Below are 56,943 nucleotides of genomic sequence, written 5' to 3'. Positions count from 1 at the left end.
GGCTTCGACGGTCCCGTCGGCCGCTGTTGCGGTGACGCGGAGTCCGGCGGCAACCTGGTCGAGAGCCTGATGGTGATAACAGGGGGCTGTGGCCCGCGGTCCCAACAGGGCTGCGCTGATACTTTCGGGCGTCGTCGTGAACTCGACACGTCCGAAGACGCCGGGCGCGGGTTGGTATCGGGAGTCGGGCAACACGTCCGGGACATGCTGAATGAGCGATCCACCGAGGGCGACGTTGAGAATCTGGGCACCACGGCAGATGGCGAACAACGGCAGTTCCACCGCCATTGCCGCGCGCGTTAGGGCGAGGTCATGGCTGTCCCGGGAGGGTTGCGCGAGGGTCAGTGCATGCGGCTCGGCGCTATAGTGTTCCGGGCCGACATCGGTCCCGCCAGCGATGATCAATCCGTCCAGCAGATCGACGATAGAAGGGTCGGAGCCGACGGGTGGGAGTAGCACAGGGGTTCCCCCCGCAGCGACGACTGCCTCCACATAGGTGCCTGGAAGGAGGGCGGCGTCAGCAGTCCACACTCCCCACGCGGCCTCCTGATAGTAGGTGGTCAGCCCGATCCGGGGGCGGTAGGGTTCAGAGGCGTTCAAAGACACGCCTCCGCTCCCAATCCGTGACGGCACTGTCGTAGGCTTTCAGTTCGACCCCGGCGGCGTGCACATAGTGGTCAACGACCTCGTCGCCAAAGGATTTCCGGGCAATCTCGCTGGCCGCCAGCAGCTCACGGGATTCGCGCATAGTTGTGGGGATCCGGTCTGCCATGGACTGGTAGGCGCTGCCCTGGGTGACGGCTTCAAGCGGGAGCTCGTTTTCGATGCCATGGATGGCCGCGGCGATGAGTGCAGCGGCAGCGAGGTAGGGGTTGACATCGCCGCCGCCCACGCGGTTTTCCACCCGGAGGCCGGCACCGTGTCCGACCACCCGCAGCGCACAACTGCGGTTGTCCAGGCCCCACGCTATCGCGGTGGGCGCGAAGCTGCCTTCAACGAACCGTTTGTAGGAGTTGATATTGGGGGCCAGGAAGTAGGCCATTTCCTTCAGGGAGGCCAACTGGCCTGCGATGAAGTGTTCCATGATGGGGCTGAAGCCGTGCTCGCCGTCGCCAGCGAGCACGGGCTTCCCGTCGAGGTCGGTAAGGCTGAAGTGGATGTGGCAGGAATTGCCTTCACGTTCGTTGTACTTGGCCATGAAGGTGATGCTCTTGCCCTGCTGGGCGGCGATCTCTTTGGCCCCGTTCTTATAGAACGCGTGGTTGTCGCAGGCGGTTAGGGCCTCCGCATAGCGGAAGGTGATTTCCTGTTGGCCGTAGTTGCATTCACCCTTGGAGGATTCGACGATAAGACCGGCCTTTTCCATACCGGTCCGGATACTTCGGATGACCGGTTCCAGCTTTGCCGTGGCGAGGAGGGAATAGTCGATGTTGTATCGGGTGGAGGGGGTCAGACCTTCGTAGTTCGTCTTCCAGGCTTCCTCGTACGTGTCATCGAACATAATGAACTCAAGCTCGGTGCCGATATGGGCGCGGTAGCCCATCGCCTCGAGCCGTTCGATCTGTGCCCGGAGGATCTGCCGGGGTGACTGGCTCACCGGACGGCCGTCCGGCCAGAGGATGTCGCATTGGATCATGGCCGTGCCCGGCAGCCAGGGGACCAGCCGGAGCGTAGAGACATCGGGTCGCATGGCCATGTCCCCGTAGCCGTTCTCCCAGGAGGACATCGCGTAACCGTCGACGGTGTTCATTTCCACGTCAACAGAGAGCAGGTAATTGCAGCCCTCCGCCCCGTGACCCAGGACATCCTCCAGGAAGGAACGGGCGCCGCAGCGTTTGCCCTGAAGGCGCCCCAGCGAGTCGGTGATGGCAACCACCACGGTGTCAATCTCGCCTTCGGCCACCAGCTTCCGCAACTCATCAATGCCCAGTGGTGCCTGCGTCGTGCGTGTCTGATCTGTCATCTGATATCCGTTTCTTCGACCTGGGTTTTGGGTGGGAGGGTACCGCGGGACAGTGCGGTCTTCACTTCTTCAGTTCAGCCTCGGCAGCGGCCAGCTGTGCAAATTCCTCTTCGGGGGCGCCTGCGACGATGCGGTGGCGGCTGTACAGCCCGTAGTAGAGAAGTGCCGCACCAAAGATTCCGGCGGTGATCGACGCTGCGAGCACATCGACGACGAAGGTAGCGACGACGGCAACGGAGGCAAGGATCAACGCGATGGAGGTGGTTACAACTCCGCCGGGGGTCCGATAGCCCCGAGGAAGGTCGGGTTCCTTCCTGCGCAGCACAATGTGGGAGAGGTTGAGCAGGACGTAGGAAACGGTGGCGCCGAAGACGGCGATGTTGATCAGGAGCCCGCCGTTGCCGGTGGTCGCAGCAAGGATGAATCCGATAGTGCCCGGGATGATCAGCGCCCAGTACGGCGTGTGCCGCTTCCCGGTCAGCGACAGCCATCGGGGAAGATACCCAGCGCGGGAGAGGGCGAACAACTGGCGGGAGTATGCGTAAATGATCGAGAAGAAGCTGGCCACGAGACCTGCGAGCCCGGCGTAGTTCACGAATTCCGCGAGGATCGAGTTTTCCCCATACACCAGGCGAAGAGCCTCCGGGAGCGGGTTGTCTGAGGTGCTCATAGCCTCAGATCCGCCCGCACCCGGCACCAGAATGAGCATCAGGGCGCCGAAGACCACCAGGATCAGCATGGCGGCGATGATACCCCGGGGCATGTCCTTTTTGGGGTCTGCTGTCTCCTCAGCGGCCAACGGAACACCTTCGATCGCCAGGAAGAACCAGATCCCGTAGACGATGGCGCCGATGACGCCGCTGATGCCCATGGGAAGGAACGCACTGGATGCGGAAGAACCGTCCGGGACGATGTCGAAGAGGTTTGCTGCGCTGACGTGTGGGAGCAGGCCAATCACTGCGGCTACCAACGCGATGACGGCGATTGCCGTGATAGCGAAAATCAGCCGGAGGGCCTCGCCTACACCGCGGAGATGGATGCCCACAAAGATGGCGTAGGTCACCAGATAGACGGGCCAGGAGTTGGTCAGGCCGAAGAGCCCCAGGGCCTCGACATAGCCACCAATGAAGATCGCAATCGCGGCGGGGGCTACCGCATACTCGATCAGCACAGCCATCCCGGTGGCGAATCCTCCGAGCGGGCCCAGCGCGCGGCGGGCGAACCCGTAGCCCGCACCGGCGGCAGGAAGTGTGGAGGACAATTCGGCCAAGCCGAAGACCATGCAGGTGTACATGATGCCCATCAAGACAAACGCGATGAGGAGCCCACCCCAGCCACCCTCCGCGAGGCCCAGATTCCACCCCGCGAAGTCTCCCGAGATGACGTACGCCACCCCAAGACCGGCCAGCAGCACCCACCCGGCCGCCCCGCGTTTGAGTTGGCGATGCTGGAGGTACGTTTCGTCGGAGCCCGGATGTTTCGATGGCATGTCGTTCCCTCTCCCAAGACGCTAATGGTCTTTTATTAGTCCATGAAGCTCGTCTCAGTGTGAGCCACATCACGAGCCACGTCAATGCTCGGCCGGGTATTCATTGGCTCATTTTTAGACCGGAATAGGATGGAGGCATGGAAGCCGAATCATTTGAGGGTGCCGCCCGGTTCCTCCGGCCGGTCAGGCAGGGAAACGCCTTTGAGGAGACGATCGAACGGCTCCTGCAGAACATCAAGCTCGGGATACTGGGGGCAGGGGACAAGCTTCCAGCCGAGCGCGAGCTGGCCGATCTGCTGGGGGTATCACGGGCAACCCTTCGAGAAGCCCTCGCCGAACTGCTCAAGGCCGGGTATGTCGAAGTCAAACGCGGACGCTACGGCGGCACCTATATCGCCCGGAACCGTGATTCGGGCCCGGAAGCGCGGCCCGACATCAGCGCCGAAGAAGTGGAGGATGTCCTGATCCTGCGTGGCGTCCTGGAGCCAGCCGCGGCGTCCCTGGCGGCCAAGGCGAAGTTGTCAGCTCCCCAACGCCGGCACTTACTCGACACCCTGGCGGAGGTGGCGGGGGCATCCGCTGCCGACTACCGGCCCAAGGATGCAAGGTTCCACGTGGCCATCGCCGAGGTCGGCGGCTCACCGAGCCTGGCCGCCGCGGTGGCTGACGCCCGCGCCAGGGTGAGCGACCTTTTGGACTGTATTCCCCTCTTGCAGCCTAACCTTGAGCATTCCAATCAGCAGCACCAGAAGATCGTCGACGCCATCCTGCGCGGTAACCATAAGGAAGCGTACGAGGCCACCGAGGATCACCTGCAGGGAACGGCCTCGTTGCTCCACGGTTTCCTGGGCGCCTCCCAAAGCTCCACCACTGTGTCTCCAAGGCGATCCGGACCTATCCATGGTGAGTGATGCGGTAAGCAACCGTGCTCAGGCTGAGCTGGGGTAGCCACGGGTAGTGCCCGATAGATACCGCACACCTGCCGGGCCTGCTCAATCCCGGTAGGCTTAACCTCATGCTGAATACCCCCTGGGACACCGGATCCGACCTGTATCGACGGCTGGTCATCACCGCACTCGTCCTGACGGGCGCCGGAATCCTGATCGCCGTGCTGGGGGCCATCACCGGAAGCAATGCGACAGTCTTCACAGGAATCCCGGTGCTCGTCGCAGGGCTGGTGACCCATCTGGCAGGCATGGTGGTGCGTGCGCGGGATGCCAGACGCAGGCACCAGGCGCGTACCCAGAAGAAGTAGCCCACTGCACTAGGCTGGAAACGAACCTTCACCGCATCCGTCAGGAGCCCCATGACCATCAACCCAGAGCTGCAGGGCCGCAGCTATCCTGCCGGCCCCGCCTACCTTGTGGGCCGCGAAAAAATCCGCGAATTTGCCCGCGCCGTGAAGGCCACCCACCCGTCGCATTACGAGGTGGAAGCCGCCCAGAACCTCGGTCACCGGGACCTGGTGGCCCCACCCACCTTCGCGATCATCATTGCGCAACTCGCTGACGCGCAGCTTATCAATGATCCCGACGCCGGCATCGACTTCAGCCGGGTGGTGCACGCCGACCAGCGCTTCATTCACCACCGGGCCATTGTGGCCGGTGATGAGTTGGTGGCGGAGCTCCACGTGGACACCGTCCGCGCGATGGGCGGCGGGGCCATGATCACCACCCGTGCCGAAATCTCGACCACCGACGGCGAAAAGACAGCCACCACCACGTCATCGCTGCTGGTGCGCGGAGAGGAACAGTAATGGGCATCGCTATCGCGGACCTCACCGTCGGCCAGGAAATCGGTTCCGCGACGATCGAGGCGACGCGCCAGGATCTGGTCAAGTACGCAGGGGCCTCTGGTGATTTCAACCCGATTCACTGGAACCAGGACTTTGCGCAGGGAGTGGGCCTGCCGGGCGTCATCGCCCATGGCATGTTCACCATGGGTGCAGCCGTCCAGCTGGTCACTGACTGGATCGGCGATCCCGCCGCCGTCGTCGACTACCAGACGCGGTTCACCAGGCCCGTCATCGTTGAGGACACGACGGCGCTCGGTACCCCCGGCGCCGTGATTGAGGTGGCCGGCGCAATTGGTGCAGTGGATCTGGACAATTCGACGGTCCGGGTGGACCTGACCGTGACGTCCTCAGGGCAGAAGGTGCTGGTCAAGGCCCAGGCAGTGGTGCACATCTGGTGACCCAGCTTGCACAGCTCACCACGGCCGGCGTCGGTGGCCCCGCCCGTACGTACATCGAGGCGCGGACCGAGGCGGAGATTATCGACGCCGTCCGGTCGGCCGATGCTTCCGGTGACCCGCTGCTGATCATCGCCGGCGGGTCCAACCTCGTCATTGCCGACGACGGCTTCGCCGGCACAGTGATACGGCTGGCCACGACCGGATTTGTGGTGAACGACGACGACGCCACGTGCGGTGGGGTGATGGTCAAGGCGGAGGCGGGCCAGCCGTGGGACGCCCTCGTTGAGTACACGGTGCTGCATGCCTTTTCCGGGCTGGAGGCCTTGTCCGGCATTCCTGGTTCCACCGGCGCCACACCGGTGCAAAACGTTGGCGCCTACGGTGCCGATGTCTCGCAGACCCTCGCCACGGTGCGCACCTGGGATCGCGAGACCAATACTGTTAAGTCCTTTACGAATTTCGAGTTGAAGTTCGGATACCGGGACTCGCTGCTGAAGCGGACCACCACCAACGGGTCGCCGAGGTTCGTGGTGCTGACCGTCGAGTTCCAGCTGGCGCTGGGACGGATGAGCGCCCCCGTGCGGTACGCGGAGCTGGCCCGGGAGGTGGGCGTTGCCATCGGGGAACGGGCCTACGCGAATGACGTCCGGCGTGCCGTCCTGAAGCTGCGCGGTGCCAAGGGGATGGTGCTCGACCCCCAGGACCGCGACACGTTCAGCACCGGCTCCTTCTTCACCAACCCCATCGTCGACGTCGAGACCGCCGCGACGCTGCCCGACAACGCTCCGCGGTATCCCACCGCCGTCGATGGAGAGGTCAAACTCTCGGCAGCCTGGCTGATCGACCAGGCGGGATTCGGGAAGGGTTTTGGGCTGGCGGAGGATGCCGGTTTTGCTGCGGCGGGCGGCCGTGCCTCCCTGTCAACCAAGCACACTCTCGCCGTCACCAACCGGGGAAGTGCCTCAGCCGCCGACCTTCTGGCCATCGCCGCCCTGGTTGCCGACGGCGTCGAGGACCGGTTCGGGATCCGCCTCCACCCCGAGCCCCTCCTGATCGCCTGCGCCCTCTAAGAGTCTTCAACGTCAAAAGACGTCAGCCGCTCAATGGGTAGAGCCTAGAGGTTACCGGTGGCGATCAGGAGCATCCGGCGCAGCGGCTCGGCCGCGCCCCACAGCAGCTGATCTCCCACGGTGAAGGCGCTGAGGTATTCCGGGCCCATCTCCAGTTTCCGGAGCCGCCCCACGGGGATGGCCAGCGAGCCGGTCGCAGCAACCGGGGTCAGCCCGGCCATCGTGGCTTCCTTGGTGTTGGGAATGACTGTGGCCCACTCGTTGTCGGCGTCGATGAGCCGCTCGATCTCGGCCAACGGTACATCTTCGGTAAGTTTCAGGGTCAGCGCCTGCGAATGGGACCGCATGGCCCCGATCCTCACGCACAGCCCGTCGAACGGGATCCGCGCGCCACCGACGCCATCGGTGCCCAGGATTTTGTTGGTTTCGGCGCCAGCCTTCCACTCTTCCTTGGACATTCCGTTGCCCAGATCGGCGTCGATCCAGGGAATGGCTGAGCCCGCCAACGGCACGCCAAACTGAGAGGCGTCCAGGCCCGGGTTGCGTTGCTGGGCCAGGACAGCCTGATCGATGGCCAGGATGGCCGACGCCGGATCCTCAAGGTTGGATGCCACGGCACCGTGGATCGAGCCAAACTGGTTCAACAGTTCACGCATATGACGGGCGCCGCCGCCGGAAGCCGCCTGATAGGTCATCGAGGTGCCCCACTCGACGAGGCCGTTGCTGAACAGGCCGCCCAGCCCCATCAGCATGCAGGACACCGTGCAGTTACCGCCGATGAAGTCGCGCACCCCCCGTGACAGGCCGGCGTCGATGACATCCCGGTTCACCGGGTCGAGCACGATGATGGAGCTGGACTCCATCCGCAGCGTTGACGCCGCGTCAATCCACAGTCCGTCCCAGCCGTTGTCGCGCAGCTTCGGGTAAACCTCTGCGGTGTAGTCCCCGCCCTGGGCGGTGACGATGATGGAGAGCTTGGCCAGCGCGTCGACGTCGTACGCGTCCTGCAGTGCGGGGGCGCCCTCGGCGAACCTCGGAGCCGAGCCGCCGGCGTTCGAGGTGGAGAAGAAGACGGGGTTAATCAGACGGAAGTCGCCCTCATCCTGCATGCGCTGCATCAGGACCGAGCCGACCATGCCCCGCCAGCCGATGAAGCCGACGCTGGGCGCAATTGAGGAACCGTTCACTGCAGAAGTCATGCTGCCAGTCTAGGTCAGCACGTCCGGGAGCCCTGATTGGTTACGAAGAGCTTCCCGGCCGTCGCCAGCTAGTCCCGGCCGCGTGTCCACAGGCTGATCCGGTACCGGGTGCCATTGGCGCCAGTGAGCCAGCCCTCATGGGGGGTTACGCCGTCGAGCTGCCAGTCCGGTCCCAGCGTTGGCGCGAACGTATCCCCTTTGGTGGTGGACTCGATCACCGTGACCACCGCGGCCTGGGCCACCGGCAGGGCGGCCTCGTAGATCTGCCCGCCGCCGATGATCCAGATCTGTTCGGCTCCGGGACTGCGCCGGGCCTCGGCGAGTGCGTCCTCGAGGGAGCCGACGACGACGGCGCCCGCCAGGTCACCGGCCTCGAGCGCGTGACGGCTCACCACTATGTTGGTCCGGTCCGGGAGGGGGCGGTATTTGGCGGGAAACGACTGCCAGGTGTGCCGCCCCATGATGACCGGGTGGCCGGAGGTGGTCCGCTTGAAATGCTCCATGTCCTCGGGGAGGCGCCACGGCATGCCGCCGTCCTTCCCGATGACCCCGTTCTCCGTCTGGGCCCAGATCATGCCGATGAACGGTTCCCGTCCAATGGCGTCGATGATGCCCCGATTGGCTGAACTCATACGGCGATCGGTGCCTTGATGGTGGGATGGTGTTGGTAATTCACCACGTCAAAGTCCTCCAGCGTGTAGTCGAAGATGCTCTCTGGTTTTCGGTTGATCAGCAGCTGCGGGTTGGGGTAGGGCTGCCGGGCCAGTTGTTCTTTCACCTGCTCGACATGATTGTCGTAGATGTGGACGTCTCCGCCGGTCCAGATCAGTTCGCCGGGAGCCAGCCCCACCTGTTGGGCGACCATCAGGGTCAGCAGCGCGTAGGAGGCAATGTTGAACGGTACGCCGAGGAAGGTGTCGGCTGAGCGCTGGTAAAGCTGGCACGAGAGCTTGCCGTCGGCGACGTAGAACTGGAAAAACGCGTGGCATGGGGGGAGTGCCATGTTGTGCAGCTCCGACACGTTCCAGGCCGAGACCAGGTGGCGGCGGGAGTCGGGATTGACCTTCAGCGCCTCGACTACCTGGGCGATCTGGTCGATGTGACCGCCGTCGGGGGTCGGCCAGGAGCGCCACTGGACGCCGTAGACGGGGCCGAGTTCGCCGTCGTCGCCGGCCCATTCGTTCCAGATTTTGACGCCGCGTTCCTGCAGCCAGGAGACGTTGGAATCGCCGCGGAGGAACCAGAGCAGTTCCAGTGCTACCGATTTGAAGTGCACGCGTTTGGTGGTGACCAGCGGGAAGGAGTCGGCGAGGTCGAAGCGCAACTGCCTCCCGAAGACACTGCGGGTGCCGGTGCCGGTGCGGTCGGATTTGACCGCTCCGTTGGCCATCACGTCGCGCAGCAGGTCCTCGTACGGGGTGGGGATGGGTTGTGAACTCACGCAATCCACTCTAATGGTTGCCACCCGCCTTTCCGCCGAGAGGCGAGCAGCGGTGGGTCAAACGGCCTCCGGCCAACCCAACAGCGAGGGCGGGGAGCTAGTCGTCGTAGGCCCTGAACTGCTCCACGGCGACGATGCGCCCGGGAGTTTTGCTGCTCACGTGGGAGATCAGCACCTCGCCGGGAGCGAGATACGGGTCATCCACCGGCAGTGCGGTGCCGAGCGACTCCGGCAGGTGGCGGCGAAGCACGCCGAAGACGAGCGGGAGCACCGGTCGGTGAGTGCACAGCGCAACCGGCCGGCGTTTGTCGAACAGCTTTTCCACAGTTGATCGGGCCTTGTCAGGCTTGCGTCCAGCATTCCGCTCGGTGATCGAATCGGCGAGCTTGAGCTTGATGTCCTTGGACTTCAGATACGGTGCGATGGTCTGGACGCACCGCTCCCAGGGACTGCTCACCACCCTCGACGGGCCCCACGCTTCGAGGAGCCGGCTTACCGCAGCGGCCTGACGACGGCCGGTTGCGGCCAGCGGACGATCCCCTTCAGCCCGGGTCCAGGAGGACCGGGGGGTGGCCTTCGCGTGGCGGACCACGATCAGCGGCCACGTCTCCAGCTGGTCGGCTTCGTGCGCCGCCAGCAGCGACTCGAGGGGCTCCCGATCAGTGGGATTGGTCAGCAATTCAGCGGCGCGGCCCGGGGCGACCCACAGGAACCTGTCCACCTCCTTGCCATCCGGATGCACCTCCATGCGCTCGGTGCGCGCCGCCCAGTAATACACCACCTTCGGCCCTGAGGCCACGGGGTAGATGGTCGACGCCAGGGGAATGCCCAAGGAAATCCTCAGGCCAACCTCTTCCTCGACCTCGCGGACAGCGCACTCGGGAGTGGTTTCGCCGGGATCCAGCTTGCCTTTGGGCCAGGACCAGTCCGCGTAGCGCGGCCGGTGAATCAGGAGCACCTCAAGCTGGCCCTGCTCTTTGCGCCAGCAAATAGCCCCTGCAGCGATGACCGACGGCGCCGTTTCCTCGGCGGGGGAAGCCCCCGCCCCATCAACAGACTCCATCAGTGGCGGACTGCCGACCGGTTGCGGGCACGGGACGCCAGCAGCCAGCTCTGAACATCGCTCAGCGGGGTACCAACGGCGTCCTTGTGGTGGCGGGTCCAGTTCCCCTCGTTGTCGAGGTGCCAGCTCGCCGTTCCTTCGTCCATGTACCGGTCGATCAGGGACATCAGGTAGCTGATGTCTTCGGCGGCACTGAGCTGCACCAGGGCTTCCACCCGGCGGTCGAGGTTCCGGTGCATCATGTCGGCCGATCCGATGAACACTGCGGGATCGCCGCCGTTGGCGAACGCGAACACCCGCGAGTGCTCAAGGAACCGGCCCAGGACGGACCGGACGGTGATGTTGTCGCTGAGGCCGGGAACGCCGGGGCGGATCGAGCAGATCCCCCTGACAATCACATCCACCGTCACGCCCGCCTGCGAGGCACGGTACAGGGCGTCAATGATGGCCTCGTCGACAATCGAATTGACCTTCACCACGACGCGCGCCGCCAGGCCAGCCTTCTGGTTGGCGATCTCGCGCTCGATCCGGTCGATCAGCCCGGAACGCACCGATCGTGGGGCCACCAACAGCCGTTTGAACGTGGATTTCGGTGCATACCCCGAGAGCTGGTTGAACAGCCGGGACAGGTCCTGGCCCACCTGCTCATTGGCGGTCAGCAACCCAAAATCCTCGTAATAGCGGGCGGTCCGCGGGTGATAGTTGCCGGTTCCGATGTGGCAGTACCGGCGGAGCCCGTCAATTTCCTGCCGGACCACCAGGGACAGCTTGCAGTGGGTCTTCAGCCCCACAATCCCGTAGACCACGTGCACGCCTGCCTGCTCCAGTTTCCTGGCCCAGGAGATGTTGGCTTGCTCATCGAAGCGCGCCTTGATCTCCACCAGGGCCAGGACCTGTTTGCCGGACTCGGCGGCGTCGATCAGCGCATCAACGATCGGCGAATCGCCCGATGTGCGGTACAGGGTCTGCTTGATCGCCTGCACCTTCGGGTCATTCGCTGCCTGCTCCAGGAACGCCTGGACCGAGGTGGAGAAGGAATCGTACGGGTGGTGCAGCAGAATATCCCGACGCCGCATGGCAGCGAACACGTTCGCCGCCTTCGAGGTTTCGCTCTCGTTCAGGTCACGGCTGGTGTGCGGGACATGCTTGGGATAGCGGAGTTCGCCACGGTCGATCCGGCCGATCACGCTCAATCCCCGGAGGTCCAGCGGTGCGGGCAGACCATACACCTCGTCCTCTTCCACCCCGAGCTCGCGGGACAGTAGGGCGCGGATGCTCGGGTTGATGTCGGTGGTGACTTCCAGCCTGACCGGCGGCCCGAACCGGCGCCGCAGCAACTCTTTTTCGAGAGCCTGCAGCAGGTTCTCGGCGTCGTCCTCCTCCACCTCCAGATCCTCGTTGCGGGTCACCCGGAAGGTGTGGTGTTCGAGCACTTCCATGCCGGGAAACAGCTGGTCCAGATGGACGGCAATGACATCTTCCAGCGGGATGAACCGTGCGGTGCGCCCGGTCACGTTGCCGGCACGCGGGCCGTCCACCGAGATCAGGCGGGGCAGCTGGTCGGGGACCTTGACGCGGGCGAAGAGTTCCTTTTCGCTGACCGGGTTGCGGACGACGACGGCGAGGTTCAGTGACAGCCCCGAAATGTAGGGGAAGGGGTGGGCCGGATCCACGGCGAGCGGGGTCAGGATGGGGAAGACCTTCTCGGCGAAGATCTTGTTCAGTTCGGCCCGGGCGGCGTCGTCGAGTTCGTCCCAGGTGGTCAGATGGATGTTTTCGGCGGCCAAAGCTGGCCGGATATTCTCGGCGAACACCGCCGCGTGGCGCTGCTGCAGCTTGTAGCCGTCGGCCATGATCTGTTCGAGCTGCTCGATCGGGCTCAGCCCCGCAGCCGACGGGACGGCCAGACCAGTGGCGATCCGCCGTTTCAGCCCGGCGACGCGCACCATGAAGAACTCGTCCAGATTGGACGCGAAGATGGAGAGGAAGCTGACGCGCTCCAGCAGGTACAGGTCGGGGTCCTCGGCGAGCTCAAGTACCCTGGCGTTGAAGTCGAGCCAGCTCGATTCGCGGTCAAGGAACCGGTCGGGCGTAATCGCGCCCTCCGGCAGCAGGCTGGGGGCGAATTCCGGGATGTCGATGCGGTCCTGGGTGGCGCGCGCGGGCGCGACCTCGGACGAGCCATACCGTGCCGGAACGCGTGCTGCGGTTTCGGATTCCATGGTGTCTCCTGACAGCGGGTGGGTTGCCGTCCTCCACCCCTCTCGCAAGGGGTTTAGCGGCATCAGGATCCACCTTACAAGCTAGCCCCGGCATCGAGCGGCGCATACATGACGTCAACGTCCCAGCGCGTGAACCCGAGCTTCCGGTAGAGCGCGACGGCGGCGGTGTTGTCAGCGTCGACATAGAGCATGATCGCCTGCAGTCCCAGCGAATGAAGGTGCTCAATCCCGGCGATGGTGAGCGCCTTGCCCAGCCCCATTCCCTGCGCCTCAGGAGTGACCCCGACGACGTACACCTCGCCCATCGCGGGGTGGTCACCGGACCGGGGATGCACCTTGGTCCAGTGGAAGCCGAGCAGCTGACCGTCGGCTTCACGCACCGCCAGCAGGAACCCCGACGGATCGAACCAGTCTTCGGCCATGCGCGCCTGAAGGTCCTCAAGCGTGGTTGAGCCTTGCTCGGCGTGGTGGACGAAGGCCGCCCGGTTGGCGGCGAGCCAGGCTTCCTCGTCGACACCGGGCTGGAAGGCGCGCAGGATGACGCCGTCGGGAAGGGTGACCGCGGCGGCGGTCTGGGCAAGCACCGAGGCTTCCAGAGCGGCCCGACTCTGTCGCATCCGCCACAGCTCCCGGACGGGAACGAACCCGTTCTTGGCCGCCAGGCTGACGGCTGCAGCGTGGTTGCCGTGGGACCAGGCACGCAACGCGGGCAAACCGTGGGCCTTGACGGCGTCGGCCAATGCACTTCCCACCCCCTGGCTGCGGTAGGTGGGCCGCACCACCAGTTCGATCACTCCGGCGTCGGCGTCGTCGTCAGTTCCCTCGCGGGGCAGGCTGACCACTGCCACCCCGGCCAGCTCTTCGGCGTCGTTGGAGGCGCCAGCGGGGTCTCCCTCGGCGGCGGCTGGCGAATCGTCGTCGACGGCGTAGGTAGCGAACACCAGCAAAGACTCGGGGTGGGCGCCAGCGGCCTTCAGGTTGACCAACGTCTGTTCCGACAGGGGCGGATTGCCGTCGGCTTCCGCTGCGGCTGCCGCGAGTCCGAGGATGTCCTGCAGGAGCCGGGGTTCGGGGGCGCCAGCGGTGTGGAGGATGGGCCAGGTGGGAAGGTGAGCTGTGGTCATGCAGCCAGCCTAACCCTCAACGGACTCAGCTGCGGGGGCCAATTTTGATGCGGCGCCGCTGGTGGGGTAGCGTAGGTGATCGTTCACGGGGGATGCACCAGTGGGGTGCCCGCGATACGTTCGACCCGTATGTCCTCCACTTTGAAGTAGCAAAAACCAGCAAGACCTGACGAAGTCCCTCCGCACGTGCGGAGGGACTTCGTCAGTTAAGTGGCGTGTTCGTGGGGGCGCGTTCCGGCGAGTCGAGCCTCAGGCGTCGACGGCCGGGCGTTCGTCAGTTGAGCGGCTCAGCGTGAACCGGTACCCCACGTTGCGGACCGTTCCAATCAGCTGCTCGTGGTCGGCGCCCAGCTTGGCCCGTAGCCGCCGCACGTGGACGTCAACAGTGCGGGTGCCGCCGTAGTAGTCGTAGCCCCACACCTCGTGCAGCAGCTGATCCCGCGTGAACACCCGACCCGGATGCTGCGCAAGATATTTCAGCAGCTCAAACTCCTTGTAGGTCAGGTTCAGCGGTTCTCCGCCCACCCGCGCCGTGTAGCTCGCCTCGTCGATCACGACGCCGGAAGCCCGGATCTCGTTGCTGGTCTCCGTCTGAGCCGAGCTGGACCTCGCGATGACGAGGCGGAGCCGTGCCTCCACCTCGGCGGGGCCCGCAGAGTCGAGGACGACGTCGTCGGCCAACCAGTTCGCTGCGACGGCCGCCATCCCACCCTCGGTGAGCACCAGCACCAGGGGGGCGCTCAGGCCGGTGGCCTTCAGGAGCTGGGTCAGCGATCGCGCGCCGACCATGTCCTTTCGCGCATCGACCATCACCACATCGCAGGGTTCGGTTTCGAGGAGCGCCGTCGGCTCGGCGGGCAGGATATGCACCTTATGGTTGAGCAGCTCGAGTGCGGGCAGCACACCCACGGACGAGCCGGGGCTGTTGGTCAACATCAGGATGTGCGGCATGTGTCCTCCATATATTCGGACGCGCATCATCGGGCGACTGGGTTGGGCCGACGGCGTAGATCATGTGCTCCGCAGCCCTTGCAGATTTGGTCCAGTATACCGGGTGTGATCCGCCGCACCCCGGCTCCGGCGTTTTCACTTGCCGGAGCTGTAAGGCAGTATTGCTCGGGTGAGAATGTGGAGCGTAGCCATCGCAGCGGCAGTTGCCGTCAGCTCAGTAGTGGCTGCTTCCTACGTCTCCCTCGGCGCCGTCGCGGGTGTTACGGCGGTGCTGATTCTCGTGTGTGCGGTGGGCTGGCCCCATGTGCTGGGCGTTCCCGCCAAGAAGAGCCAATCGACAATCATCGGACTCAGTGCACTGGCCGCCACGGCCGCCGCCCTGACCGTCCCCGACTCCGACGTCATGCGGTGGATGCCTGTTGCAACAGCACTCGGTCTCGGCGGGGTTTTCCTCATTCAGCTTTTCCGGGGGACCGGCCAGAGCCATCGCCTTGAGTCCACGCTCGGCGCCGGAGTTGGGGTGTTCCTGGCCTGCCTCGGCTCCGGCTGGGTTGCAGCCGACCGGTTGGCCGTCAACGCCGGCAATACCGGGATGATGCTGGTCACCGGGATCAGCGTGATGATCGCCCTCGCCGTATCGCTGTTGCCCTGGCCTGACCGCATCGTCGCACCACTGGGAACCGTGCTGGCTGCGATCGCTGGACCACTCGGCGCCATCCTGTTCACCGACGTGTCCGGGCTGGCCGCCGGCATCATCGGAGCGGTGAGCGGAGCCGTGGTGGTGTGTGCGCGCCGGCTGTTCCTGGCCCGCGACACGCCGGTCAATGTGGCAGCGGCCATGTCCATCGGCGTCGCGCCGATCCTGGTGATCGGCTCGCTCGTCTACTTCCTGGGCAAACTGCTCACCGCCTGACTCACTTCCCGGCCGGCCGCGCCGCTCTCGAACGGCAATGAGGTCGAGAGCTGCTAATACGTCGCGTTAGGATGGACGCATGTCGATTCTTGCGCTTGAAATCTTCTTCATTGGACTGCTGGTGCTCGCTTCACTGGCGATGGCCGGAGTAGCGGCACTGGTGATCAGCCGCCTGTACAAGGGCCAAAAGTAAGGCTGCCACCACGCCATGTCGTTTGAGATTCCCACCGACCTCACGCCCGAGTTGGTGCCGCTGTCCTGGCTGCTGGGTGCCTGGGAGGGTTCCGGCCGGCTCGGCGAAGGCTCCTCGGAGTCCGAGCACTTTGAGCAGCGCGTCACCTTCACCCAGAACGGGCTCCCGTACCTCCAGTACACGGCGGAAAGCTGGCTCACCGACGAGCAGGGCACCCGATTGCGCCCCCTCTCGGTGGAAACCGGATTCTGGGCGCTGGACCGGAAGCTGAACGACGCCGACGGCGGTCCGGGGCTGGAACCAGCCGACATCGTTCCGGCGCTGAAGAGTGCGGAAGAGGTGGAGCAGCTCCGCAACGCCGAGGACGGCTTTGATATCACCGCCACCATTGTGCATCCCGGCGGAATTGCTGAACTGTACTACGGCGTCATCAAGGGCCCGCAGATCCAGCTCAGCACCGACCTGGTGATGCGCGGGCAGAACTCCAAGGAATACACGGCCGCCACGCGGCTGTATGGTCTCGTGGAAGGCGACCTCTACTGGCGGTGGGACGTTGCCGCTGACGGCCAGCCGCTCAAGGCCCACGCGTCGGCCATTCTCAAAAAAGAATCCTGACCAGCCATGCCCACCAGGGCAGGGCCAAGGAATACGCCAAGCCCAAGGATGCGTTGACATCACCATGACCTACCTCAGCCCGTTGCTGTCCCTGCCCGGCGCGGTCGCCGCTGGCGCCCCCGACCAGGGCACCGCCTCCCACTACGGCGACCCCTTCAGGGAGCAGCGCGCGTTGGCCCGCGGCACCGCCGTCGTCGACCTGTCCCACCGCGGCATCGTGACGGTCACCGGACCGGACCGCCTGAGCTGGCTGAACACCCTTTCCTCCCAGCTCCTGCTGGGGCTTCAGCCGGGCAGCAGCTCGGAAACCCTGCTGCTGAGCGTGCAGGGCCGGATTGAATACAACGCCCGGCTGGTCGACGACGGGATCACCACCTGGCTGATCGTCGAAGGCTTCGAGGCACCCGGCATGGCCGCCTGGCTGGACCGGATGAAGTTCATGCTCCGGGTCGAGATCGCTGACGTGTCAGATACCTGGGCGGTTCTGGGTGCCGTGAAACCTGTTGTTGGGTTGTCCGAACGCCTCGTGTGGGTGGACCCCTGGCCCCACATCGCGGACGGCGGCTACGGCTACTCGGTGGTGACCGAGGAGGATCACCCCGGGCTGGAGCGCCCCTGGTTTGAGTACCTGATTCCGCAGGCAGAACTCGCGGAGACCGTCGCCACCCTCGGTGAGGCCGGGCTGAGCCTCGCTGGCGCGATGGCGTCCGAAGCCCTGCGTGTCGCCGCGTGGCGCCCGCGGGCCGGAGCCGAAACCGACGAGAAGACCATCCCGCACGAGCTGGACCTGATTCGCACCGCAGTGCATCTGAACAAGGGGTGCTACAAAGGCCAGGAAACTGTGGCCCGGGTACACAACCTGGGGCATCCACCCCGACGCCTGGTCTTCCTGCAGCTCGATGGCAGCCAGCACACCCTCCCCGCTGTGGGGAGCGCCGTCGTCGCCGGTGGACGTACCGTCGGCACGGTCACGTCGGTGGCCCAGCACTACGAGATGGGGGCGGTGGCACTCGCCGTCGTCAAACGCTCGGTTGACCCGCTGGGTGACCTGGTGGTGCAGGATGGCGACGAGGTATACGCCGCGTCGCAGGAGATCATTGTGGCGCCCGATGCCGGCCAGGTGGTGGGACGCGCCACCGGCTTCCTCAAGGGGCGCAGGTAGGCATGACGGAGGCGAACCCGCCAGACGGCGGCGCGGATCAGGCAATACAGCTGGCCCACCAGCTGTTCGATGCTGCCCGCACCGGCGACGCCGCCACGCTGAGCCGTTACCTCGACGCGGGGGTCCCAGCGACGCTGACCAACAGCGCCGGCGACAGTCTCCTGATGCTCGCCGCGTATCACGGGCATGCAGGCATCGTGGCAGATCTTGCCGGGCGGGGCGTTGATGTCAACGCGGTCAACGACAAGGGTCAGACGCCGCTGGCGGGGGTCGCATTCAAAGGCTACCCGGACGTGGCCGAGGCATTGGTCGGCGCAGGCGCCGATCCCGACCAGGGCCAGCCCACCGCGCGGCAGACCGCACTGATGTTCAACCGCCAGGAACTTCTCGACCTGTTCGGGCCGGCCTAGCCGTTTGCCGGCAGCAGCACGCTGGTCTGGCTGCCGCACCCGGTGAAACCGGCCCGCAGCGCGGTCCTGATCGACGCGGTGTTGTCGGTCCGGGCACGCCACTGGGGGACCAGGCCCGCCGCCATGGCGTCCTCGACGGCCACTTTCGCGATGAACGAGGCATAGCCCTGGCCCCGCTTCTCGGGCGCCGTCAAGACACCGAGATGGGCCAGGATGCCGCTCCAGATGTCGAAGCCCGCCCCGGCGAAGGGTGCGGGAGGAGCGGAGGAATCGTCCACCAGGATGGTGAGATGTTCCAGCTCACTCAGTCCCACCTCGGCGGTGTCATCGGGCGGGCACAGCCGCTCAAGGTCGACGGCGAAGGCCAGGTCATCGCTCACTGCCACGTCGTCGCGGGGCTCGAGGGTCGGCAGGCTGTCGCAGAAATACAGGTTCGCTTCGCCCAGGCCGCGGCCCCCGTGGTCCCGGGTCAGCCGCAGGAGGGTTGAGTGGCTGGCGAGGACGTCGCCGTCGAGCCCGGCTGCCGCGTCGAGCGCCCAGCCGGGTCCCACGAGGGCTTCCTCACCGAACAACCGCACAAAGGTCAGCAGCTCCGCGTCGTCGTCCCTGCGGTAGATCCGCTCACCCGCAGCCCCGGCGAACGCAGTGTCGTCGAGTTGCAGGAGCCGGGACCACCCGAGCTGGATGATTGAGACAGTGCCGGGATCGAGTTCCATTCAGGCAACGTTAGCCGAAGAGGATGGCCGCTTCGTCATACCGGTGCTGGGGGACAACCTTCAGGTTGCCCAGGGCGGCTTCGAAGCCCACCCGGGCAATTTCGGTGCCCTTGAGGGACACCATTGTGCCCCAGAGCCCGTCCACCACTGAATCGACGGCCGCCATTCCCAGACGCGTCGCGAGAACGCGGTCGAACGCCGACGGCACCCCGCCGCGTTGGATGTGACCCAGCACCGTGGCGCGGGTTTCGATCCCGGTCCGGGACTCGATTTCCGGGGCCAGCTGGTCGGCGATCCCACCGAGCCGCGGCCGGCCGAAGGTGTCGAGGCCACGCTCGGAATGAGCCTGGTCCAGGTGCGCGGGGACGAACCCTTCCGCCACGACGACCAGCGGCGCGCGGCCACGGTGATTGGCTTCGGTCACCCAGTCGGCGATCTGCTCCAGGCTGGTCTGCTGCTCAGGGATAAGGATGGCATGGGCGCCGGACGCCATCCCGGCGTGCAGGGCGATCCAGCCCACGTGGCGTCCCATCACCTCGGCCACCATGCACCGGCTGTGGGATTCGCCGGTGGTACGCAGCCGGTCGATGGCTTCGGTGGCAATCTGCACTGCCGTGTCGAAGCCGAAGGTGTAATCGGTGGCATCGAGATCGTTGTCGACAGTCTTGGGAACCCCGACAATTTTCAGGCCCGCGTCGGTGAGCCGCTTGGCTGCGGCGAGGGTGCCTTCACCGCCGATCACGATCATCGCGTCGATGCCGAGGCGTTCCAGGGTGGCCTTGATCGCGTCGGGTCCGCCGTTCCCTTCAAAAGGGTTGGTGCGGGAGGTGCCCAGAATGGTGCCGCCCTGCTTGGAAATACCGCGGACAGCACTTCGTGGGAGGTCGATGATGTCGCCCTCCACCACTCCACGCCAGCCGTCGCGGAATCCGACGAACTCAAGGTTGTGGGTCTTGATTCCGTTGAGGACTGCTCCACGGATCACTGCGTTGAGTCCTGGACAGTCGCCGCCGCTGGTGAGTATGCCGATTTTCATGTGGAGCTGGGTCCTTGCAGATGGGGGAGGGTGAACAGGTCAGAGCGCCCCGTTGAGCTCAACTATGATTCTAAACACACTTTAGGTGGCAGGCCCCTATCGCGCGCCGGGCGAGGTCCCGTGCAGAATGCCGCGTTCCATCGCCACCACCACTGCTCGCGTCCGGTCATCGACGTCCAGCTTCGCAAAGATCCTCAGCAGATGGGTCTTCACCGTGGTTTCAGCGATGTAGAGCCGCGCTGCAATGTCCGGGTTGCTCAGACCCTGGGCCACGCACTGGAGCACCTCCCGTTCGCGGGGGGAGAGCGCTGGCGGCTCGGGTGCGCGCAGCCTCGACACCAGTTTCGCGGCGATCGGCGGCGCGAGGACCGTCTCACCGCGGGCTGCTGCAAACACGGCGCTGATGATGGTGTTCCCGGGAGTGTCCTTGAGCAGGTAGCCCACAGCGCCGGCCTCAACGGCCCGCACAATGTCCGAGTCACCGTCGTAGGTGGTGAGGACCAGCACCTTGGTCCCGGGCCGGGCCGCAAGAATGCGTGCGGTGGCGTCCGCCCCGTCCAGGAGGGGCATCCGTAGGTCCATGAGAACGACGTCGGGCGCGACGGCGGCTGCTGCTGCAACCGCTTCCTCCCCGTTGGCGGCCTCGGCTGCGACCACGATGCGGGGGTCGGTGGAAAGCAGGTTGATCAGCCCTGCACGCACCACAGGGTGGTCATCAACCACCAGGAGGCGCACGGTATCGGCGCCGGTCGGGTCGGGTGGCGTTGTCCCGGGGTCGGTGGGATTCATGTGGCCTCCGCCGGCGCGGGATCGTTAAGCGCCGGTGTGGCACTGTCGTGCGCTGGTGCTGGCAAACCGTCGTCGTGCCCGGTCACCGGAACCGCCATCCTCAGGGTGGTTCCCCGGCCTGGCGCGGACGAGACGTGCAGGGTGCCGCCGATTTCGTCGAGCCGGGCGCCGATGGACTTCAGCCCGTAGCCGGAGGTGTCGCCGTGCGGGTCAAAGCCGCTGCCGTCGTCGGTGACGGTCAGCAGTAACTCGGACCCAGAGCGCAGGAGGTCGAGGTGGGACTGGGAAGCCGCTGCATGCCGCCGGACGTTGGTGAGTGCCTCCTGCGCCGAGCGGAGCAGGGCAATCTGCTGGTTGGAGGTGAGGGGCGGTAGCCGGTCGGGCAGGGTGCAGGAAGTCTCGCAGCCGGACTCGGTTGCCGCCGACGCCAACCGGTCAAGCGCTCCGAGCAGGTCGCCGCCCTGCAGCTGGGAAGGCCCGGTGGACGCGATCAGGGCGCGGGCCTCCTGCAGGTTTTCCCTGGCGGTGGCGTTGATGGACGCCAACCGGGCCGCCACCGTGTCCGCGGTGCTGCTGTCCAGCCGGGTGGTGCGCAGCTGGGCCAGCGCCGCTTCGGAGAGCATCACCACCGAGGTGAAACCCTGGGCGAGGGTGTCGTGTATTTCGCGTGACATTCGTTCCCGCTCGGCCATCGCACCCTGCCGTTGGTCAGCGCGCTGGAGTTCAACGCGGGCGGCGTCCAGATCGGCCAGGAGCTGCGCCCGGTCCTCACTCTGGTCGATGATCTTGTAGATCCAGAGCCCCAGCATGGTCGATGCCAGGAAAGACAATCCCGCCTGCAGGCCAATCCCGGTCAGGTCTTCGGATGACCCGCCGAAACGGACCAATTGCCCGATGGCTACCGCCACGCAGATTGCAGCGGTGGCGATCAGGCCACCCCGTGCGCTGGCGGAGAACATCCAGATCTGGGGGAAGGCGACGAAGAGGAGGATAGCCCCCGAGCCCGGGAGGAAAGCAAGGAATCCGACCACGAGGATCAGTAACACCACATACGCTTGCGGCCGCCAGGTCTGGAGGTGGCATTGCCGGGTCAGGAAGGGGTAGGCGGCGGCCAGCAGTGCCATCGCGCCGATGGTGGTTGCGCTGATGGTGGGGTCAGCCTCGCCGTTGATGACGACGAGGACCACCACGGTCAGCGCCGTGTAGAAACCCACGTGCCACCACTTCATGCCGTGGATCCACACCGAGTTCTCTGGCATGAGCTTCTCGGTCCGGCCCGGTTTCACACTCATGGACCCAGCCTACGACTGCCTGGACAGCCACGGGAGCTGCGGGTCACTTTTGTGGTGGCCATTTGAAGGTCAGCCGCGTCAGGACCAGCCCGACGATCAACCAGAGGGCGATGACCACGGCAGACATACCGAGTGCCCAGGTCTGGCCGGGTTCGGCAACCTCGAATTCGGCGGGCAGGAAGACGCTTCGCATCCCGCTGGCGGTCCAGCGGAGCGGGGTCAGGCTGGCGAACGTCTGTAGCCATTCGGGAAGCTGGGAGTACTGGAAGTAGACGCCGGAGGTGAAGGACAGGATCAGCACCGGAAGGACCGCGAGTGTTGAGGCGCTCTCGGCGGACTTCGCGATACAGGCGAAGGCTATCCCGACGACGGCCCAGGCGGCAGTCGCTCCCAGGAGGAGCCACGCGATGGTCAGCCATGCGCCAAGCGTTGTCGGGAGGTCAACGCCGAGCAGCAGGGAGCTGCCCAACAGAAGGATGGTGGTCTGCCCCACGATCAGGTAGAGGGTCACCCCCATTTTGCCGATGAAGTAGGACACCACAGGTAGCGGTGTTCCGGCCAGCCGCTTGATGCCGCCGTTGAACCGGTCCGCTGCCACATAGCCGCTCAGGTTCTGAAACCCGCTGAGGATGGTGCCGAGCGCCACCATGCCGGGCAGGAAGTACTGTGCAGGGGTGACTTCGGCCCCTGGGGGGCCGAAGGTGGGCTGGTCGCCAAACACCGTCCCGAAGAGGCCCATCAACACCACGGGAAAAAACATGATCAGCGTCAGGGAGAGACCGTCGCGGTTGAAGGCCCTGATCTCGGTGACGGCTCGGCGGGCGCCGAGTGCGAGCGTGCTGGGCCGCCAGGATGTCGGTCCCGCGGGTCTGGTGGTGTCGATGGTGGTCATGCGTGAACTCCTTCAGGAATGGCAGCCGCAGCAGCGGCGTCGTCGTGCTGGCGCAGCAGCTCGAGGTAGACGTCTTCAAGGCTGGGGCGGATCACTTCGAGGTCCGCGGGCTCCCGGGTACCGCCGTCGGTCAACCGGTGGATGAGTGCTCCTGGTGAGGTGGTGAGCTCCTCGTGGGAGCCTGCGTCGTCGGTCCAGCGGACGCGGGGGGTCCTCAGGTCCGGCCCACCCACGGTGTCCGCGGTGCCCGCGGCGATGATCCGGCCGGACGCGATGATGCCGAGCCGGTGGGAGAGCTGCTGGGCCTCGTCGAGGTAGTGGGTGGTGAGCACAATGGTGGTGCCTGCGTCGCCGAGGCTCCGGATCAGGTCCCAGAACCTTCGTCGGGCCGCAGGGTCGAAGCCGGTAGTGGGTTCGTCGAGGAACAACAGTTCAGGGTTCCCGATCATCCCCAGGGCGACGTCAACCCGGCGGCGTTGCCCGCCGGAGAGCGATTTGATGAGCGCCCCCGCCCTGTCCTCGATCCCCACCGCGCTCATGACCTCGTCAACCGGGCGCGGGTTGGGGTAGAAGGCGGCGGCATCCTTGAGCGCCTCGGACACTTTGAGGGTCCCCATGTCGGTGGCCTCCTGCAGCACAATCCCGATGCGTGAACGGAACTGGGCTGGAGCCTTATAGGGATTCTGGCCCAGGACGGTGATCCGCCCGGACGTCGGTTTGCGGTGACCCTCAAGGATCTCAATGGTGGTGCTTTTCCCTGCGCCATTGGGGCCCAGCAGGGCGTAGGTCTCGCCGGTGCCGATGGTCAGTGACACGCCGTCGACGGCGAGGAGATCGGCCGTCTTCGGCTGCCGGTAGGACTTCGTCAGCGAGTCGACGACGACGGCGCTCGCCGGTGCCGGAGGGGGTGCGGAACCTGGTGTCTCGGTGCGGCTGGTTGCAGCTGGCTGTTTCATAGCACCAGCGTGTCACTGGGCCCGGTCCCAGCGACAGGTCCGGTAGAACGAGTGACGGTGTCCTGCTGAAGCAGGACACCGTGCCCGGTCAGTTGCTTGAGATCATCTTCTGCAAGGCGATGGTGCCGTCGGTCTTGGGAAGGAGCAGCCACAGGATGCCGTACATCGGGATGCTGATGAACGGCAGGAGGAAGCTCAGGAGGATACCGATCCGGACATAGGCTACCGGCCAGTTGAACTTGAGTGCGATACCTGAGGCGATACCGCCAAGCCATCCGCCGGGGGCACGTTTGATGGGTGATGAGCGAAGGATGTCAAAGAATTTTTCCATGATTTAGGCTAACCCGTTTCGGTAGTGGAGTGGTGAATTATTGTGTTGGACGCCGGGCAGGGGCGGCAGCCGGGGCTGTCGCCGCGGATCGGGCTGCTACTTGCGGCTGGCCATGGAGACCAGGCCGCCGACCACCAGGGCTACGCCGGTGCCAACCAGCAGACCCATCAGCACCAGACCGGTGTCCAGATTGATGTCGACAAGCTGCGACACCAGTACCAGGACTCCCACGGCGATTGCTATCAGCCCCCAGACCACGGTTCCGGTGCGAACTGACCTGTCGCCGTCGTCGTTCCTGGTGGTGTACTCGGGTGTGCTCATCGCGAGATGCCTCCTACGTCTTCAAGTTCGGTCTGGCTGGCGGCCACAGTGGTGTGGCTCATGGCGCCGCGGATTTCGAGGATGATCGATGGTCCGGAGGCGTTTTCGTTCAGGTCGATTTCGGCGGGGTGCCACATGCCGCCGGCCGTTGCCTCCTGGCCGTTGTCCACAGTGCTGAGGGCTCCGAGGGCGGTTGAGGAGCGCACCTGGACCGGGACGTCGTCGGGAATCAGGATGCCGACGTTTCCGGCGAGTGAGTTCACGGGGACCACCACGTCGGCGTCGAGGTTGGTGAGGTTGCTGAGGTCAACCGTGCCCTGGCCTGCAACTACTGTGTATCCCTCGCTGGCGGGCTCCTCGGTGGTGGGGGTCCAGACGGCGCTGCTGCCGACAGTGATTGTCCCGGTGGCGAAGGTTGAGCCGGCGACCACTGTTGCCACGATGCCGACTCCCGCCATGAACCCGAGGAAACCTGAGGTGCGTCCACGAAGGCCCAGCGTCACGATGCCCAATCCCACCAGGATCAATCCAGCGGCGATCGCCACCGGGATCACCGAGGTGCCCAGGTTGAGAATTCCGGTGTAGTCGAGGGCCAGGACGGCGCCGACGGCGATGAGCGCGCCCCCCAGATAGAGGGCCAGTTCGGCACCGCTCGGTTTGGGGACTGGGGGTTTCTGCGGCGCCGGCGGAATGTGTCGTGGAGGCGGGAGCGGCGGCAGCTGACTGTACAGCGGCGGTGGGGTCAGCGTGCCCGAGGCGCGAGCCGTCCCCGGTTGGTCGGCGGCGACCGTGTGGGTTGAGCTGGTGTGGGTTCCGGTGTGACTGGTGCCGTCGTCGGAGCTCGCTGTGCCCGAGTCGTCCGACTTCCTGTTCGACATGGTGACCGCCACATAGATCCCGAAGATCACGGCGCCGATCCAGAAAATGGTCCAGAAAAACGCTCCGCCGCCACCGTCGGCGAAGAAGGGAAAGTTGGGACGGCCGATCCCGGCGATCGTCAGGATCAGCGCTCCGGTCATACCCGAGGTCCAGCTGCCTTGCGTTGCGGATTCGACGTGGATCCGTCCGTCGGGTTCCGGCAGCAATGCCCAGGCCAGGCCGTACAGCAGAATCCCGACGCCGCCGAAGATGGCCAGCAGGATAAACCCTCCGCGGATCAGTACCGGATCCAGGCCGGTTCGGGCGGCGATTCCGCTGGCAACGCCGCCGATCCAGCGGTCCTGGCCCCTGACAATGCCGAGGCCGCGAAGCCAGGCGAAGAAGGTGGTGGACGTCCCCGGTGAGGATCGGGCGGTCTGAGGCGGCAGTTGCCCAGCCGTCGGCGATTCGCCTGGCCCGTCCGCTTCGTGACCGGCACCAGTGCGGGGCGCCCGCTCAGGTTGGGAGGCCTGCCCGGGTTGAGGGGAGTGGTCGGCCGGTGGCTCCGGCTGAGGGTCATTCGGGTCCTGATGCGAGTTCATACCTCAATCCTGTCGGCAGGGGAGGCGGGTTGCTATCGGGGCCTACCCTGATCTCTCCCTGAGCGGCGTGGGACTTTCCCTGAATCCCGCACCAGTCGGCGAAGGATCATGTTTGGATTAGGTCATGAGACCAGCCCTGCTCCGTTCCAACGATGCGATGATCGCTGGGGTGTGCGCCGGACTCGCCGCCCACCTTGGCATCACGGTCAATGTGGCACGGATCGGCATGGCGGCGCTGGCACTCGCAGGCGGTGCAGGGATCTTCCTGTATGGCTGGTTGTGGGTGCTGGTCCCTACCCAGGAGGAACAACTCCGTCAGGGGCCCACCCGGGTGGGCCCCCGCCTCACCTTCTCCAGGTCTCAGGACCTGAGCGGCGCCCCCGGCGGGCCCGCAGGGAGCTCACCGGGCACCACAGCCGGCTCCTTTGGACGTTCTTCGAGCCCGACGGCGATCCCCGCGGCTGGGTCGAAGAACCAGGCTCATTCCCTGATCGGCAAACGCGAAGTCCTGCTGGGCACAGCGCTTCTGCTGGTGGCAGCGGTGGCGATTGCCCAGCAGCTCGGCGCCAATCTTCCCCTCGACACCCTGCTGCCGGTCGGCGTCGTAGTGGCTGGCGCAGTGCTGGCCTGGACCCAGCTGGATGAAAGCCGCCGTGCCGGCCTGATGAACCGGGCAGGGGCCTCGCAGGCCGGGGGACTGGCCCGTCTGATTGCCGGTCTGCTGCTCGTGACCGTGGGCGTGCTGATCATGGTGTCCGGGTCCATCTCCTGGGAGCTTACCTGGTCAACCCTGGTGGCTACCGGCGCGGTGCTGGCTGGGGTTTTTCTGGTGCTGGCGCCGTGGGGACTCAAATTCTGGCGGGATCTCGAAACCGAACGGTCAGGGCGGGCGCGGGCGACTGAACGCGCGGAAATAGCAGCGCATCTGCACGATTCGGTGCTCCAGACCCTCGCCCTGATCCAGAACCGTGCCGGCTCGGAACAGGATGTGGTGCGGTTGGCCCGCGCACAGGAACGCGAGCTGCGGAACTGGCTGTACGCCGACGCCGCCCACCAGTCGGGAAACCTGGCGGAGCGGATCCGGGCCATCGCCGCGGAAATCGAGGACAGTTATGGCACCCCAGTCAACGTGGTGGTGGTTGGCGATACGGCGCTCACCCAGCGCCAGGAAATCCTGGCACAGGCTGCTCGTGAAGCCGTCCTGAATGCGGCCAAGCATGCCGGCGGCACCATCTCCGTCTATCTTGAAGCCGGGACGTCCGGGTCGACGATCTTCGTCAGGGACCGTGGCAGCGGGTTCGATCCAGAAGCGATCCCCGAGGACCGGATGGGGATCAGGGTGTCCCTGCACAGCCGGATGAATCGACACGGCGGCAAGGTGTCGATCCGCAGCAGCGCGGACGGCACCGAGGTTAAGCTGGAGATGCCCCACGAGGAAGCAGATGGTGCCCAGTGAATAATTCCGAGCAGCCGGTCACCGTTGTGGTGGTCGATGACCACGCCATCTTCCGCTCCGGTCTGCGAGCAGATCTCGACGACAGGATCGCTGTGCTCGCCGAGGCCGCCACCGTTGAGGAAGCGATCACTGTCATCCACGAACATCGACCGCGGGTGGTCCTGCTGGATGTGCACCTGCCAGGCGGAACCGGCGGCGGCGGCGCTGAGGTACTCGCAGGCTGCGCCGCCCTCCTCGCCGACACGCAGTTCCTGGCCCTGAGCGTGTCCGACGCCGCTGAGGACGTGGTGACGGTGATCCGGGCCGGTGCCCGCGGCTACGTGACGAAGACTATTTCCGGCGCGGAGATTTCCGACGCCGTCCTCAGGGTCGCGTCCGGAGACGCAGTGTTCTCGCCGAGGCTGGCAGGGTTTGTGCTCGACGCTTTCGGCACCGCTGCTGTGGCGTCGGTGGACAGTGAGCTCGACCGTCTCTCGGCCCGTGAGCTGGAGGTGATGCGCCTGATCGCCCGGGGGTATAGCTACAAGGAAGTCGCGAAAGAACTGTTCATCTCGATCAAGACAGTTGAGACCCATGTGTCGGCCGTCCTGCGCAAGCTGCAGCTGTCCTCCCGGCACGAGCTCACCCGGTGGGCTGCCGAGCGGCGGTTACTCTAACCTGCCGGTCGCGTTACCAACGTCTCGGGGCAATACAGCTAGCGTGCGGTACCGAGGAACTCCTGCAGACGCCCGACGCCGGTGGCAAGATCAGCGTCGCCCAGCGCGTAGGAGAGCCGCAGGTAGCCGCTGGGTCCGAACGCCTCGCCGGGGACTACTGCTACCTCCACCTTGTCGAGGATCAGTGCTGCCAGTTCCGCCGACGTCGCCGGGCGGACGCCGCCGATCTCCCGTCCCAGCAGGGAACGCACGTCGGCGTACGCGTAAAACGCGCCCTTCGGGACCGGGCATTCCACCCCATCGATCGCGTTCAGGCCCTCAACCATTGCCCGACGACGGCGATCGAACGCTACCTTCATCTCGTGCACTGCGGTGAGGGGGCCAGCCACTGCTGCCAGCGCCGCCATCTGGGGCACGTTCGACACATTCGAGGTGGCATGGGACTGCAGGTTTGTGGCCGCCTTGATCACGTCTTTCGGGCCGATCATCCAGCCCACCCGCCACCCCGTCATGGCATAGGTCTTCGCCACCCCGTTGAGGATGACCATCCGGTCCCCGATGGCCGGTGACGCAGTGGCAATAGAGGTGAACGGGACGCCGTCGTACGTCAGGTGTTCATAGATCTCATCGGTGACCACCCACAGGCCACGCTCGGCAGCCCAATCGCCTATCTCCTTGACCTGCTCCGGGCTGTAGACAGCGCCGGTGGGGTTGGAGGGCGAGACAAACAGCAGGATCTTGGTGCGAGGGGTCAGAGCCGCCTCCAGCTGGTCAACAGTCACCAGGTAGCCCTGCTCAGGGCCGGCAAATACTTCCACCGGGACGCCACCGGCGAGGCGGATTGCCTCGGGGTAGGTGGTCCAGAAGGGGGTGGGAACCAGCACCTCGTCGCCTGGATCGAGCAGGGTAGCGAACGACTCGTAGACGGCCTGCTTGCCACCATTGGTGACGAGCACCTGTGAGGGGTCGACGGCGTAGCCCGAGTCCCGCAGCGTCTTCTCGGCGACAGCCTGCTTGAGCTCCGGCAACCCACCCGCCGGCGAATACCTGTGGAACCGGGGTTGACGTGCTGCCTCGATCGCGGCATCCACGATGTAGCCGGGGGTGGGGAAGTCGGGTTCACCGGCCCCGAACCCGATGACCGGGCGACCTGCCGCCTTCAGGGCCTTGGCCTTGGCATCAACAGCCAGTGTGGCCGATTCGGCGATGGCTGCGATTCGCTGGGAGATCCGCCGTGCTGGCGCATTCGCGGTGGCCTGTGGCTGGGCGGCAGGGGTGGCAGTCATAGTGTTCCCTTAGGGTTGGTGGTGCTGTGGACTGTGACGTGATTCCAGCTTAGGCCGTTGTCGCCGTCGGGCAACGACGCCGAACCATCCTGTTAGGCGGTGGCTGCCGGTCCGCATGGGGTTCCGGTTCGACGCCGGGGCGGGGATTGCGTAGACTAGTTCCTCGGTGTTGAAATCGCCATGATGGTTCGTGCCTGAGTTGGCTCAGCCGGATCGGCGAGATCTCTCCATAGGGTAGTGGCGCAATTGGTAGCGCAGCGGTCTCCAAAACCGCAGGTTGCAGGTTCGAGTCCTGTCTGCCCTGCGCATTCGACGTAACACAATAGTCCTTGCGGGCTACTGAAACCGACACAAATGGAAGAGGTTGAAGGTGACCGAAACGGCTGCGGGCAGCCCACAGGGTGGCCCTTCCGAAAAGAACACTCCCAAGCGGGGTTTCTTCGGCCGAATCTTCCTCTTTGTGCGGCAGGTTATCTCCGAACTCAAGAAGGTAGTTGTACCGACCCGCAAGGAACTCGTGCGGTACACCATCACCGTGATGATCTTCGTGATCATCATGATGCTGATAGTGACCGCCCTGGACTTCCTGTTCGGGACGGCTGCGGTGTGGGTCTTCGGCGGCGCATAGCGGGACCCGTGCGGTAATGCAGTAAACAAGCTGAAGAATCTTAGAAAGCAGGCGGCTAGGTGTCCGAGCAAGAACTCGAACGGCAGATCACTTCTGTTGAGGATGATCTGGAGAACGAGGATCAGGTAGCTGATTCCGGTGTCGAAGCGACCCCGGTTGACAGTGATGCCCCGGCCGATAGCGAGACCGAAACTGTTGCAGATGACGTCGATGTCGAGGACTCCGCTACTGCGGACACCTCCTCGTCCGACGAGGACGCTGTGGGCGACGCTGCTGAAGGCGATTCCGTTGAAGGTGACGCTCTTGAAGCCGACGAAGCTGCTGAAGAAGCAGTTCAGGCCGAAGATCCCGTAGCTGCCTTCAAGGCGCTGCTGCGCCGCCAGGAGGGTGACTGGTATGTCATCCACTCCTACGCGGGCTACGAGAACCGGGTCAAGGCCAACCTCGAAACCCGCATCCAGACCCTGGATATGGAAGAGCACATCTTCGAAATCCAGGTGCCGATGGAAGAGGTGGTGGAGATCAAGAACACCACCCGGAAGATCGTCAACCGGGTCCGCATCCCCGGCTACGTCCTCGTCCGCATGGACCTCACCGACGCCTCGTGGGGCGCCGTTCGGCACACCCCGGGCGTCACCGGTTTCGTGGGCAACGCTCACAACCCGGTGCCACTGAGCCTCGGTGAAGTGTTCTCCATGCTGGAACACACGGTGGTTCACACCGACCCCGAATCGGGAAAGCCAGCAAAGAACCAGCTGACTCCGGCAACAGTGAACTTCGAAGTTGGCGAGCCGGTCACGGTCAACGAGGGTCCCTTCGAGACTCTCCAGGCCACCATCTCCGAGATCAAGCCCGAGTCCCAGCAGCTTGTTGTTCTGGTCTCGATCTTCGAGCGCGAAACTCCGGTGACGCTCTCGTTCAGCCAGGTCACCAAACTGCAGTAACCAAGCTTCGTTCCACCCGGGCCGGCTTAGCCCAGGTGGTGCGGTAGGTCATCACGCCATGGTGACCAACAACCCATGGGACGCTCCTGTCCTATGGACGTAATGTGAAAGAAGGACCCTTCATGGCCCCGAAGAAAAAGGTCACCGGCCTGATCAAGTTGCAGATCAATGCAGGCGCCGCCAACCCGGCACCTCCCATTGGTCCAGCTCTTGGCCAGCACGGCGTCAACATCATGGAATTCTGCAAGGCGTACAACGCTGCAACGGAATCCCAGCGCGGAAACGTAGTTCCCGTTGAAATCACAGTGTATGAGGATCGCTCATTCACGTTCATTACCAAGACCCCTCCTGCGGCTGAGCTCATCAAGAAGGCTGCCGGAGTCCCCAAGGGTTCGCCGACGCCGCACACCGTCAAGGTTGCGAAGCTGACGAAGGACCAGGTCAACGAGATCGCCACCATGAAAATGGAAGACCTCAACGCCAACGACATCGAGGCAGCTGCCAAGATCATCGCCGGCACCGCCCGTTCTATGGGCATCACGGTAGAGGGCTAAAGCCTTCCATCCACCGCCCGGCGGCATCGTCCGCCGTGCACCTCAACATCAAAACGTAGACGCAAGGACCGCCAGTCAGGCGGATCGGAGTGTCGGAGTGTGGCAGGGCCCGCGCGGTCCGCAGACCACAACTGCATAAGGAGAAAAAGCAGATGGCAAAGCGCAGCAAAGCATATAAGGCGGCCGAAGCCAAGATCGAGGCAGACAAGCAGTATGCCCCGCTCGAGGCAGTAGTTCTGGCCAAGGAAACCAACCCCTCGACGTTTGACGCCACCGTTGAGGTAGCGTTCCGGTTGGGCGTTGACCCCCGCAAGGCCGACCAGATGGTCCGCGGCACGGTCAACCTTCCTCACGGCACCGGCAAGACCAAGCGCGTCCTGGTCTTCGCGACAGGCGAGAAGGCTGAAGCGGCAATTGCCGCTGGCGCCGACTTCGTGGGTTCCGACGACATGATCGAAAAGGTTGCCGCAGGCTGGGTCGACTTCGACGCCGCCGTCGCCACCCCTGACCTCATGGGCAAGGTCGGTCGGCTCGGTAAGGTACTGGGTCCCCGTAACCTGATGCCTAACCCCAAGACCGGCACCGTTACAGCCGATGTCACCAAGGCTGTCACCGACATCAAGGGTGGAAAGATCGACTTCCGCGTCGACAAGCACTCCAACCTGCACTTCATCATTGGCAAGGTGTCTTTCGATGTGCAGAAGCTCGGCGAGAACTACGCCGTAGCGCTGGAAGAGGTGCTGCGCCTGAAGCCTTCGGCTTCCAAGGGCCGCTACATCCAGAAGGCAACCGTCTCGACCACCTTTGGTCCTGGCATCACCGTTGACCCAAGCGTCACCAAGGTCTTCGCCGAGGCGTAAGTCTCAGGACGCCGTCAGGCGCCATTCAAAGGACCGCAGCTCACAAGCTGCGGTCCTTTGGCCGTTAACACCCAAAATCCAACCCAGGAAACTAGTGATTGGCATCTATCAATCACTCGGCTAGACTTTTCCCATGACAACCTCAGCCATGACGATCGATCTCCTGCCCCGCCCGGCAACTCTTGATCTCCCTGACGGCGCCGACTTCATTGCGGCGGCGGATTTGAGCAACCTGATGGAGCGGGTTCTCTGGGGGAACGACGATCACTTCTATAGCCCCCAGGCCCGTTATGAGGCGTCCCAGCCCAACGACTACGAGGAGCGGGTGATGTTCGTGGCCCGGGACGCTGGCTCCGTCGTCGGGAAGGCAGTCATTGATATCCCGCTGACCGACAATCTCAACACCTGCTACGTCTTCGTGCTGGTACACCCCGATTATCGGGGGAAGGGGCTTGGCTCGCGGCTCTATAGTGTCCTCGCCGATCATGCGGCATCGGTGGGCCGGTCAACCATCATGTCCTGGACCGATCTACCCGCAGGGTTCGATATGGCTCCAGCCAACGTCCTCGTGCCGGCCACGGGTGCTGGGGCTTTCCCACGGAACTGCGCGACGACGGCGCTTGCTCTCCGGAACGGCTTCCAGTTAGCTCAGGTAGACCGGTGCAGCGTGCTGGAATTGTCCACTTCGCTACCCCGCGCTGCAGCGCAGGCGCAGGCCGCGCACGAGGTGGCGGGTGAGGACTACGAGCTGGTGCAATGGCGCGATCGCTGCCCCGATGATCTGGTGGACCAGTACGCGCTGCTGCGGAAGACCATGAGTGCCGACGTGCCGATGGGGGATCTGGAGTGGGAGGAAGAGGTGTGGGATGCCGCACGGATCCGGGAAGGCGAAGAACGTCTGCTCAGGTCAGGTGGCCACTCACTGGTCCGGGCGGCCCGCCACCTCCCCACCGGGCTACTGGCAGGTCACACCATTCTTGAGTACCAGCCGGTAAAGCCCGAGGTGGTGTCCCAGGACGACACCCTGGTGTTGCGCTCACACCGGGGGAAGCGCCTGGGTATGTGGCTGAAGACGGCAAACCTCCGCGAAGTGCCATCGGTGTGGCCGGAGGCACGCCGTGTCTACACCTGGAACGCCGAGGAGAACCAGCACATGCTCGCCGTGAATGTCGAGATGGGATTCGTCCCCGCGGGCTATACCGCCGCGTGGCAGAAGAAGGGCTGATTTTCTCGCAGAATAGTGGCTTCACCGCGGGCCCGGCCAGGATAGTGGCTTGGCCGCGGGATAGTGGTTGGCCAACCGCGATCCTGCGGGTGGGCCACTTTCCTGTGGGGGAACGGGCGGGGTCGGGCGACAAAGGGAAGGGCCGAAGCGCGGGGCCGAAGCGCGGGATGACGCCGGATTTGGCTACCTTCCAGCGCGTGACGTACCCTTGAGGAACCAAAGACCGTCGGTCGATGCGTATCCCACCCTTACTTCGCAGGATTTCCTGCGGCGTAAGGACCGGGACATGTGTCTGAAGGTTCCCGTAAAGGGCGGCCAGCGCAGGTGAACGAAGCTTCCCAGAATGACAGGTGAAAACCGGAATTCTGGATCGAGCCCCGTGCATCTGCGCGGGGCATTTTTTATTGGGGCAGTAAAAGCCGGCATCAATTCCCCGGAAGGAGGGTTATGGCAACCGCAATCAAGGTAAGCGCAGTTGAGGAAATCGTCACCGATTTCAAAGACTCAAATGCTGCAGTCCTAACCGAATACCGCGGGCTCACCGTTGCACAGCTAAAGGAACTGCGCCGTTCACTCGGCCAGGACACCAAGTACGCTGTCGTCAAGAACACCCTGACGGGCATTGCAGCCAAGGAAGCTGGCATCGACGCGTTCGAGAACCAGCTTGCCGGACCTACTGCAATCGCCTTTATCAAGGGTGACGCCATCGCGGCGGCAAAGAGCCTGACGGATTTCGCGAAGTCCAACCCACAGCTCATCATCAAGACCGGCTTCTTCGAGGGCAAGTCCCTCGACGCCGCTGGTGTAAAGGCTCTCGCTGCTCTCGAGTCGCGCGAACTTCAGCTGGCCCGCGTTGCCGGAGTGCTGCAAGCACCCATGGCAGCTCTTGCCCGCACCCTCGATGCCTTGCGCATCAAGCAAGAGGAGGAAAGTGGAGCGCCTGCAGCAGCAGAGACGCCAGCCGCCGACGCTCCTGCTGCAGAGGAAGCAGCTGCACCCGCAGCAGCCGAGTCAGAGGCCGCTCCCGAAGCTGCCGCAGCGCCTGAAGAGAAGTAATTTTCTTCATCCACCAAACTCCGGTTCCCGGCGTCACATTCGATGCCAGGCACCACTATAGGAAGGAAGGCTCTCGCCATGGCGAAGCTCACCAACGAAGAGCTCATTGAAGCTTTCAAGGAACTGACCATCATCGAACTCTCCGAGTTCGTCAAGCTGTTCGAAGAGACCTTCGACGTCACCGCTGCTGCTGTTGCAGCTGCACCCGCCGGTGGCGGCGCAGGCGAAGCTGCTGAAGAGGAGAAGGATTCCTTCGACGTTATCCTCGAAGCAGCAGGCGACAAGAAGATCGCAGTGATCAAGGAAGTTCGTGCCCTGACTTCACTGGGTCTGAAGGAAGCCAAGGACGTTGTCGACAGCGCCCCCAAGGCTGTGCTGGAAGGCGCAACCAAGGAAGCTGCCGAGAAGGCCAAGGAATCCCTCGAGGCCGCTGGCGCGACGGTAACCCTGAAGTAGTCTTTCCCCAGTTCACGAAAAAGCCCCTGACTCACTGAGTCAGGGGCTTTTTCATGTCAGCTGTTAGTCGCGGTAGAGCAGGAGGGCTTCTCCCTGCCCGCCACCACCGCACAGGGAGACGGCAGCCTTGCCTGTTCCACGACGGCTCAGCTCATGCGCAGCATGCAGGGCCAGGCGCGCACCCGAAGCGCCGATGGGGTGACCCAGCGCAATCGCACCGCCATGGATGTTGGTCTTCTCCAGGGGGTAGTCCAGGTCCTTCAGCGACTGGCAGGCGACCGAACCGAACGCCTCGTTGATCTCAATGAAGTCCAGGTCCGAGGTCTGCCAGCCGGCACGGCCCAACGCCTGCTCAATCGCCCGTGACGGCTGGGAATGCAACGAGTTGTCGGGCCCGGCCACCTGACCCGGCTGGCCCACCACCGCGAGGATGGTCAACGATTGCTCCTCAGCGTTGGCGCGGGTGGTCAGCACGAGAGCTGCCGCTCCATCGGAGAGTGGCGACGAGTTCCCCGCAGTGATGGAACCTGCCTGATCGAATGCTGGCCGCAGCCCGGCCAGCGACTCAACTGTCGTCGTCGGGCGGACTCCCTCATCCGTGTTGAGGACCAGCGGCTCGCCTTTCCGCTGGGGGACTGACACCTGAACGATTTCGACGTCGAAGACGCCGGACTCGATCGCAGCGGCGGCGCGCTGGTGGGACGCGGCCGCGACGGCGTCCTGATCCTCGCGCTTGATGCCGAGCCCGGTGTTGCCCCGCTCGGTGGACGCACCCATCGATTCGTTGTCGAACGCATCGGTGAGGCCATCGTTGGCTACCGAGTCAATGGCCTGAATGTTTCCATAGGTCCAGCCCTGACGGGATCCGGGGAGCAGATGCGGTCCGCGCGTCATTGATTCCTGACCACCAGCTACCACCACGGTCGCCTCGCCGCTGCGGATGAGCCGGGCGGCGTCGATGACAGCTGTCAGACCGGAAAGGCACACCTTGTTGAGGGTGACCGTCGGGACATCCCAACCGATACCGGCCTTCAGCGCGGTCTGGCGTGCCGGGTTCTGGCCGCAGCCAGCCTGGATGACGTGGCCCATAATGACGGCGTCAACCGCACCGGCGTCAACCCCTGCCTTCTCCAAGGCGCCGCTGATGGCGATAGCTCCCAGATCGACCGCAGTGAAGGAGGACAGCTGTCCATTCAGTCGGCCCTGTGGGGTCCGGGCTCCGCCAACAATGACGACGTCGGACGGTGACATAGCTTGAGTGTTCATCTAGAGGATCGCTCACTTTCGTCTTTGAAGCAGTTCCGACAAGGCTACTCCCTCCGGCACAACTCAGCTAGGAAGCATTAACTGAAATCCGGTTGCGACGGCGGGTGAGCACGGAAGCGAGAAGCACTCCAGACGCCAGCGATCCAAGCCCCCCGACAGCAATGTCCCCCAGTGTGTCTTCGTAGCCCACATTGATTTCGTTGGTGATGTACCTGTTTCCGCCCCACTCGGCGAACTCCCACACCACGCTGAGGCTCAGTCCCAGCGCCAGAGTGAGGATAGTGACTCCGGTGGCCGCCCGTCGGGTTGCTTCGGGACGGGGCAGGTACCCCATCCGCAACAGCAGCAGGTACGCAATCGGGGCGATAGCCGCTGTAGCGACCGTGTGGATGGCGAGGTCCCACCAGGAGACGACCTCGTACAGGTCTGTGACGGCGCTCCAGGCTGCCACCAGCAGCACCACCCCGTAGGCTGTGTCGATCCGGGAATCAACGGGGATCATCCGTGAGAGGAGTACCCCGCCCAGCACCAGAAAAAGCACGGCAAACTCGACCGGACCCCACCAGAGCAACACCGCAATGACGCTGAGCAGAGCGGCCCCCCGGACTCCGTCAGCCGCCACCGCCCACGGTGTTTCCGGTGGGCGAAGTAGATCGTCAATCATGTAAAACACCCTAGTATCAATGCCATGCCCCCAACACTTTCAGTGGTGATTCCGTGTCGGAACGACGGAGATCTCCTTGCTCTCTGCCTGCAGGCCCTCGCCGGGCAGACCCGGCGACCTCTTGAGGTGATCGTTGTTGACAACGGTTCAACCGACGCCACCGTTGCCATCGCCGAAGCCCATGGCGCCCGGGTGGTGACCGAACCCATGGTCGGCATTGGGGCGGCCGCGGCAGCGGGCTACGACGCCGCCCGAGGAACGATCATTGCGCGGTGTGATGCTGACTCGGTGCCGCCACCGGACTGGCTCGAACGCATTGCGGCACGGTTCGACCTCAACCCCGACCTCGCGGCGCTCACCGGACCGGGCTGCTTCTACGGGGTGTCGCAGATCCGCGCTGCGGTCGCGGACCTGCTCTACATGCGCGCCTACTTTGCTCTGATGGGATCAGCGATGGCTCACTGGCCACTGTTTGGGTCCAACATGGCTGTGCGGGCATCGGTATGGGAGGACGCCCGTCTGCGGGTGCATTCCACGGACCCGGAGGTGCACGACGACGTCGACCTTTCCTTCGCGTTGAGACCGGGCCAGCGGGTGGGGTGCGACTTTTCCCTGTCCGTGGGGATCTCTCCCCGTGCGTTGGCCGGGGGAGCGGACCTCCGGCGACGGGTTACCCGAGCCCTGCACACCATCGTGCTGCACTGGCGGGTGGAGCCTCCGTGGCGACGGTGGCAGTGGCGCTTCCGCGAGCTACGCCGGGGATAGCGGGCTCACGAGCACCACATAGCTGGCCGGCGTGCACAAAAGGAGCTACGCCGCAGGTGAGTGGTGGGCCAACCACTCACGCGCGGGTGGGCCACTTTTCTGCTCACCCGGGGGTGGTCAGCCGCGTCCCTAGCTCGTCGGAGGGCGATAGGCAGTTCCCCTAGCCAGCCGGATACAGCAGGGGAAGTTGCAGGGTCAGCCACGGGCTGAAAGCCCAGGGGGTCAGCTGCACCGCCTGGACCAACTGCACCGGGTCAACCCATTCCCACTGGCTGACCTCGGACTGGCGGGGGGACAGGCCACCGACGATGCGGGCCGTGTACACCGGGCAGATCTCGTTCTCCACGATCCCCGAAAAGTCAACAGCCCGGTACCGGAAGTCGGGGAGCGCCACCGTCAGGTCGCGCACCGTGATGCCGAGCTCGTAGTCAGCGCGGCGGTTGATCGCGTCGACAGTGCTCTCGCCCGGGCCGGGATGCCCACAAAACGAGTTGGTCCACACCCCGGGCCAGGTGCGTTTGGAAAGTGCACGCCGGGTGACCAGGATCGAGCCGTCGTCGTTGTACACATGGGTGGAAAAGGCGAGGTGCAGGGGTGTCGACGTGTGATGTACCTGCGACTTTGCCTCAGTGCCGATGGGGTCGCCGCTCTCATCCACCAGGACCACCAGTTCCCCTCGGGACGCGGAACTGTCTTCTGCTACAAACACCGTTGGACCACTCTCCGACCCAGTCGTTTAGCTAAAGAATGTGGGGTCAGTGTTTACTTTACCTATGGACATGGAAACCCTGCTGGTCGACTCCCGCGGCTTGGAGCAGGTGGAGAGTGTCCTCGCGAGCAGTTTTGCCCGGTCGAAGGCACGCGCCGCGACCCTGGGCCCCACCTACCTCCAGCTCTGGGAAACCCTTGAGACCTGCGCTGCCGGCGGCAAGCGGTTTCGGCCACGCATGGTCATGACGGCCTATGACTGCCTGTCCGGACCCGATCGCGCCACCGCTGCGCTGGTTGCAGCCTCCTTTGAAATGCTGCACACGGCCCTGATTGTGCACGACGACGTCATTGATAGGGACTTTGTGCGGCGGGGGATCCCCAATGTGGCGGGCACCTACCGGAACCAGGCGGAGGCCGCCGGACTTGGCGTCGACGATGCCACGCACCGCGGGCTGTCCATGGGCCTGATCGCCGGTGATCTTGCCCTGTCCAGCGCACACCGTCTGCTGGACGGCGTCCGAACCGACCCCGCAACGCGTGAGCGGCTGGGGGAGTTGCTCGACGACGCCGTGTTCGCCTCGGCCGCCGGGGAGCTTCTCGACGTCGATGCGTCCATTTCCGGCACGGCGGGGGCCGAGGACCCACTCCAGATGGCACGGCTGAAAACCGCTGTCTATTCGTTTGAAAGTCCCCTCAAAGCGGGAGCGATCCTCGCCGGAGCCGACCATGCCATCGTGGAGACGCTCGGTGACTTCGGGCGCGACGTCGGGATCGCCTACCAGATTGCCGATGATATTCTCGGCGTGTTTGGGGACGAGGAAACCACCGGGAAGACCAACTGGGGAGACCTCCGCGAAGGCAAGCGGACCGCGCTGATCACCTACGTTGCCCAACGCGCCGAATGGGAGCAGATTTCGGGACTTATCGGGTCGGCCGAGCTGTCAGCCGACGGGGTCGAGGAAATTCGGCGGGTACTGAAGACCAGTGGCGCGCTCGAATACGCGGTGTCCCTGGCCACCGATTACGCCCAGCGGGCGCTGCGCCACCTGGACAGTACCCACATCCCTGTCCGCCTGAAGACCGGGCTGACGCCGGTTGCCGCGGCTGTCCTCGATCGGGTCCGGTAACCTCCCATGCAGCCACGGGATGCCCTTGCCTTCTACACCGGTGTGACCCACCGTGCCTCGGCAATCGTGATCAGGTCCTACTCCACCTCGTTCGGGCTGGCTTCGCGCATGCTGGGTGCCGACGTCCGGCAGCACGTGGAATCGGTCTATGCTCTGGTCAGGGTCGCCGACGAAGTAGTGGATGGGGCCGCTGCGGCCGCCGAGCTCACTGCAGACCAGGTCCGCGCAGTGCTGGACGATCTCGAAAGCGAAACGGGGCGGGCCCTCGACGTGGGCTACAGCGCCAACCCGGTGGTCCATTCTTTCGCGGTCACAGCCCGGGAAACGGGCATCACCGCGGAGCTGACCCGCCCGTTCTTCGCGTCGATGCGGGCGGACCTCGACCGGACCGAGCACACGCAGGAGTCCTTCGACGAGTACGTGTACGGGTCAGCCGAAGTAGTGGGCCTGATGTGCCTGAAGTGTTTCCTCTACCGGCAGCCACCTCTCGCCCGGGATGAGGAGGCTGCACTGGTCGACGGCGCGCGCCGCCTCGGCGCCGCGTTCCAGAAGATCAACTTCCTCAGGGATCTCGCCGAGGACTTCGAATCCCTGGGGCGCAGCTACTTCCCGGGCGTGAGCCCCGGGAACTTCGACGAGGCAGACAAGCACCGGCTGCTCGACGACATCGCCGAAGACCTCGCCGTCTCAGCCGTTGCCCTCCGTGATCTCCCGCCCTCCAGCCGCAAGGCCGTCGCCCTCGCCCAGGGCCTGTTCGCCGAGCTCGCCGCCAGGCTCCGCAGCACCCCGGCACCCGACCTACTCACCACCAGGATTCGGGTACCGAACCCGGTCAAACTTCGGATCGCGGCCCGAGCGTTGGCAGGCCGCCTACCGCAGCCAGATGAAACACCCCAATGACCACCGGAAGGCTGCCATGAACTCCCACGCACCCCTGAACGGCCCGCGCCGGAACGTCGTCATCATCGGCGGCGGGATTGCCGGCCTCGCCTCAGCCGCGCTGCTCGCAGAGGAAGGGCACAGCGTCACCGTGCTGGAACAGCAGGACGCCACGGGAGGCCGCGCCGGGCTTTGGGAACGCGACGGGTTCAGATTCGACACCGGTCCCTCCTGGTACCTAATGCCCGAGGTCATCGACCACTTCTTCAGGCTGCTCGGCACCAGCGCTGCCGAACAGCTGGACCTGATCAAACTCGACCCCGGCTACCGTGTCTACTACGAGGGCCACCCCGAACCCCTGAACGTTCCGGCGGACCGCGCCGACGTCGTCAAGCTGTTCGACGACGTCGAACCCGGTGCGGGGGCGGCCCTGGAAAAGTACCTCGACTCGGCCGGTGACACCTACACCATGGCCACCCGCCGGTTCCTCTACTCGACCTTCCAGTCCTTCGGCCCCCTGCTGCGCCCGGACGTGCTGTTGCGTTCCCCGAAGCTGATCCGGCTCCTGCTGCAGCCGCTGTCCGCACTCGCCGCGAAAACGGTCAAGGACAACCGGCTCCGCCAGATTCTCGGCTACCCGGCAGTGTTCCTGGGCACCTCGCCGTTCGAGGCGCCCAGCATGTACCACCTGATGAGCCACCTGGACCTCGACGACGGCGTCCTCTACCCCATGGGCGGTTTTACCCGACTGACCCATGCCGTCGCGGCCCTCGCACGGGCCAGGAATGTTGACATCATCACCGGTGCGCGGGTGGAAGAAATCCTGACGCTGCCGGCCACCGGCCGTCGTCGTCGGGGGCGGGCGACCGGAGTGCGCTGGGTTGCGGCCGACGGAACCATCCACACCACTGCCGCCGACACCATCGTCGCTGCCAACGACCTGCACCACACCGAAACGCAGCTGTTACAGCGTTCCGAGCAAACCTACCCGGAAAGCTACTGGGAGCAGCGGACGGCAGGGCCCAGCGCGCTGCTGTTGTACCTGGGTGTCCGCGGTGAGCTGCCCGAGCTGGAACACCACACGCTGCTGTTCACCGAGGACTGGAAAGACAACTTCTCCCGGATTTTCGGCACCACCACCTCGGTGCCGACGCCTGCATCGCTGTACGTCTGCCGTTCCAGCGCCACCGATCCAGGGGCAGCACCGGAAGGTCATGAGAATGTTTTCGTCCTGGTTCCGCTGCCGGCGGATCCGGGGCTGGGCGGTGGTGGTATTGACGGCGAGGGAGACCCTCGCATTGAACGCCTGGCCGACACGGTGATCGAGCAGATCGGAGCATGGGCCAAGATCCCCGACCTGGCCGAACGGATTGTGGTGCGCCGTACCTACGGTCCCCAGGACTTCGTCGGGGATTTCAACGCCTGGAAAGGCACCTCCCTGGGACCTGCCCATGTCCTCAAACAGAGCGCTTTCTTCAGAGGACGCAACATGAGCCGCAAGGTGGAGGGCCTCTACTATGCGGGCAGTTCCACCCTCCCCGGTATCGGCATCCCGATGTGTTTGATCAGCGCCGAACTGCTCATCAAACGCCTGCGTTCCGATACCAGCACTGGGCCCCTGGCCGAGCCCCTGGTCAGTCCAGCGGCTGCCCCACGGGTCGACGACGGCAAGGTCCGGCGATGATCAGTGCCCTGTACCTGGCCGCCCTGCTCGGCGGACTGGCCTGCGCAGCTCTGATGGATTACCGGTACGGGTTGTTCTTCTGGTCAGCGCCGCGACGTGCGGGCCTGGTCCTCGCGTTGGGTGTGGCGTTCTTCCTGGCCTGGGACCTAGGCGGAATTGGGCTGGACATCTTTTACAAGGGAGACTCTGAGTTCATGATCGGCGTGATGCTGGCACCCGAACTCCCCCTGGAAGAGTTGTTCTTCCTGGCCTTCCTTTGCTGGATGGCGATGAACGTGTACCTGCTCCTGAAACGGACTATTGAGTCGCGAACCCAGGTGGCCCAGTGACGTACTGGACCCTCAATGCGTTGTTCTTGATTCCCGTCGCGATCATCACCATCGCCGCGGCGGTGACCTCGCGCCGTCGGACCGGACCGTCAAGGACCGGATCCGCAGCCACCCTGTGCTGGCGCGCGGTGGGGTTAGCTGCGGTCATCATGCTCGCCCTCACCGTTGTCTTCGACAACCTGATGATCCACCTGGGCTTCTTCGGCTACAACCCGGACTGGATTTCCGGCGTGTTTGTGGGAGCAGCGCCCCTGGAGGACTTTGCCTACCCCTTGGCGGCGGTGGTGCTGTTGCCAGCACTGTGGACCCTGTTCACGCCACCGACAGCGTCTGCTTCAACCGCCGTTCCCCCAGCCGAACGGAGCCACCCGTGAGCGCGCCCGCCGGAACCGGCAACCCCGGGGTGCTCAGAATGCTGCTGGTGTCCTCCCGGCCTGTGTCCTGGGTGAACACCGCGTTCCCCTTCGCGGCAGCCTACTTCCTCACCGTGGGAACCATCGACGTCGCCCTGGTGATCGGGACGCTCTACTTCCTGATTCCCTACAACCTCGCCATGTACGGCATCAACGACGTCTTCGATTACGAGTCGGACCTCCGCAACCCCCGCAAGGGGGGCATCGAGGGGGCGGTCCTCGACCGCCGGTTCCACCGCATCACCCTGTGGGCGGCGGTGCTCACCAACGTGCCCTTCCTGGTCGCGTTGCTCCTGCTCGGACACCCACTATCGGCACTGGTGCTTGCCATCAGTGTGTTCGCGGTGATTGCCTACAGCGCGCCGGGGCTGAGATTCAAGGAACGGCCGTTCCTCGACTCGGTCACGTCGAGCACCCACTTCGTCAGCCCGGCAGTGTTCGCCCTGGTCCTCGCCGATGCCTCCTTCGATGTCGCACTCTGGGCGGTGCTGGGAGCATTCTTCCTCTGGGGGATTGCCAGCCAGGCCTTCGGCGCCGTCCAGGATATCCAGGCCGACCGCGACGGCGGCATCGCCTCGATTGCCACAGTGCTGGGCGCCCGCGCGGTGGTCCGGTTCGCCGTCGTCGTCTATCTCGTCAGCGGGCTCCTGATGCTCCTCGCGCCGTGGCCGGCCACCCTCGGGGGACTGCTGGCGCTGCCGTACGTGCTGAACATTGCGCGGTTCATCAACCTCAGCGACGAGAACTGCGAGGAAGCCAACCGGGGCTGGAAGCGCTTTATCAGGTTGAACTTCCTCACCGGCTTCCTGGTGACTATGCTTTTGATCTGGATGACCCAGCGGGGCTGACCCGGCGGATAACGTATACCACACACCGGCTGGACACGGCGGGCGCACTCGCGTAGAGTAGATATTTGCGTCTTTCCTCTTAACCTCAGCCTTCATATAGCGGTGGGCTTTGTCTTGCATCAGTCATTTAACGGCAGATTATCTTCTCCGGTCCTTGACGGCAGGCATTTGGTTCGCACACACAATCCCCGCGTTGATACGCGGTGGCAGTGCAAAGAGGGCGGATATAGCTGAACAAGCCTGAAGGTCTGTGGAAGGATCCCTCTTGGTCGCCTCGAGCACCTCTAATAATGCAACCGCTACCAGCCAGGTCGACGCCGATAGCGTCGCCCCCCGGCTTTCATTCGCAAAGATTCACGAACCGCTGGACGTTCCTAACCTCCTTGCGCTCCAAACCGACAGTTTCGACTGGTTGGTAGGAAACGAGCGCTGGAAGGCGCGCGTGCAGGAAGCCCTGGAGCTGAAGCTGCAGGGTGTGGCCTCCACATCCGGCCTTGCTGACATCTTTGAAGAGATCTCCCCCATCGAGGACTTCCAGGGCACCATGTCCCTGAGCTTCTCGGAGCCGGAGTTCGCTGATCCGAAGTACACCATGGCTGAGTGCAAGGACCGCGACGCAACGTACGCGGCTCCGCTGTATGTCAAGGCCGAGTTCATGAACAACAACACTGGCGAAATCAAGCAGCAGACAGTGTTCATGGGCGACTTCCCGCTGATGACGGAGAAGGGCACGTTTGTCATCAACGGCACCGAGCGTGTCGTCGTTTCACAGCTGGTCCGTTCGCCGGGCGCCTACTTCGAGCGCACCGCCGACAAGACCAGTGACAAGGACATCTTCAGCGCGAAGATCATCCCGTCACGCGGCGCCTGGTTCGAACTCGAAATCGACAAGCGCGATCAGGTCGGCGTCCGCCTCGACCGGAAGCGCAAGCAGTCAGTCACTGTGCTCCTGAAGGCACTGGGCTGGACCGAGGGCCAGATCCTCGAAACTTTCGGCGACTACGACTCCATCCGCGCCACCATGGAGAAGGACACCACCGAAACGCAGGAAGACGCGTTGCTGGACATCTACCGGAAGCTTCGCCCGGGAGAGCCACCCACGGTTGAGGCAGCCAAGACGCTGCTCGACAACCTGTACTTCAACCCCAAGCGCTACGATCTGGCCAAGGTCGGCCGTTACAAGATCAACCGCAAGCTCGGTATCGACAAGAACCTTGACGACAAGGACGCTTCGGTCCTGAACATTGACGACATCGTCGCAATGATCAAGTTCCTGGTGGCCCTGCACGCCAACGAGAAGACTCTCACCGGTAAGCGCGACGGCGGCGACGTCGAACTGCGCGTCGAGGTCGACGACATTGACCATTTCGGCAACCGCCGCATCCGCGCGGTCGGCGAGCTCATCGAGAACCAGGTCCGCACTGGCCTTTCCCGCATGGAGCGCGTTGTCCGCGAACGGATGACCACCCAGGACGTTGAGGCCATCACGCCTCAGACCCTGATCAACATCCGTCCAGTAGTTGCGGCAATCAAGGAGTTCTTCGGAACCTCCCAGCTGTCGCAGTTCATGGATCAGAACAACCCTCTGGCCGGTCTGACGCACAAGCGTCGCCTGTCAGCGCTGGGCCCGGGCGGTTTGTCCCGTGACCGTGCAGGCATGGAAGTTCGAGACGTTCACCCGTCCCACTACGGTCGTATGTGCCCGATCGAAACCCCTGAAGGCCCGAACATTGGCCTGATCGGTTCGCTGGCCTCCTACGGACGCATCAACACGTTCGGCTTCATCGAAACCCCGTACCGCAAGGTTGTCGGCGGAATCGTTACGGAGCAGATCGACTACCTCACCGCCGACGACGAGGTGGAGCGCCTGATCGCACAGGCGAACGCCCCACTCGACGGCAAGGGTAACTTCATCGAACCAACGGTTCTGGTGCGTACCCGAGGCGGTTCGGGCGAGCCCGTGCTGGTCGAGGCCATCGAGGTCGAGTACATGGACGTTTCCCCGCGCCAGATGGTGTCGGTGGCCACGGCCATGATCCCGTTCCTCGAACACGATGATGCGAACCGTGCCCTCATGGGTGCGAACATGCAGCGTCAGGCTGTTCCCCTGCTCCGTTCCGAGCGTCCCCTCGTGGGCACCGGCATGGAGAAGAACGCAGCAGTTGACGCCGGTGACGCTGTCACCGCCGTCAAGGCTGGCGTTGTCAAGGAGGTCTCAGCCGATCTGGTGAGCATCCTCAACGACGACGGCACCGAGACGAACTACCCGATCATGAAGTTCGCCCGCTCCAACCAGGGCAACGCCTACAACCAGCGCGTGCTGGTTTCCGAGGGTGACCGGGTTGAGTACAACACGATGATTGCTGACGGTCCGTCAACTGATCAGGGTGAGCTCGCACTGGGCAAGAACATGCTTGTTGCGTTCATGTCCTGGGAGGGCCACAACTTCGAGGATGCGATCATCCTCTCCCAGCGCATCGTCTCCGACGACGTCCTGACCTCGATTCACATCGAGGAGCACGAGGTTGACGCCCGCGACACCAAGCTTGGTGCCGAGGAAATCACCCGCGACATCCCGAACGTCTCCGAAGAGGTTCTGGGGGCCCTGGACGAGCGCGGCATCATCCACATCGGTGCTGAGGTTGAAGCCGGCGATATCCTCGTGGGTCGTGTCACCCCCAAGGGTGAGACTGAACTGACCCCTGAGGAACGCCTGCTGCGCGCCATCTTCGGTGAGAAGAGCCGCGAGGTTCGCGACACCTCACTGAAGGTTCCCCACGGCGAGTCCGGAACGGTCATTGGGGTGCGGATCTTCGATCGCGACAACGACGACGAGCTGCCCCCTGGTGTCAACCAGCTGGTCCGCGTCTACGTTGCGCAGAAGCGTAAGATCACCGACGGCGACAAGCTGGCCGGGCGCCACGGCAACAAGGGTGTTATCTCCAAGATCCTTCCGATCGAGGACATGCCGTTCATGGAGGACGGAACCCCTGTTGACATCGTGCTCAACCCGCTGGGCGTACCAGGCCGAATGAACGTCGGCCAGGTCCTGGAAATCCACCTCGGTTGGGTGGCCAAGCAGGGCTGGAAGATCGACGGCGAGCCGGAATGGTTGAAGAACCTCCCGAACCTGCCCCGCGAAAGCGGTTCGACCACCGTTGCAACCCCCGTCTTCGACGGCGCAACCGAGGACGAAATTGTCGGTCTGATGAAGTCCACCAAGGAAACCCGTGACGGAAAGCGCCTTATCGGCGAATCCGGCAAGGCGTTGCTCTTTGACGGTCGCTCCGGCGAGCCGTTCCCGGACCCCATTTCGGTCGGCTACATGTACATCCTGAAGCTCCACCACCTGGTGGACGACAAGATCCACGCCCGCTCCACCGGACCGTACTCCATGATCACCCAGCAGCCGCTGGGTGGTAAGGCACAGTTCGGCGGACAGCGCTTCGGTGAGATGGAAGTCTGGGCCCTTGAGGCCTACGGCGCCGCCTACACGCTGCAGGAACTTCTGACCATCAAGTCGGATGATATCCATGGCCGCGTCAAGGTCTACGAGGCGATCGTGAAGGGCGAGAACATCCCAGAACCGGGTGTCCCCGAATCCTTCAAGGTGCTGATCAAGGAAATGCAGTCGTTGTGCCTGAACGTGGAAGTACTCTCCACGGACGGAACCACGATAGAGATGCGTGACTCGGATGAAGAAGTCTTCCGGGCCGCGGAGGAACTGGGTATCGACCTGTCACGGGCCGAGCCAAGTTCTGTCGAAGAGGTTTAGTTCACCCGAACCGGTGTTCGAAAAGCGGCCAACGAAATTTCGTCGGCCGCGGACGGCCTAGAAATATTAAAGGCCGCTCCCTCGAACACCGGTCCGGTTGGCGCCGGTGGTCACCAGGTCTGCGAAGACCAGTGACACCGTGAACGCCTCCTCCCCGCCCCTTATGAAGACTTCAAGAATTTAGAGAACAAAGAGAGAACAGGGACCATATGTCCAGCGAATCCTCCTTCGGCCTCATGCGAATCGGCCTTGCCACTGCGGACGAAATCCGTGGTTGGTCTTTTGGCGAGGTCAAGAAGCCGGAAACCATCAATTACCGTACCCTCAAGCCTGAGAAGGACGGCCTTTTCTGCGAGAAGATCTTCGGACCTTCCCGCGACTGGGAATGCTACTGCGGTAAGTACAAGCGCGTCCGCTTCAAGGGCATCATCTGCGAGCGGTGTGGCGTTGAAGTCACCCGTGCGAAGGTACGCCGTGAGCGCATGGGCCACATCGAGCTTGCAGCTCCCGTCACCCACATCTGGTACTTCAAGGGCGTCCCCTCGCGCTTGGGTTACCTGCTCGACCTGGCACCGAAGGACCTCGAAAAGGTCATCTACTTCGCCGCCTACATGATCACCGCCGTCGACGAGGAAAACCGTCACGCCGAACTGCCGAACCTCCAGGCTGAGCACGATCTGGAGAAGAAGCAGATGATCGACCAGCGTGACTCCGACATCGCCACGATCGCCAAGGACCTTGAGGATGAGGTTGCCCGGCTTGAGGGCGAAGGCGCGAAGGCAGCCGAGAAGAAGAAGGCACGCGACTCCGCCGACCGCCAGATGGCCAACGTGCGTAAGCGCGCTGACATCGAGATCGAGCGCTTCGAGCAGGTCTGGGACCGGTTCAAGAGCCTCAAGGTCGCTGACCTTGAAGGCGACGAGGGCCTGTACCGCGAGCTGCGCGACCGTTACGGACTGTACTTCGAGGGCTCCATGGGTGCCGAAGCGATCAAGAAGCGCCTTGAGAACTTCGACATGCCAGCCGAGGCCGAGCTGCTTCGCGACATCATCCAGAACGGTAAGGGTCAGCGCAAAACGCGTGCCCTGAAGCGCCTAAAGGTTGTCAACGCGTTCCTCACCACGACCAACAGCCCGCTGGGCATGGTGCTCGACGCCGTTCCCGTGATCCCGCCGGAACTGCGCCCCATGGTCCAGCTGGACGGTGGCCGTTTCGCAACCTCCGACCTCAACGACCTGTACCGTCGTGTGATCAACCGCAACAACCGCCTGAAGCGCCTGCTCGATCTCGGTGCACCCGAGATCATCGTGAACAACGAAAAGCGGATGCTCCAGGAAGCTGTTGACTCCCTCTTCGACAATGGTCGTCGTGGCCGTCCGGTCACCGGACCGGGCAACCGTCCATTGAAGTCGCTCTCTGACATGCTCAAGGGCAAGCAGGGTCGTTTCCGCCAGAACCTTCTGGGTAAGCGTGTCGACTACTCGGGACGTTCGGTGATCGTCGTCGGCCCTCAGCTGAAGCTGCACCAGTGTGGTCTGCCCAAGCAGATGGCGCTGGAACTCTTCAAGCCGTTCGTGATGAAGCGCCTGGTTGACCTCAACCACGCGCAGAACATCAAGAGCGCCAAGCGGATGGTCGAGCGGTACCGCCCACAGGTTTGGGATGTTCTCGAAGAGATCATTACCGAGCACCCAGTGCTCCTGAACCGCGCGCCTACCCTGCACCGGTTGGGTATCCAGGCGTTCGAACCGCAGCTGGTTGAAGGTAAGGCCCTTCAGCTGCACCCACTCGTTTGTGGCGCGTTCAACGCTGACTTCGACGGCGACCAGATGGCAGTTCACCTGCCGCTGAGCCCAGAGGCCCAGGCCGAGGCGCGCATCCTGATGCTCTCCTCGAACAACATCCTGAAGCCTTCGGACGGTCGCCCGGTGACCCTGCCCTCGCAGGATATGATCATCGGCCTGCACCACCTCACCACCAAGCGTGAAGGTTCAGCCGGCGAAGGTCGCGTGTTCACCACTCCCGCCGAAGCCATCATGGCCTTCGACATGGGTGTACTGCACCTCAACTCCGTAGTCCGGATCCGTATCCCACACTTCGTGCCCAGCGCGGACGTGGCTGCACCGGAAGGCTGGGTCGAAGGAACCCCTGCGCTGATCGAAACCTCACTCGGACAGGTGCTGTTCAACGACACCCTGCCCGCTGACTACCCCTGGGTAGAGAAGGTTGCCGACAAGGGACAGTTGTCCACCATCGTCAACGATCTCGCCGAGCGGTACCCGAAGGTGGTCACCGCGGCAACGCTGGACAACCTGAAGGACGCCGGTTTCTACTGGGCAACCCGTTCCGGTGTCACCGTGGCAATCTCCGACATCTCCGCGCCGATCAATAAGGCCGGCATCATGGAGGTCTACGAAAAGCAGGCCGCCAAGGTTCAGTCCCAGTTCGACAAGGGCCTGATCGCTGATGAGGAACGCCGCCAGGAACTGATCGACATCTGGAACAAGGCCACCAATGAGGTAGCCGAGTCCATGCGCGGCGCCATGCCGAAGGACAACACCATCAACCGTATGGTGTCCTCCGGTGCTCGAGGCAACTGGCTGCAGGTTCGTCAGATCGCGGGTATCCGTGGTCTGGTGGCGAACCCCAAGGGTGAGATCATCCCCCGTCCGATCAAGTCCTCGTACCGCGAGGGCCTGTCGGTGCTGGAGTACTTCATCGCAACCCACGGTGCCCGTAAGGGTCTTGCCGATACCGCACTGCGTACCGCCAACTCGGGTTACCTGACCCGTCGTCTGGTGGACGTGTCGCAGGACGTCATCGTTCGCGAAGACGACTGCGGTACCGAGCGTGGGCTGAACGTCACCATTGCGGTGCCGAACAGTGACGGCGAGCTGGTCCTGCACGAAGAGGTCGAGAACTCCGCCTATGCGCGGACCCTGGCCTCCGAGGTACTGGACTCCAAGGGCAAGGTGCTTGCTCCGGCAGGCTCCGACGTCGGCGACGTTCTCATCGGCGAGCTGTTCGCTGCCGGTGTGACCGACATCAAGGTGCGCTCCGTGCTCACTTGCGAGTCGAGCGTCGGCACCTGTGCCCTCTGCTACGGCCGTTCGCTGGCTACCGGCAAGACCGTTGACATCGGTGAGGCAGTCGGCATCATCGCCGCACAGTCGATCGGTGAGCCAGGCACGCAGCTGACCATGCGTACCTTCCACACCGGTGGTATCGCCTCGGCGGAAGATATCACCCAGGGTCTGCCCCGTATCCAGGAGCTCTTCGAAGCGCGTACCCCCAAGGGTGTCGCTCCGATCTCCGAGGTTGCGGGACGGGTCAACATCGAGGACGGCGAGAAGCAGCTTCGGCTGGTTGTCACGCCCGACGACGGCTCCGAAGAAATTGCCTACCCGGTCCTGCGGCGTGCACGCCTGCTGGTCACCGACGGTGAGCATGTTGAGGTGGGACAGCAGCTGGTATTCGGTGCCGTCGATCCGAAGCAGATCCTCCGGATCCTCGGCCCCCGTAAGGCCCAGGAATTCCTGGTCGACGAGGTACAGACCGTGTACCGCAGCCAGGGTGTGGGTATCCACGACAAGCACGTCGAGGTGATCGTTCGCCAGATGCTTCGCCGCGTCACGGTGATCGAGTCAGGCGAGTCGACCCTTCTCCCCGGAGAGCTGGCCGAACGCCGTCGCTTCGAGGACGAGAACCGTCGCGTGGTGTCCGAGGGCAAGAAGCCCGCGTCAGGCCGTCCTGAGCTCATGGGTATCACCAAGGCGTCGCTCGCCACCGAATCGTGGCTGTCGGCCGCGTCGTTCCAGGAGACCACGCGTGTTCTCACGCAGGCCGCCATGGAAGGCAAGAGCGATCCTCTGCTGGGTCTGAAGGAAAACGTGATCATCGGTAAGCTGATCCCGGCTGGCACCGGTCTGGATCGTTACACGAAGATCACCGTTGAACCGACTGAGGAAGCGAAGGCCAACCTGTTCACCGGCCCTAGCGCCTTCAGCGACTTCGACTACGCAGGTGTCGAGGGTTCGATGGCACCAGAGTTCCACGCCATCCCACTGGACGACTACGACATGGGTTCCGAGTTCCGCTAAGCGAAACACTCGCTATGAGGCACTGACCAAGCAGGCCCCGCGCACCCTCGGGTGGGCGGGGCCCGCTGCGTTAACCGGGGGAGGGCCACGAGACGCCCGGGGTTCCAGAGCGCGTCGTGGCCACCACCTGATCTCTGGTAAGGTAGTAGGTAATTGTTTGTGTGGCAGAGGATCGGCGCCCTAGCGGGCGTATCTCCGCGTTGTAGGGAACTTGTACAACGAATGCCACATTTTCGCACGCCTACGGTCAAGTCGCGACGGCTTACAGATGTGGGTTCGGCGCAAACGACAGTCAATATCTCTAGACATTACGGAGAACGCAGAAGTGCCTACTATCAACCAGCTGGTCCGCAAGGGCCGGACACCTAAGGTCGTCAAGACCAAGGCGCCCGCATTGAAGGGCAGCCCCATGAAGCGCGGCGTTTGCACCCGCGTTTACACGACTACCCCCAAGAAGCCGAACTCGGCGCTCCGTAAGGTTGCCCGCGTGCGCCTCAACGGCGGCATCGAAGTTACCGCTTACATCCCAGGTGTCGGTCACAACCTTCAGGAACACTCCATCGTGCTGGTGCGCGGCGGTCGTGTGAAGGATCTGCCCGGTGTCCGTTACAAGATCGTCCGTGGTGCGCTTGATACCCAGGGTGTCAAGAACCGCAAGCAGGCTCGTAGCCGCTACGGCGCGAAGATGGAGAAGAAGTAATGCCACGTAAGGGCCCGGCCCCTAAGCGGCCGCTAGTTGTAGATCCCGTCTACGGTTCCCCTCTGGTCACTCAGCTGATCAACAAGGTTCTCGTTGACGGCAAGAAGTCCACAGCAGAACGCATTGTCTACGGAGCACTCGAGGGTGCCCGTGCCAAGAGCGGCGGCGATCCTGTCGCAGCGCTAAAGAAGGCTATGGACAACGTCAAGCCTTCCCTGGAGGTTCGTTCCCGCCGCGTTGGCGGCGCGACCTATCAGGTGCCCGTCGAGGTCAAGCCAGGCCGCTCTATGGCTCTGGCCCTGCGGTGGCTCGTTGGCTACTCGAAGGCGCGCCGCGAGAAAACCATGACTGAGCGTCTCATGAACGAGATCCTGGATGCGTCCAACGGTCTCGGTGCAGCTGTGAAGCGCCGCGAGGACACGCACAAGATGGCTGAGTCAAACAAGGCCTTCGCACACTACCGCTGGTAACCAGACTCCGACTTCTACGAACCCAAGATTTAGGGAGACACCGTGGCACAGGACGTGCTTACCGACCTTAACAAGGTCCGCAATATCGGCATCATGGCCCACATCGATGCTGGCAAGACCACTACTACCGAGCGCATCCTGTTCTACACGGGTGTCAACCACAAGATCGGTGAGACGCACGACGGCGCCTCCACGACTGACTGGATGGAACAGGAAAAGGAACGCGGCATCACCATCACGAGTGCCGCGGTGACTTGCTTCTGGAACAACAACCAGATCAACATCATCGACACCCCCGGCCACGTCGACTTCACCGTTGAGGTTGAGCGCTCACTGCGCGTCCTCGACGGTGCAGTAGCGGTGTTCGATGGCAAGGAAGGCGTAGAACCGCAGTCCGAGACCGTCTGGCGCCAGGCCGACAAGTATGAAGTTCCCCGCATCTGCTTCGTCAACAAGATGGACAAGCTGGGCGCTGACTTCTACTTCACCGTCGACACCATCATCAGCCGTCTCGGCGCCAAGCCGCTGGTCATCCAGCTGCCAATTGGTGCAGAGAACGACTTTGAAGGCGTCGTCGACCTGGTCGAGATGCGCGCACTGACCTGGCGCGGTGACTCCAAGGGTGACGTCACCATGGGTGCCAAGTATGAGATCGAAGAGATCCCTGCTGACCTCGTGGAGAAGGCAAACGACTACCGGGCACGTCTGCTCGAAGCCGTTGCTGAAGCTGACGACGAGCTCATGGAGAAGTACCTTGCCGGCGAAGAGCCCTCCACCGCGGAGATCAAGGCTGGAATCCGTAAGCTCACCATTGCCTCGGAGATCTACCCGGTGCTGTGTGGCTCGGCGTTCAAGAACCGCGGCGTGCAGCCTATGCTCGACGCAGTTGTTGACTACCTGCCGAACCCGCTCGATGTTCCCCCGATGATCGGTCACGATCCTCGGGACGAGGAAGTTGAACTGACTCGTAAGCCGAGCACCGAAGAGCCGTTCTCGGCTTTGGCGTTCAAGGTAGCTACCCACCCGTTCTTCGGACAGTTGACGTTCATCCGCGTGTACTCCGGTCAGATTTCTGCCGGTACCCAGGTGACCAACTCCACGAAGAACAAGAAGGAGCGCATCGGCAAGCTGTTCCAGATGCACGCCAACAAGGAAATCCCAGTCGAGGAAGCCCTTGCCGGTCACATCTATGCAGCGATCGGTCTGAAGGACACCACCACCGGCGACACGCTGTCGGACAGTTCCAACCAGATTGTTCTTGAGTCGATGAGCTTCCCGGATCCAGTGATCTCGGTTGCGATCGAACCCAAGACCAAGGGCGACCAGGAGAAGCTTTCAACGGCTATCCAGAAGCTCTCCGCTGAGGACCCGACCTTCCAGGTCTCCCTCAACGTAGACACCGGTCAGACCATCATTGCTGGTATGGGCGAGCTTCACCTCGACATCCTGGTGGACCGGATGCGCCGCGAATTCCGAGTCGAGGCCAACGTGGGCAAGCCCCAGGTTGCTTACCGCGAAACGATCAAGCGCGCAGTTGCCAAGCACGATTACACCCACAAGAAGCAGACGGGTGGATCGGGCCAGTTCGCGAAGATCCAGATCGCCATCGAGCCGATGGAAGTTGAAGATGGCGTCCTGTACGCGTTCGACAACAAAGTCACCGGTGGACGTATCCCTCGCGAATACATCCCCAGCGTCGATGCGGGCATCCAGGATGCCCTTAACGACGGCGTTCTTGCCGGCTACCCGGTTGTCGGCATCAAGGCTGTGCTGCTTGACGGCGCCTACCACGACGTTGACTCATCCGAAATGGCGTTCAAGATTGCCGGCCGGATGGCGTTCAAGGAAGCCGCACGGATGGCTAACCCTGTCCTGCTCGAACCGTTGATGGAAGTTGAAGTCCGCACCCCTGAGGAATACATGGGTGAAGTAATCGGTGACCTCAACTCCCGTCGTGGCCAGATGCAGTCCATGGAGGACGCAAGTGGTGTCAAGGTCATCAAGGCCATGGTTCCACTGTCGGGCATGTTCGGATACATCGGTGACCTGCGGTCGAAGACCCAGGGACGTGCCGTGTACTCGATGAAGTTCGACAGCTACTCGGAGGTTCCGAAGGCTGTAGCCGACGAGATCATCCAGAAGACCCGCGGCGAATAGCCCGAACGTAGACCCGCCAACGGAGCCATCCGGTTCCTGCGGTATGCAGTAATTTCATCAAAGTAAAAGCCCCCAGTAGACTTGCAACAGTTTCAGCCGCGAACAGCGCGGCTGGGAAGCAAATCTTCTCAAAACGTTCTAGGAGGAACCCGTGGCGAAGGCAAAGTTCGAGCGGACTAAGCCGCACGTTAACATCGGAACCATCGGTCACGTTGACCATGGAAAGACGACGTTGACGGCTGCCATTTCCAAGGTGCTGTACGACAAGTACCCCAATCTCAACGAGGCACGCGACTTCGCGTCCATCGACTCGGCCCCCGAGGAGAAGCAGCGCGGCATCACCATCAACATCTCGCATGTTGAGTACCAGACCGAGAAGCGCCACTACGCACACGTAGACGCTCCCGGCCACGCTGACTACATCAAGAACATGATCACCGGTGCTGCACAGATGGACGGAGCAATCCTCGTGGTTGCTGCGACCGACGGCCCGATGGCTCAGACCCGCGAGCACGTTCTGCTCGCCCGCCAGGTTGGCGTTCCCTACCTGCTGGTCGCGCTGAACAAGTCCGACATGGTCGACGACGAGGAGCTTCTTGACCTCGTCGAGATGGAGGTCCGCGAGCTGCTCAGCGCGCAGGGCTTCGACGGCGACGAGGCACCAGTGGTGCGCGTTTCCGGCCTGAAGGCACTCGAAGGCGATCCTGAGTGGGTCAAGTCCGTTGAGGAACTGATGGATGCAGTCGACAACAGCGTCCCGGATCCAATCCGCGACAAGGACAAGCCATTCCTGATGCCTGTTGAAGACGTCTTCACCATCACTGGCCGTGGCACCGTTGTTACGGGCCGGGCCGAGCGTGGAACCCTGAAGATCAACTCGGAAATCGAGATTGTCGGTATCCGTCCGATCCAGAAGACCACCGTTACCGGTATCGAGATGTTCCACAAGCAGCTCGACGAAGCATGGGCAGGCGAGAACTGTGGTCTCCTGCTCCGCGGAATCAAGCGCGAAGATGTTGAGCGTGGACAGGTTATCGTCAAGCCGGGTTCAATCACCCCGCACACCGATTTCGATGCCAACGTCTACATCCTGGCAAAGGACGAGGGCGGGCGTCACAACCCGTTCTACTCCAACTACCGTCCTCAGTTCTACTTCCGTACAACTGACGTAACCGGTGTCATTACTCTCCCCGAGGGTACTGAAATGGTTATGCCTGGCGACAACACTGAGATGACCGTTGCGCTCATCCAGCCAATCGCTATGGAAGAGGGCCTCGGCTTCGCTATCCGCGAAGGCGGCCGGACCGTAGGTTCAGGACGCGTTACCAAGATCATCAAGTAACTCTTCCCGAGTCACTGAAGAGAGGCCCCGCTGCATCGCAGCGGGGCCTTTTTTTGCGTGAGTCTCCAGCGGTGGCTCGACGTTTGCGCAGCACATATCGGCAAACGCCCCCTAATCCAGCAGGCGTCCCACGAATAACCGCAGCGCATGCCGAATAGTGCTGCGCGGGTGTTTTTCGGCGGCAGGAGCTGAGTGGTGGGGTGCCTGGCGGAGGGGCGATATCAACATAACGACAACGTCGGCTCCTGTCCGGGTGCAGGACCGCAAGACTCGGGGTATGAGTCGACTACTGGAACTGAGGCATCACTTGAGAACTTCGACTGAGATGGCGCTTCAAGGCATAGACCGGTTCCTCGGCGTGTGCACATACAACAGGAGGGTCGGCGTTCCAACAGATCGCGGAAGGACATCCGCCGTCATTTCACTGAAGGCTATACGCCGGACATGTACGGCTGGATGGCCTGCGTGCGACCTCCTTGGACTACACGCTTCTTGCTCTGGCCACCGAGTCAACCTTTGCCAGCGCCGTCGTCGCACTGGATGACTCACTCCGGCGAAACAGAACTGATGCTGCGCGGCTTCGAACAGCCGCAGCACGTCTTGGGTCGGCGGCATCGAGGAAACGAATGGACAAGGTGCTGGCCTTTAGCGATCCGGCATCGGGCTCACCTGTCAGCGGCCATGAAAAACTGCCCATAGGCGGCCACGGAACTGCCCACTGATGGCCAGTAAAACTGCCCGCCGGTGGCCATGGGATCTGCCCACTTCTTTACTGGATCGACCGCGCTTGC

The 56,943-nt window shown here is 63.7% G+C and carries 54 protein-coding genes and 1 tRNA gene (1 of these 55 only partly in view); 32 read left to right on the top strand and 23 right to left on the bottom strand.

From position 1 onward, the window contains the following. The 3 genes from IWX62_RS14050 to eat all read right to left on the bottom strand — a co-directional run. Positions 1–606 carry the 5' portion of a gamma-glutamyl-gamma-aminobutyrate hydrolase family protein gene (locus tag IWX62_RS14050; RefSeq protein ID WP_196842039.1) on the bottom strand. 156 nt of this gene lie to the left of the window's left edge, so only the first 606 of its 762 coding nucleotides appear in the window; the start codon lies at positions 604–606; its stop codon lies off the left edge, out of view. Continuing rightward, positions 587–1,963, bottom strand: coding sequence for a glutamine synthetase family protein (locus IWX62_RS14045; RefSeq protein WP_196842038.1), 1,377 nt, complete (start codon positions 1,961–1,963; stop codon positions 587–589). Before IWX62_RS14045 ends, IWX62_RS14050 begins: the two co-directional genes overlap by 20 nt. A 61-nt stretch (positions 1,964–2,024) precedes the next feature. Then, complete coding sequence (gene eat, locus IWX62_RS14040; protein ID WP_196842037.1) at positions 2,025–3,452, bottom strand: ethanolamine permease; 1,428 nt, start codon at positions 3,450–3,452, stop codon at positions 2,025–2,027. 137 nt (positions 3,453–3,589) lie between these two features. On the opposite strand from eat, the gene IWX62_RS14035 reads away from it, so the two are divergent. The 5 genes from IWX62_RS14035 to IWX62_RS14015 all read left to right on the top strand — a co-directional run bounded on the left by IWX62_RS14035 (position 3,590) and on the right by IWX62_RS14015 (position 6,715). Continuing rightward, positions 3,590–4,363 carry a FadR/GntR family transcriptional regulator gene (locus IWX62_RS14035; protein ID WP_196842036.1) on the top strand — a complete coding sequence of 258 codons (774 nt, stop codon included), beginning with the start codon at positions 3,590–3,592 and terminating at the stop codon, positions 4,361–4,363. Between the two features lie 104 nt (positions 4,364–4,467). Further along, entirely contained in the window at positions 4,468–4,707 is a 240-nt protein-coding gene (locus IWX62_RS14030; protein ID WP_196842035.1) for a hypothetical protein, read from the top strand. 51 nt (positions 4,708–4,758) lie between these two features. Beyond that, positions 4,759–5,208, top strand: coding sequence for an FAS1-like dehydratase domain-containing protein (locus tag IWX62_RS14025; protein ID WP_196842034.1), 450 nt, complete (start codon positions 4,759–4,761; stop codon positions 5,206–5,208). After that, positions 5,208–5,645 (top strand): MaoC family dehydratase, encoded by a 438-nt coding sequence (locus IWX62_RS14020; RefSeq protein ID WP_196842033.1) that lies wholly within the window; start codon positions 5,208–5,210, stop codon positions 5,643–5,645. Before IWX62_RS14025 ends, IWX62_RS14020 begins: the two co-directional genes overlap by 1 nt. Further along, positions 5,642–6,715 carry a UDP-N-acetylmuramate dehydrogenase gene (locus IWX62_RS14015; protein ID WP_196842032.1) on the top strand — a complete coding sequence of 358 codons (1,074 nt, stop codon included), beginning with the start codon at positions 5,642–5,644 and terminating at the stop codon, positions 6,713–6,715. The genes IWX62_RS14020 and IWX62_RS14015 overlap by 4 nt, the downstream gene beginning before the upstream one ends. Before the next feature lie 44 nt (positions 6,716–6,759). On the opposite strand, the gene asd is transcribed toward IWX62_RS14015, so the two are convergent. The 7 genes from asd to IWX62_RS13980 form a co-directional block, all read right to left on the bottom strand. Next, positions 6,760–7,914, bottom strand: coding sequence for an aspartate-semialdehyde dehydrogenase (gene asd / locus IWX62_RS14010; protein WP_196842031.1), 1,155 nt, complete (start codon positions 7,912–7,914; stop codon positions 6,760–6,762). Between the two features lie 68 nt (positions 7,915–7,982). After that, entirely contained in the window at positions 7,983–8,546 is a 564-nt protein-coding gene (locus IWX62_RS14005; protein WP_196842030.1) for a dihydrofolate reductase, read from the bottom strand. Continuing rightward, positions 8,543–9,304, bottom strand: coding sequence for a thymidylate synthase (locus IWX62_RS14000; RefSeq protein WP_333483441.1), 762 nt, complete (start codon positions 9,302–9,304; stop codon positions 8,543–8,545). The genes IWX62_RS14005 and IWX62_RS14000 overlap by 4 nt, the downstream gene beginning before the upstream one ends. A 148-nt stretch (positions 9,305–9,452) precedes the next feature. Next, positions 9,453–10,418, bottom strand: coding sequence for an NUDIX hydrolase (locus IWX62_RS13995; RefSeq protein WP_196842028.1), 966 nt, complete (start codon positions 10,416–10,418; stop codon positions 9,453–9,455). Next, on the bottom strand, positions 10,418–12,640 hold the full coding sequence (locus IWX62_RS13990; protein ID WP_196842027.1) for an RNA degradosome polyphosphate kinase: 2,223 nt from the start codon (positions 12,638–12,640) through the stop codon (positions 10,418–10,420). The genes IWX62_RS13995 and IWX62_RS13990 overlap by 1 nt, the downstream gene beginning before the upstream one ends. Before the next feature lie 74 nt (positions 12,641–12,714). Then, on the bottom strand, positions 12,715–13,764 hold the full coding sequence (gene mshD / locus IWX62_RS13985) for a mycothiol synthase (RefSeq protein ID WP_196842026.1): 1,050 nt from the start codon (positions 13,762–13,764) through the stop codon (positions 12,715–12,717). Between the two features lie 249 nt (positions 13,765–14,013). Then, positions 14,014–14,715: a winged helix-turn-helix transcriptional regulator gene (locus IWX62_RS13980; protein WP_196842025.1), complete on the bottom strand. Its 702-nt coding sequence runs from the start codon at positions 14,713–14,715 to the stop codon at positions 14,014–14,016. Between the two features lie 175 nt (positions 14,716–14,890). On the opposite strand from IWX62_RS13980, the gene IWX62_RS13975 reads away from it, so the two are divergent. The 4 genes from IWX62_RS13975 to IWX62_RS13960 all read left to right on the top strand — a co-directional run bounded on the left by IWX62_RS13975 (position 14,891) and on the right by IWX62_RS13960 (position 18,008). Continuing rightward, complete coding sequence (locus IWX62_RS13975) at positions 14,891–15,628, top strand: hypothetical protein (RefSeq protein ID WP_196842078.1); 738 nt, start codon at positions 14,891–14,893, stop codon at positions 15,626–15,628. Positions 15,629–15,836: 208 nt separating this feature from the next. Further along, the gene (locus IWX62_RS13970) at positions 15,837–16,436 is read left to right on the top strand and encodes an FABP family protein (protein ID WP_196842024.1); all 600 of its coding nucleotides are present in this window, start codon (positions 15,837–15,839) and stop codon (positions 16,434–16,436) included. A 64-nt stretch (positions 16,437–16,500) separates the two neighbouring features. Then, on the top strand, positions 16,501–17,598 hold the full coding sequence (gene ygfZ / locus IWX62_RS13965; protein WP_196842023.1) for a CAF17-like 4Fe-4S cluster assembly/insertion protein YgfZ: 1,098 nt from the start codon (positions 16,501–16,503) through the stop codon (positions 17,596–17,598). A 2-nt stretch (positions 17,599–17,600) separates the two neighbouring features. Next, positions 17,601–18,008 (top strand): ankyrin repeat domain-containing protein, encoded by a 408-nt coding sequence (locus tag IWX62_RS13960; protein WP_196842022.1) that lies wholly within the window; start codon positions 17,601–17,603, stop codon positions 18,006–18,008. Here the strand turns inward: IWX62_RS13960 and IWX62_RS13955 are convergent. The 9 genes from IWX62_RS13955 to IWX62_RS13915 form a co-directional block, all read right to left on the bottom strand. After that, the gene (locus IWX62_RS13955) at positions 18,005–18,724 is read right to left on the bottom strand and encodes a GNAT family N-acetyltransferase (RefSeq protein WP_196842021.1); all 720 of its coding nucleotides are present in this window, start codon (positions 18,722–18,724) and stop codon (positions 18,005–18,007) included. The genes IWX62_RS13960 and IWX62_RS13955 overlap by 4 nt on opposite strands. 10 nt (positions 18,725–18,734) lie before the next feature. After that, a complete protein-coding gene (locus IWX62_RS13950) occupies positions 18,735–19,760 on the bottom strand; it encodes a 6-phosphofructokinase (protein WP_196842020.1) in 1,026 nt (341 codons plus the stop codon). A 96-nt stretch (positions 19,761–19,856) separates the two neighbouring features. Then, the gene (locus tag IWX62_RS13945; RefSeq protein WP_196842019.1) at positions 19,857–20,549 is read right to left on the bottom strand and encodes a response regulator; all 693 of its coding nucleotides are present in this window, start codon (positions 20,547–20,549) and stop codon (positions 19,857–19,859) included. Then, entirely contained in the window at positions 20,546–21,841 is a 1,296-nt protein-coding gene (locus IWX62_RS13940) for a sensor histidine kinase (RefSeq protein ID WP_196842018.1), read from the bottom strand. The genes IWX62_RS13945 and IWX62_RS13940 overlap by 4 nt, the downstream gene beginning before the upstream one ends. Positions 21,842–21,884: 43 nt before the next feature. Next, positions 21,885–22,733, bottom strand: coding sequence for an ABC transporter permease (locus tag IWX62_RS13935; protein WP_196842017.1), 849 nt, complete (start codon positions 22,731–22,733; stop codon positions 21,885–21,887). After that, positions 22,730–23,689 (bottom strand): ABC transporter ATP-binding protein, encoded by a 960-nt coding sequence (locus IWX62_RS13930; protein ID WP_196842016.1) that lies wholly within the window; start codon positions 23,687–23,689, stop codon positions 22,730–22,732. The genes IWX62_RS13935 and IWX62_RS13930 overlap by 4 nt, the downstream gene beginning before the upstream one ends. A gap of 88 nt (positions 23,690–23,777) precedes the next feature. Next, the gene (locus IWX62_RS13925; protein ID WP_196842015.1) at positions 23,778–24,020 is read right to left on the bottom strand and encodes a PspC domain-containing protein; all 243 of its coding nucleotides are present in this window, start codon (positions 24,018–24,020) and stop codon (positions 23,778–23,780) included. A gap of 96 nt (positions 24,021–24,116) precedes the next feature. After that, positions 24,117–24,341 carry a hypothetical protein gene (locus tag IWX62_RS13920; protein ID WP_196842014.1) on the bottom strand — a complete coding sequence of 75 codons (225 nt, stop codon included), beginning with the start codon at positions 24,339–24,341 and terminating at the stop codon, positions 24,117–24,119. Further along, positions 24,338–25,801, bottom strand: a complete 1,464-nt coding sequence (locus tag IWX62_RS13915) for a PspC domain-containing protein (RefSeq protein ID WP_196842013.1) — start codon at positions 25,799–25,801, stop codon at positions 24,338–24,340. Before IWX62_RS13915 ends, IWX62_RS13920 begins: the two co-directional genes overlap by 4 nt. A gap of 124 nt (positions 25,802–25,925) precedes the next feature. Here IWX62_RS13915 and IWX62_RS13910 point away from each other — a divergent pair, with 124 nt between their 5' ends. Together IWX62_RS13910 and IWX62_RS13905 are read left to right on the top strand one after the other, a co-directional pair. Then, entirely contained in the window at positions 25,926–27,257 is a 1,332-nt protein-coding gene (locus tag IWX62_RS13910; protein ID WP_196842012.1) for a PspC domain-containing protein, read from the top strand. Then, positions 27,254–27,913, top strand: coding sequence for a LuxR C-terminal-related transcriptional regulator (locus IWX62_RS13905; protein WP_196842011.1), 660 nt, complete (start codon positions 27,254–27,256; stop codon positions 27,911–27,913). The genes IWX62_RS13910 and IWX62_RS13905 overlap by 4 nt, the downstream gene beginning before the upstream one ends. A gap of 38 nt (positions 27,914–27,951) precedes the next feature. On the opposite strand, the gene IWX62_RS13900 is transcribed toward IWX62_RS13905, so the two are convergent. Then, positions 27,952–29,199, bottom strand: a complete 1,248-nt coding sequence (locus tag IWX62_RS13900) for a pyridoxal phosphate-dependent aminotransferase (protein ID WP_196842010.1) — start codon at positions 29,197–29,199, stop codon at positions 27,952–27,954. A 231-nt stretch (positions 29,200–29,430) separates the two neighbouring features. Between IWX62_RS13900 and IWX62_RS13895 the strand changes: the two genes are divergently transcribed. The 8 genes from IWX62_RS13895 (at position 29,431) to rplL (ending at position 34,922) form a co-directional block, all read left to right on the top strand. Then, positions 29,431–29,503: transfer RNA gene (locus tag IWX62_RS13895), tRNA-Trp, on the top strand. A gap of 66 nt (positions 29,504–29,569) precedes the next feature. Further along, positions 29,570–29,827: a preprotein translocase subunit SecE gene (secE, locus tag IWX62_RS13890; protein WP_196842009.1), complete on the top strand. Its 258-nt coding sequence runs from the start codon at positions 29,570–29,572 to the stop codon at positions 29,825–29,827. 59 nt (positions 29,828–29,886) lie between these two features. Continuing rightward, the gene (gene nusG, locus IWX62_RS13885; protein ID WP_196842008.1) at positions 29,887–30,771 is read left to right on the top strand and encodes a transcription termination/antitermination protein NusG; all 885 of its coding nucleotides are present in this window, start codon (positions 29,887–29,889) and stop codon (positions 30,769–30,771) included. 122 nt (positions 30,772–30,893) lie between these two features. Continuing rightward, a complete protein-coding gene (rplK, locus tag IWX62_RS13880; protein ID WP_196842007.1) occupies positions 30,894–31,325 on the top strand; it encodes a 50S ribosomal protein L11 in 432 nt (143 codons plus the stop codon). A 152-nt stretch (positions 31,326–31,477) separates the two neighbouring features. Next, a complete protein-coding gene (rplA, locus tag IWX62_RS13875) occupies positions 31,478–32,185 on the top strand; it encodes a 50S ribosomal protein L1 (RefSeq protein ID WP_196842006.1) in 708 nt (235 codons plus the stop codon). Positions 32,186–32,318: 133 nt separating this feature from the next. Further along, the gene (locus tag IWX62_RS13870; protein ID WP_196842005.1) at positions 32,319–33,410 is read left to right on the top strand and encodes a GNAT family N-acetyltransferase; all 1,092 of its coding nucleotides are present in this window, start codon (positions 32,319–32,321) and stop codon (positions 33,408–33,410) included. 447 nt (positions 33,411–33,857) lie between these two features. Then, positions 33,858–34,466, top strand: a complete 609-nt coding sequence (gene rplJ, locus IWX62_RS13865; protein ID WP_196842004.1) for a 50S ribosomal protein L10 — start codon at positions 33,858–33,860, stop codon at positions 34,464–34,466. A gap of 78 nt (positions 34,467–34,544) precedes the next feature. Further along, positions 34,545–34,922 carry a 50S ribosomal protein L7/L12 gene (rplL, locus tag IWX62_RS13860; protein ID WP_196842003.1) on the top strand — a complete coding sequence of 126 codons (378 nt, stop codon included), beginning with the start codon at positions 34,545–34,547 and terminating at the stop codon, positions 34,920–34,922. 63 nt (positions 34,923–34,985) lie between these two features. On the opposite strand, the gene IWX62_RS13855 is transcribed toward rplL, so the two are convergent. Together IWX62_RS13855 and IWX62_RS13850 are read right to left on the bottom strand one after the other, a co-directional pair. After that, positions 34,986–36,173: an acetyl-CoA C-acetyltransferase gene (locus IWX62_RS13855; protein WP_333483436.1), complete on the bottom strand. Its 1,188-nt coding sequence runs from the start codon at positions 36,171–36,173 to the stop codon at positions 34,986–34,988. A gap of 82 nt (positions 36,174–36,255) precedes the next feature. Next, positions 36,256–36,852 carry a hypothetical protein gene (locus IWX62_RS13850; protein ID WP_196842001.1) on the bottom strand — a complete coding sequence of 199 codons (597 nt, stop codon included), beginning with the start codon at positions 36,850–36,852 and terminating at the stop codon, positions 36,256–36,258. A 24-nt stretch (positions 36,853–36,876) separates the two neighbouring features. Between IWX62_RS13850 and IWX62_RS13845 the strand changes: the two genes are divergently transcribed. Further along, a complete protein-coding gene (locus IWX62_RS13845; protein ID WP_333483435.1) occupies positions 36,877–37,617 on the top strand; it encodes a glycosyltransferase family 2 protein in 741 nt (246 codons plus the stop codon). Between the two features lie 160 nt (positions 37,618–37,777). Here IWX62_RS13845 and idi read toward each other — a convergent pair whose 3' ends face one another. Further along, positions 37,778–38,326 carry an isopentenyl-diphosphate Delta-isomerase gene (idi, locus tag IWX62_RS13840; protein WP_196842000.1) on the bottom strand — a complete coding sequence of 183 codons (549 nt, stop codon included), beginning with the start codon at positions 38,324–38,326 and terminating at the stop codon, positions 37,778–37,780. A gap of 64 nt (positions 38,327–38,390) precedes the next feature. Between idi and IWX62_RS13835 the strand changes: the two genes are divergently transcribed. The 12 genes from IWX62_RS13835 (at position 38,391) to tuf (ending at position 56,152) form a co-directional block, all read left to right on the top strand. After that, the gene (locus IWX62_RS13835; protein ID WP_196841999.1) at positions 38,391–39,455 is read left to right on the top strand and encodes a polyprenyl synthetase family protein; all 1,065 of its coding nucleotides are present in this window, start codon (positions 38,391–38,393) and stop codon (positions 39,453–39,455) included. 6 nt (positions 39,456–39,461) lie between these two features. Continuing rightward, positions 39,462–40,355 carry a phytoene/squalene synthase family protein gene (locus tag IWX62_RS13830; RefSeq protein WP_196841998.1) on the top strand — a complete coding sequence of 298 codons (894 nt, stop codon included), beginning with the start codon at positions 39,462–39,464 and terminating at the stop codon, positions 40,353–40,355. Next, positions 40,339–42,018, top strand: a complete 1,680-nt coding sequence (crtI, locus tag IWX62_RS13825) for a phytoene desaturase family protein (protein ID WP_442859264.1) — start codon at positions 40,339–40,341, stop codon at positions 42,016–42,018. The genes IWX62_RS13830 and crtI overlap by 17 nt, the downstream gene beginning before the upstream one ends. Further along, entirely contained in the window at positions 42,015–42,347 is a 333-nt protein-coding gene (locus IWX62_RS13820) for a lycopene cyclase domain-containing protein (protein ID WP_196841997.1), read from the top strand. Before crtI ends, IWX62_RS13820 begins: the two co-directional genes overlap by 4 nt. Further along, positions 42,344–42,721: a lycopene cyclase domain-containing protein gene (locus tag IWX62_RS13815; protein WP_196841996.1), complete on the top strand. Its 378-nt coding sequence runs from the start codon at positions 42,344–42,346 to the stop codon at positions 42,719–42,721. Before IWX62_RS13820 ends, IWX62_RS13815 begins: the two co-directional genes overlap by 4 nt. 38 nt (positions 42,722–42,759) lie before the next feature. After that, positions 42,760–43,608, top strand: coding sequence for a prenyltransferase (locus tag IWX62_RS13810; RefSeq protein WP_196842075.1), 849 nt, complete (start codon positions 42,760–42,762; stop codon positions 43,606–43,608). A gap of 265 nt (positions 43,609–43,873) precedes the next feature. Then, positions 43,874–47,383: a DNA-directed RNA polymerase subunit beta gene (gene rpoB, locus IWX62_RS13805; protein WP_196841995.1), complete on the top strand. Its 3,510-nt coding sequence runs from the start codon at positions 43,874–43,876 to the stop codon at positions 47,381–47,383. Between the two features lie 209 nt (positions 47,384–47,592). Continuing rightward, positions 47,593–51,483, top strand: a complete 3,891-nt coding sequence (locus IWX62_RS13800) for a DNA-directed RNA polymerase subunit beta' (RefSeq protein ID WP_196841994.1) — start codon at positions 47,593–47,595, stop codon at positions 51,481–51,483. Between the two features lie 325 nt (positions 51,484–51,808). After that, positions 51,809–52,183: a 30S ribosomal protein S12 gene (gene rpsL, locus IWX62_RS13795; protein ID WP_019481488.1), complete on the top strand. Its 375-nt coding sequence runs from the start codon at positions 51,809–51,811 to the stop codon at positions 52,181–52,183. Next, on the top strand, positions 52,183–52,653 hold the full coding sequence (gene rpsG, locus IWX62_RS13790) for a 30S ribosomal protein S7 (protein WP_019481489.1): 471 nt from the start codon (positions 52,183–52,185) through the stop codon (positions 52,651–52,653). Before rpsL ends, rpsG begins: the two co-directional genes overlap by 1 nt. Positions 52,654–52,695: 42 nt before the next feature. Next, complete coding sequence (gene fusA, locus IWX62_RS13785) at positions 52,696–54,810, top strand: elongation factor G (protein WP_196841993.1); 2,115 nt, start codon at positions 52,696–52,698, stop codon at positions 54,808–54,810. Between the two features lie 151 nt (positions 54,811–54,961). Further along, positions 54,962–56,152, top strand: coding sequence for an elongation factor Tu (gene tuf / locus IWX62_RS13780; RefSeq protein WP_196841992.1), 1,191 nt, complete (start codon positions 54,962–54,964; stop codon positions 56,150–56,152). Positions 56,153–56,943: the final 791 nt, after the last annotated feature.

It is taken from the genome of Arthrobacter sp. CAN_A1 (assembly GCF_015751665.1).
In the GTDB taxonomy this organism is placed as follows: domain Bacteria; phylum Actinomycetota; class Actinomycetes; order Actinomycetales; family Micrococcaceae; genus Arthrobacter_D.
This window is presented reverse-complemented; position numbering and strand designations above follow the sequence as displayed.

Bases quoted from the DNA above. Each gene is read 5' to 3' on its own strand.
- IWX62_RS14045 (WP_196842038.1), bottom strand. From the start codon at position 1,963: ATGACAGATCAGACACGCACGACGCAGGCACCACTGGGCATTGATGAG.
- eat (WP_196842037.1), bottom strand. From the start codon at position 3,452: ATGCCATCGAAACATCCGGGCTCCGACGAAACGTACCTCCAGCATCGC.
- IWX62_RS14035 (WP_196842036.1), top strand. From the start codon at position 3,590: ATGGAAGCCGAATCATTTGAGGGTGCCGCCCGGTTCCTCCGGCCGGTC.
- IWX62_RS14030 (WP_196842035.1), top strand. From the start codon at position 4,468: ATGCTGAATACCCCCTGGGACACCGGATCCGACCTGTATCGACGGCTG.
- IWX62_RS14025 (WP_196842034.1), top strand. From the start codon at position 4,759: ATGACCATCAACCCAGAGCTGCAGGGCCGCAGCTATCCTGCCGGCCCC.
- IWX62_RS14020 (WP_196842033.1), top strand. From the start codon at position 5,208: ATGGGCATCGCTATCGCGGACCTCACCGTCGGCCAGGAAATCGGTTCC.
- asd (WP_196842031.1), bottom strand. From the start codon at position 7,914: ATGACTTCTGCAGTGAACGGTTCCTCAATTGCGCCCAGCGTCGGCTTC.
- IWX62_RS14005 (WP_196842030.1), bottom strand. From the start codon at position 8,546: ATGAGTTCAGCCAATCGGGGCATCATCGACGCCATTGGACGGGAACCG.
- IWX62_RS14000 (WP_333483441.1), bottom strand. From the start codon at position 9,304: ATGGCCAACGGAGCGGTCAAATCCGACCGCACCGGCACCGGCACCCGC.
- IWX62_RS13995 (WP_196842028.1), bottom strand. From the start codon at position 10,418: ATGGAGTCTGTTGATGGGGCGGGGGCTTCCCCCGCCGAGGAAACGGCG.
- IWX62_RS13990 (WP_196842027.1), bottom strand. From the start codon at position 12,640: ATGGAATCCGAAACCGCAGCACGCGTTCCGGCACGGTATGGCTCGTCC.
- mshD (WP_196842026.1), bottom strand. From the start codon at position 13,764: ATGACCACAGCTCACCTTCCCACCTGGCCCATCCTCCACACCGCTGGC.
- IWX62_RS13980 (WP_196842025.1), bottom strand. From the start codon at position 14,715: ATGCCGCACATCCTGATGTTGACCAACAGCCCCGGCTCGTCCGTGGGT.
- IWX62_RS13975 (WP_196842078.1), top strand. From the start codon at position 14,891: ATGTGGAGCGTAGCCATCGCAGCGGCAGTTGCCGTCAGCTCAGTAGTG.
- IWX62_RS13970 (WP_196842024.1), top strand. From the start codon at position 15,837: ATGTCGTTTGAGATTCCCACCGACCTCACGCCCGAGTTGGTGCCGCTG.
- ygfZ (WP_196842023.1), top strand. From the start codon at position 16,501: ATGACCTACCTCAGCCCGTTGCTGTCCCTGCCCGGCGCGGTCGCCGCT.
- IWX62_RS13960 (WP_196842022.1), top strand. From the start codon at position 17,601: ATGACGGAGGCGAACCCGCCAGACGGCGGCGCGGATCAGGCAATACAG.
- IWX62_RS13955 (WP_196842021.1), bottom strand. From the start codon at position 18,724: ATGGAACTCGATCCCGGCACTGTCTCAATCATCCAGCTCGGGTGGTCC.
- IWX62_RS13950 (WP_196842020.1), bottom strand. From the start codon at position 19,760: ATGAAAATCGGCATACTCACCAGCGGCGGCGACTGTCCAGGACTCAAC.
- IWX62_RS13945 (WP_196842019.1), bottom strand. From the start codon at position 20,549: ATGAATCCCACCGACCCCGGGACAACGCCACCCGACCCGACCGGCGCC.
- IWX62_RS13940 (WP_196842018.1), bottom strand. From the start codon at position 21,841: ATGAGTGTGAAACCGGGCCGGACCGAGAAGCTCATGCCAGAGAACTCG.
- IWX62_RS13935 (WP_196842017.1), bottom strand. From the start codon at position 22,733: ATGACCACCATCGACACCACCAGACCCGCGGGACCGACATCCTGGCGG.
- IWX62_RS13930 (WP_196842016.1), bottom strand. From the start codon at position 23,689: ATGAAACAGCCAGCTGCAACCAGCCGCACCGAGACACCAGGTTCCGCA.
- IWX62_RS13925 (WP_196842015.1), bottom strand. From the start codon at position 24,020: ATGGAAAAATTCTTTGACATCCTTCGCTCATCACCCATCAAACGTGCC.
- IWX62_RS13920 (WP_196842014.1), bottom strand. From the start codon at position 24,341: ATGAGCACACCCGAGTACACCACCAGGAACGACGACGGCGACAGGTCA.
- IWX62_RS13915 (WP_196842013.1), bottom strand. From the start codon at position 25,801: ATGAACTCGCATCAGGACCCGAATGACCCTCAGCCGGAGCCACCGGCC.
- IWX62_RS13910 (WP_196842012.1), top strand. From the start codon at position 25,926: ATGAGACCAGCCCTGCTCCGTTCCAACGATGCGATGATCGCTGGGGTG.
- IWX62_RS13900 (WP_196842010.1), bottom strand. From the start codon at position 29,199: ATGACTGCCACCCCTGCCGCCCAGCCACAGGCCACCGCGAATGCGCCA.
- rplK (WP_196842007.1), top strand. From the start codon at position 30,894: ATGGCCCCGAAGAAAAAGGTCACCGGCCTGATCAAGTTGCAGATCAAT.
- rplA (WP_196842006.1), top strand. From the start codon at position 31,478: ATGGCAAAGCGCAGCAAAGCATATAAGGCGGCCGAAGCCAAGATCGAG.
- IWX62_RS13870 (WP_196842005.1), top strand. From the start codon at position 32,319: ATGACAACCTCAGCCATGACGATCGATCTCCTGCCCCGCCCGGCAACT.
- rplJ (WP_196842004.1), top strand. From the start codon at position 33,858: ATGGCAACCGCAATCAAGGTAAGCGCAGTTGAGGAAATCGTCACCGAT.
- rplL (WP_196842003.1), top strand. From the start codon at position 34,545: ATGGCGAAGCTCACCAACGAAGAGCTCATTGAAGCTTTCAAGGAACTG.
- IWX62_RS13855 (WP_333483436.1), bottom strand. From the start codon at position 36,173: ATGTCACCGTCCGACGTCGTCATTGTTGGCGGAGCCCGGACCCCACAG.
- IWX62_RS13850 (WP_196842001.1), bottom strand. From the start codon at position 36,852: ATGATTGACGATCTACTTCGCCCACCGGAAACACCGTGGGCGGTGGCG.
- IWX62_RS13845 (WP_333483435.1), top strand. From the start codon at position 36,877: ATGCCCCCAACACTTTCAGTGGTGATTCCGTGTCGGAACGACGGAGAT.
- IWX62_RS13835 (WP_196841999.1), top strand. From the start codon at position 38,391: ATGGACATGGAAACCCTGCTGGTCGACTCCCGCGGCTTGGAGCAGGTG.
- IWX62_RS13830 (WP_196841998.1), top strand. From the start codon at position 39,462: ATGCAGCCACGGGATGCCCTTGCCTTCTACACCGGTGTGACCCACCGT.
- crtI (WP_442859264.1), top strand. From the start codon at position 40,339: ATGAAACACCCCAATGACCACCGGAAGGCTGCCATGAACTCCCACGCA.
- IWX62_RS13820 (WP_196841997.1), top strand. From the start codon at position 42,015: ATGATCAGTGCCCTGTACCTGGCCGCCCTGCTCGGCGGACTGGCCTGC.
- IWX62_RS13810 (WP_196842075.1), top strand. From the start codon at position 42,760: ATGCTGCTGGTGTCCTCCCGGCCTGTGTCCTGGGTGAACACCGCGTTC.
- IWX62_RS13800 (WP_196841994.1), top strand. From the start codon at position 47,593: ATGTCCAGCGAATCCTCCTTCGGCCTCATGCGAATCGGCCTTGCCACT.
- rpsG (WP_019481489.1), top strand. From the start codon at position 52,183: ATGCCACGTAAGGGCCCGGCCCCTAAGCGGCCGCTAGTTGTAGATCCC.